This window comes from Streptomyces sp. NPDC047869, from assembly GCF_040704065.1.
Lineage (GTDB): Bacteria > Actinomycetota > Actinomycetes > Streptomycetales > Streptomycetaceae > Streptomyces.
On sequence record NZ_JBEYRK010000028.1, the window covers coordinates 1 to 56,797 of the forward strand.

Genomic DNA, 56,797 nt, shown 5'->3' on the forward strand with positions numbered 1-56,797 from the left:
CAGATCGAGCTGTTCACCGCCCTGCTGCTGTCCCTGCCCGGCTCGCCCATCCTGTACTACGGCGACGAGATCGGCATGGGCGACAACATCTGGCTGGGCGACCGCGACGCCGTCCGCACCCCCATGCAGTGGACCCCCGACCGCAACGCGGGCTTCTCGTCGTCGGATCCGGGGCGTCTGTTCCTGCCCACCATCATGGACCCGGTCTACGGCTACCAGGTCACCAACGTCGAGGCGTCCATGTCGTCGCCCTCGTCGCTGCTGCACTTCACCCGCCGCATGATCGAGATCCGCAAGCAGAACCCCGCCTTCGGGCTCGGGTCCTACACCGAGCTGCAGTCCTCGAACCCGGCGGTGATCGCCTTCCTGCGCGAATACGAGGACGACCTGGTGCTGTGCGTGCACAACTTCTCGCGGTTCGCGCAGCCCACGGAGCTGGACCTCAGGCCGTTCACCGGGCGCCACCCGGTCGAGCTGTTCGGCGGGGTGCGGTTCCCGGCCATCGGTGAACTGCCGTACTTGCTGACCCTCGCGGGCCACGGCTTCTACTGGTTCCGGCTGCGCCGGGACGCGGCGTAGTCCCCATCGGGTGGGGCGGCCGGCGGTTTCCGCCGCCCCACCCTGGGCACGCAACAACCACACCCCCGACGATCCGGGGAAAGGAACGTGACGCCCATGGCGGAAACGGTCACCCCCTTCGGCACCGACCGCACGACCGGCCACCTCCTCACATCGCTCGATCCACTGCTGCGCGAGTGGCTGCCCCGGCAGCGCTGGTTCGCGGGCAAGGGACGCCCGGTCACCGGGTTCACCCAGGTGGCCGTCACCGAACTGCTGCCCCCCGAAGGCCGGCTGGGTCTCTACCACCTGCTGCTGCGGGTGCACCAGCCGCCCGTACTGGGCGCGCCACCGCACCCCGGTGACTGCTACCAGCTGCTGATAGGCGTGCGCGAGGCGCTGCCGCCCCGGCTGGCGCCCGCGCTGATCGGGCATGTGGAGCAGGGTCCGCTCGCCGGACGCACGGTGTACGAGGCCCTGTACGACCCCCGGCCCGCCGAGGTGCTCCTGGAGGCCCTGCGCTCCCGGGCGCGCATCGGCGGGCTGCGGTTCGAACGGGACCCGGACCAGGAGATCAGGAGCGGCCTCGTACCCCGGCTGATGACCGCGGAGCAGTCCAACTCGTCCGTCGTGTACGGCGATACGTTCATCCTGAAGCTGCTGCGCCGGGTGGTCCCGGGGATCAACCCCGACCTGGAGATACCGCTCGCCCTGGCCCGCGAGGGCTGCGACCGGGTGCCGGCGCCTACGGCGTGGCTGCTCGCCGGGGCGGACCCGGAGCCGTACGTCCTGGCCGTGCTCCAGCCGTTCCTGAACGGCGCGGACGACGGCTGGGAGCTGGCGCTGCGCGAACTGGCCAAGGGCGAGGACTTCGTCGCCGAGGCCCGGGCACTCGGCCGGGCGACCGCCGAGGTGCACACCGCGCTGGCTCGCGCCCTGCCGACGGTCACCCTGGGCCAGGCCCAGCTCCGGCTGCTGGTGGACGGCATGACCGAGCGGCTGGAGGCGGCGGTACGGGCGGTGCCGGCGCTGCTGCCGTACGAGCGCGGGCTGCGTTCCGCCTTCGAGGCGCTGGCGGACCTGGCCGCCGAGGGGCACACCTGGACCGCCCAGCGCGTCCACGGCGATCTGCACCTCGGCCAGTGCCTGCGCTCGCCGTCCGGCACCTGGTCGCTGATCGACTTCGAGGGCGAGCCGGCCCGGCCGCTGGCCGAGCGGCGCATGCCGCAGCCGCCGGTACGGGACATCGCCGGGATGCTGCGCTCCTTCGACTACGCCGCCCACTCGGTGAACCCGCCCGCGCCGGACTGGGCGCGACACTGCCGGTCCGCCTACTGCTCCGGGTACGCGGAGGTCGCGGGCCGCGATCCGCGCACCGACCCGGTGCTGCTGCGCGCCTACGAGACCGACAAGGCCGTCTACGAAGTCGTCTACGAGGCCCGTCACCGCCCCGAGTGGCTGCCCGTGCCGCTCGCCGCGGTCCGCCGCCTCGCCACGTCCGACCCGACCCTCGCCCGGGAGAACCGTCCGTGACGTCCAAGAAGCCAGTCACCTCGAAGAACAAGTCAGGCAAGAGCAAGACGGACAAGAGCAAGGCGGACAGGCGCACGGTGGCCAGGCCCACCGGTGACCGGGCCGCGATCCCGGCCGCCCGCAGGCCCGAACCGCCGGACCGGCCGGGCCCGGCGGAGGTGGCGGTCTCCCCCGCGATCGACGCCGGTGACCGCGAGCGGCTGCTGCACGGCACGCACCACGCCCCGCACTCCGTGCTCGGCGCCCACCCGGTCCCCGGCGGTGTCGCCTTCCGGGCCTTCCGCCCCTACGCCCAGGCGGTCACCGTGGTCTCCGGGGACCTGCGGGCGGAGCTGCACGACGACGGCGACGGCTTCTTCTCCGGGCTGCTCCCGCTCACCGACGTCCCCGCCTACCGGCTGCTCGTCACGTACGACGGCACCGTCCACGAGACGGAGGACGCCTACCGGTTCCTGCCCACGCTGGGCGAGCTGGACCTGCACCTGATCGGCGAGGGCCGGCACGAGCAGCTCTGGCGGGCGCTCGGCGCGCACATCACGACGCACCAGGGGGTGACGGGCACCCGGTTCTCGGTGTGGGCGCCGAACGCGCGGGGTGTCCGGGTGGCCGGAACCTTCAACTTCTGGGACGCCGCGGCCTTCCCGATGCGCTCGCTCGGCTCCTCGGGCGTCTGGGAGCTGTTCGTGCCGGGTGTCGGCGAGGGCGAGCTGTACAAGTTCGAGATCACCCGCCCGGACGGCTCGCGCACCCTCAGGGCCGACCCGTTGGCCCGCCGCACCGAGGTCCCGCCCGCGACCTCCTCCATCGTGCACGCTTCGCACCACGAGTGGGGCGACGCCCAGTGGCTGGCCCGGCGGGCCGACACCCCGGTCCACGAGGCGCCGTTCTCCGTGTACGAGGTCCACCTGCCCTCCTGGCGTCCGGGCCTGACCTACCGGCAGCTCGCCGAGCAGCTCCCCGCCTACGTGACGGAGATGGGCTTCACCCATGTGGAGCTGATGCCGGTCGCCGAGCACCCGTTCGGCGGCTCCTGGGGCTACCAGGTCACCGGCTTCTACGCGCCCACGGCGCGCCTCGGCACCCCGGACGACTTCAAGTACCTGGTGGACCGGCTGCACCAGGCGGGCATCGGCGTCCTGATGGACTGGGTGCCGGCGCACTTCCCGCGCGACGCGTGGGCGCTGGCGGAGTTCGACGGACGCCCCCTGTACGAGCACCACGACCCGCTGCGCGCCGCCCACCCCGACTGGGGCACCCTGGAGTTCGACTTCGGCCGCCGCGAGGTGCGCAACTTCCTGGTGGCGAACGCGGTGTACTGGTGCGAGGAGTTCCACATCGACGGGCTGCGGGTGGACGCCGTGGCCTCGATGCTCTACCTGGACTACTCGCGCGAGGCCGGCCAGTGGACGCCGAACGAGCACGGCGGCCGGGAGAACCTGGACGCGGTCGCCTTCCTCCAGGAGATGAACGCCACGGTCTACCGGCGCTGCCCGGGAGTGGTGACCATCGCGGAGGAGTCGACGGCCTGGGACGGCGTCACCCGCCCCACCCACCAGCAGGGCCCGAGCGGCTTCGGCGGCCTCGGCTTCGGGCTGAAGTGGAACATGGGCTGGATGCACGACTCGCTGGAGTACATGAGCCATGAGCCGGTGCACCGCAGCTACCACCACCACGAGATGACCTTCTCGATGGTGTACGCGTACAGCGAGAACTACGTGCTGCCCATCTCCCACGACGAGGTCGTGCACGGCAAGCGGTCGCTGGTGTCGAAGATGCCGGGCGACTGGTGGCAGCAGCGCGCGAACCTGCGGGCCTACCTCGGCTTCATGTGGGCGCACCCGGGCAAGCAACTTCTCTTCATGGGGCAGGAGTTCGCCCAGGGCGCCGAGTGGTCCGAGGCGCACGGCCCCGACTGGTGGCTGCTAGACCCGGCCTACGGCGCCGAGGGCGACCACCGGGGCGTGCGGGACCTGGTGCGGGACCTGAACGCAAGCTACCGGACCACTCCGGCGCTGTGGCAGCGGGACACCGATCCGGCCGGCTTCCAGTGGGTCACCGGTGACGCGGTGGACGACAACGTCTTCGCGTTCCTGCGTCTCGACGCCGAGGGGAATCCGCTGCTCGCGGTGTCCCATCTGGCGCCGGTGGTGCGGCACGACTACCGGATCGGTGTACCGGAGGACGTCCCGGCGTGGGTGGAGGTGCTGAACAGTGACGCGGGGCGGTACGGCGGGAGTGACGTCGTCAATCCGGACGCGGTCAAGCCGGAGCCGCAGGGCGCGCACGGGCGTCCCGCGAGCATCCGGCTGACGCTGCCTCCGCTGGCCACGGTGTGGCTGCGGCCTGCGTAGGGTCTCCGCCCCCGCCGCTCGTCAGACGCCGGAGGGGCTGGTTCGGTTCAGCCCCGCCGGCAGGTCACCGGTGTGGAGCACGCCGAGGTGCTGGGTGGCGCGGGTGAGGGCCACGTAGAGGTCGCTGGTGCCGTAGCGGGCCGGTTCCACGACCAGGACCGAGTCGAACTCCAGGCCCTTCGACTGGCGGGGGTCGAGGAGGACGACGGTGTGGGTGAGGTCGGGTTCCGCGCCCGCCGTCACGCCGTCGAGCCGGGCGGCCAGCGCCCGGTGCAGCTCGCGCGGGGCGATGACCGCGAGCCGGCCCTCGGCCGGGGTGAGTTCGGCGACCGCCTTGGCGACCGCGCCGGGCAGGTCGCCGCCCGCGTCCCGCACCCAGGGCCGTACCCCCGTCGAGCGCACCGAGCTGGGCGGCTCGAAGTCCGGGTGCTCGGCACGGACCACGGCTGCGGCGAGGTCCATGATCTCGGCCGGCGTGCGGTAGTTGACGCCGAGCCGGGTGTGTTCCCAGCGGTCCTCGACATAGGGGGCGAGGATGTCCGCCCAGGAGCCGACACCGGCCGCCTCGGCGGTCTGGACGGGGTCGCCGACCAGGGTCATCGAGCGGGTCGGGCTGCGCCGCATCAGCAGCCGCCAGGCCATCGGCGACAGCTCCTGCGCCTCGTCCACGATGATGTGGCCGAACGCCCAGGTCCGGTCGGCGGCGGCCCGCTCGGCGGCGCTGCGGTGGTCGGCCTCCTCGTGCCGCTCGGCGAACCGCTCGGCGTCGATGATGTCGTGGGCCGACAGGACCTCGCTGGCGTCCGGGTCACTGTCTTCCTTGTCCTCGAACTCGTAGGTGCGGGAGGCGTAGGAGACGTCGAGCACGCCCTGCGCGTAGGCGACCTGCGTCTCCCGCTCGCGTTCGGCGCGGGCCCTGGCGATCCGGTCGTCCTCCCCGAGGAGTTCGGCCGCCTCGTCGAGGAGGGGCACGTCGGCGACGGTCCAGGACCGGGTAACCGGGCGGCGGATCGCGTCGGCGTCGGCGCGGGGCAGGTAGCCGTCCGGCTCGGCGAGGAAGTCGGCGACCAGACGCCGCGGGGTGATCCGGGGCCACAGCAGGTCGATGGCGGACCAGACCTCGGGGTTCTCGGCCAGTTCGTCGCGGATCTGGGTGACGTCGGCGGGGTCCAGCAGGCTGCCGCCGTCGTACGGGTCGGTGCCCACGCGCTCGGCGTACAGCTCGGTGAGCGTGTTGAGGATGTGCCCCTCGAAGTACTCGCGGGCCGCGTTGTGCGGCAGCCCGGCGGCGCGGGTGCGCTCACGGGCGACGCTCACGAGTCCGTCGTCCAGCATCAGCACCTCGCGGTCGTGCTCGACGGTGACGACCGGATCGGGCAGGGCCTGCCGGTCGCGTACGACGGCGGCGAGCACGTCGGCCATGTCGGCGCGGCCCTTCACGGCGGCCGCCTCGGGCGTGTCGGTGGCGGTGGCCCGTACCCCGGGGAACAGCTCGCCGACGGTGGCCAGCAGTACGCCGGTCTCGCCGAGGGAGGGCAGCACCTCGCCGATGTAGCCGAGGAAGGCGGGGTTGGGGCCGACGATGAGCACGGCGCGGCGGGCCAGCAGCTCCCGGTGCTCGTAGAGCAGGTAGGCCGCCCGGTGCAGCGCCACGGCGGTCTTGCCGGTGCCGGGGCCGCCCTCGACCACCAGCACCCCGCGGTGCGGGGCCCGGATGATCTCGTCCTGCTCGGCCTGGATGGTCTGCACGATGTCGCTCATCCGGCCGGTGCGCGCCGAGCCCAGCGCGGCCAGCAGGACCGCGTCGCCGCTGGGGTCCTCGTGGCCGGTGCGGGTGGCGTCGCCGAGGTCGAGGATCTCATCGTGCAGCGAGGTCACGGTCCGGCCGTCGGTGGTGAGGTGCCGGCGGCGGCGCAGTCCCATGGGGGTGTGGCCGGTGGCCACGTAGAAGGGACGGGCGACGTCGGCCCGCCAGTCGATGAGGACCGGGGTGCGCTCGGCGTCGTCCTCGCGCAGCCCGATCCGGCCGATGTGGTGGCTGACACCGGAGGTCAGGTCGATCCGGCCGAAGCAGAGCGAACCGTCCACCGCGTTCAGCGCGGCGAGCAGCCCGGAGCGCTCGGCGACCAGGATGTCCCGCTCCAGCCGGGCCTGCATGGGCTTGTCGCCCTGCGCGAGGGCGTCCGCGACCGAGGACTCGGCCTCGCCGCGCAGCTCGTCGACGCGCGCGTACAGTCCGTCGATGAATTCCTGCTCACGCCGCAATTCACCGTCCGGATATTCGGTGTTTGACAATTCCGCTCCCGCCCGGATATACTCTGCTCAGTGAACTTCACCGCGCCTTCGTCCAAATGAAGTCGCGAATCACTGAATATACGCAGAGAAATCCCCCGAGCACAATTGCTCAGGGGATTTTTTGGTGTGCGGGGGCCGCTTTCAGAGCACGTCGGCCAGCTCCTCCAGCAGCCGCCGCTTGGGCCGCGCCCCCACCATCGCCTTCACCGGCTCGCCGTCCCGGAACACCATGAACGTCGGCATCGACAGCACCTTGTACGCGTTCGTGGTCTCGGGGTTGGTGTCCACGTCGAGCTGCACCACCTTCAGCCGGCCGTCCTGCTCGGACGCCAGGTCGCTGAGCACCGGCCCCATCTGGCGGCACGGCGGGCACCAGTCGGCGGTGAACTCCACCAGCACCGGCAGATCCGCCCGGAGCACCTCCGTCCCGAAGTCGGCGTCCCGCACCTCGGCCACACCCGCAGCCTTGATCATTTCTCCCGCCCTCCCAGTTCGCACAGGGGTTCCGGACCGCCCGGAACCAGCGACTCGGCGGCCAGCGCCTCCCGGGCCCTCCCCCACTCTCGGCTTCGCTCGAGCGGGGGGACCCCCACGGTCCGCCCGAGCCGCCCGGCGACCGTCTCCCGCACCGCCGTGAGCTGCCCGATGAGCGCGTCCAGCTCGTCCAGCTTGCGCCGGTAGACCACCAGGGACGCCGGACAGGAGTCGCCCTCCGGGTGCCCGGCCCGCAGGCACTCCACGAACGGCCGCGTCTCCTCCAGGTCGAACCCGCAGTCCTGGAGGGTCCGGATCTGGCGCACCAGCCTGAGGTCGCCCTCGTCATAGGTGCGGTGTCCCTTGCCGTCGCGCCGGGCGGGCAGCAGCCCCCGCGTCTCGTAGTAGCGCAGGGCGCGGGTGGTGGTCCCGGCCCGTGCGGCCAGCTCGCCGATTCGCATGGGTACGACGGTAGGTGTTGACGTCGGCGTCAAGGCAAGGGCCGGTCGTGGGCGGCCATTCCGGCCGACTCCTCCACCTCCAGCAGCGAGGCGCTGTGCCGCTCCTCCTCGAACTTCCGGCGTCCGCCGCGCAGGCCGAACAGGCGCTTGGTCAGCGCGATGTAGAGGACCGCGAGGATGTTGAGGACGAGGGTGGCGATCTTCAGCCAGCTGATGTGCTCGGTCAGTTCGTAGATCTCCAGCGGCAGGAAGGCGGCCGTGGCGACCACCGTCAGGTACTCCGCCCAGCGCTTGGCGTACCAGAGGCCCACCGCCTCGACCAGTTCGATCAGCGCGTAGGCCAGCAGCAGTGCCGCCACCAGCAGCAGCGTGGACTGCCGGTAGCCGAAGACCTTCTGCAGGGAGCCGACCACCGGGGAGTGGTCGAGGTCGTAGTGGAAGTGCCGGAACACCGGGCGGAAGACGTTCAGGTACTCGTCGAAGAGCCGGCGCACCGCGTTCCGGCTGTTGCTGAACTTCCACACGGCGACCGCGACCAGCACGATGAACACCCCGCGCACGGCCCGCTCGACCGCCAGGAAGCGCAGGACGAACAGATCCCGCAGCACCTTCCCGCGCGGCACCAGCGGTGCGTCCTCGGCCGGCCCCGAGGCGTGCGGCTCGCCGAGCACGAAGTCGCCGCAGCGCAGGCAGCGCCAGACGTCCCCGAGTTCCGTCCGGGCGTGCAGCCGCACCCGCAGCCGGGGGTCGTCCGGCGCGTAGGTGACATGGCCGTTGCGCGCGCAGGTCCGCCGGTCCCAGTCGATCTTCATCCCCCGTGCCCTGCCTTTCGTACCGCGTTCGGGAACGAGCACCGACGTGCCGCTCCGGTCGACCGGAACGGCACGTTAGTGGATGGGAGCCGGGCGGCCGGGTCACGGGGGGAGACCCGGCCGCCCGGGGTCGGCCGGACGCCCGGCCCGGTTCAGGCGGGGCCGGGCGTCCGGAGTCTCGGATCAGGCCTTGGCCAGCTCCTTCTCGTCGCCCTCGCGGGGCTCGGGCAGCCCGGTGGCGGCGGACCGCTGCTCGTCCAGCAGCGTCGTCTCGTCGAAGGGGAGGTCACCGGCCAGCACCTGCCGCACCCGGCCGTTGTCGATCTCCTTGGTCCAGGTGCCGATCAGCACGGTGGCCACGGCGTTGCCGGCGAAGTTGGTCAGGGCGCGGGCCTCGCTCATGAACCGGTCGATGCCGACGATCAGGCCGACGCCGTCGACCAGCGCGGGCTTGTGCGACTGCAGGCCGCCGGCCAGCGTGGCCAGGCCGGCGCCGCTGACGCCCGCGGCGCCCTTGGAGGCCAGCAGCAGGAAGAGCAGCAGCGGGATCTGCTCGCCGACCGACATCGGGGTGCCCAGGGCGTCCGCGATGTACAGCGAGGCCATGGTCATGTAGATCATCGTGCCGTCGAGGTTGAACGAGTAGCCGGTCGGCACGGTGATGCCGACGACCGGCTTGCTGATGCCCAGGTGCTCCATCTTCGCGATGAGCCGCGGCAGCGCGGACTCCGAGGAGGAGGTGGACAGGATCAGCAGGAACTCCCGGGCGAGGTACTTGAACAGGGAGAAGACGTTCACACCGGCGACGATCCGCAGCAAGGCGCCGAGCACGATGAAGACGAACAGGAAGCAGGTCACGTAGAAGCCGAGCATCAGCACGGCGAGGCTCTTCAGCGCGTCCAGGCCGGCCGAGCCGACGACGGCCGCGATGGCGCCGAAGGCGCCGATGGGGGCGGCCCACATGACCATGGACAGGATGCGGAAGACCAGCCGCTGGATGTGCTCGACACCGCGCAGCACCGGCTGCCCCGCCGAGCCCATGGCCTGCAGCGCGAACCCGGTGAGCAGGGCGATCAGCAGGGTCTGCAGGACCTGGCCCTCGGTGAAGGCGGACACGAACGTGACCGGGATGATCGACAGCACGAAGTCGACCGGCGGCAGCGCGTCGGCGGAGACCTGGGCGTGACCGGTCTGCTTGAGCGCGTCGGTCAGGTGCAGCCCGTCCCCGGGGTGCAGCACGTTGCCGACGACGAGCCCGATGGCGAGCGCGACCAGCGACATCACCAGGAAGTAGCCGAGCGCGATACCGCCGACGGCGCCGACCTTCGCGGCCTTGCGCACCGATCCGATGCCCAGCACGATCGTGCAGAAGATGATCGGCGAGATCATCATCTTGATCAGGTTGACGAAGCCGGTGCCCAGCGGCTTCAGCTCGACCGCGGCGTCGGGCCAGATCAGTCCCACGGCGATGCCGAGCGCGACCGCCACGATGACGGCGATGTACAGGTAATGGGTCCGGTCCCGCTTGGCGCGGGGTGCGGCAGGTGCCGTATCGGGGGTGCTGGCGGCCACGGCTGCCCTCCTTGACGTCTTCGTCGGCATCACCGGCGTGCGGCTCACGTCCGGGGTGGGGGATGCCGTGACTATCTCCCGCCCCTGTGAGGGCGGTCACCCTTCCGTTCATTTAGTTCACGCCTGAATGGAGAGGCACACTGCTGGCATGCGCTTCCCGTCCCTCCCCCGGCCCCGCAGCCTGGCGACCCAGCTGTTCGCCGTGCAGGCGGTACTGATCGCGGTGGTGGTGGCCGGGTACGCGCTGTTCACCTACCTCAGCGACGGCCGGCAGGCGGAGGACGCGGCGGCCCGGCACGCGACCGCCGTGGCCCGCTCGATAGCGGACTCCCCGTCGGTCCGCGCGGCGATCCACACCCCCGATCCGACCGAGGAGCTGCAACCGTACGCGGTGCGGGTGATGCGGGACACGAACGTCGACTTCGTGACGATCATGAACCCGTCCGGCATCCGCTGGACCCACCCGGACGAGAAGCAGATCGGCCGGCACTTCCTGGGCCGTATCGCGCCGGCGCGGCAGGGCCGTACCTTCACCGAGACCTACACCGGCACCCTCGGCGCGTCCGTCCGCGCGGTGACCCCGGTGGAGGAGGACGGCCGGGTCATCGGGCTGGTGAGCGCCGGCATCAAGGTGGAGGCGATCAGCGCCCGGGTCCAGGAACAGGTCACCGCCCTGCTGGGGGTGGCCGGCGGGACCCTGCTGCTGGGCGCGGTCGGCACCTACGTGATCAACGCCCGGCTGCGCCGCCACACCCACGGCATGAACGCGACCGAGCTGAGCCGGATGCACGACTACCACCAGGCGGCGCTGCACGCGGTGCGCGAGGGGCTGCTGATGCTGGACGGGCAGTACCGGGTGGCGCTCATCAACGACGGCGGCCGGGAGCTGCTGGGCGTGGGCGAGGCAGGTGACGCGGACCTGATCGGGCGCTCGGTGGCGGACCTGGGCCTGCCGGCCCCGCTGACCGGGGCGTTGCTGTCGTCCGAGCCGCGGGTGGACGAGGTGCACCTGACGGCGTCCAGGGTGCTGGTGGTGAACACCTCGCCGGTGTCGGGCGGAGAGCGCCGGGGCACGGTGGTGACGCTGCGCGACGTGACCGAGCTGCAGTCCCTGATGGGTGAGCTGGACTCGGAGCGGGGCTTCACCCAGGCCCTGCGCTCGCAGGCGCACGAGGCGGCGAACCGCCTGCACACGGTCGTCTCGCTGATCGAGCTGGGCCGGGCCGAGGAGGCGGTGGAGTTCGCGACGGCGGAACTGGAGCTGGCGCAGGCCCTGACCGACCAGGTGGTAGCCGCGGTGAGCGAGCCGGTGCTGGCCGCGCTGCTGCTGGGCAAGACGGCGCAGGCGAACGAGCGGGGCGTGGAGCTGGTGGTGTCGGCGGACAGCCGGCTGGACGACGGGCTGCTCGAGGGCCTGCCCCCGCGCGACCTGGTGACGATCCTCGGCAACCTCATCGACAACGCGGTGGACGCGGCGCAGGGCACCGGCGGGGCACGGGTGACGGTGACGGCGTACGCGCGGGGCACCGAGCTGGTGCTGCGGGTCTCGGACACGGGGACCGGTGTCGACCCGGCCCACGCGGACCTGGTATTCCAGCGGGGGTACTCGACGAAACCTGCGGGGCCCGGCGGACGGGGCCTGGGCCTGGCCCTCGTACGGCAGGCGGTCACGCGTCACGAGGGCGCGCTGACGGTGACGGAGGCCGAGGAGGGCGGCGCGGTGTTCGAGGTGCGGTTGCCGTTGCGCACGGCGGTGGGTGGCGGCGGATGACCGGGGAGCGGCCGACGATCCGGGTCCTCGTGGTGGAGGACGATCCCGTCGCCGCCGACGCGCATGTGATGTACGTCGGGCGGGTGCCGGGGTTCGTCGCGGTCGGCAAGGCGCACACGGGCGCGGAGGCACGCCGGTTCCTGGACCGTACGGCGGTCGACCTGCTGCTGCTCGACCTGCATCTGCCGGACGTGCACGGGCTCCAGCTCGCCCGGTCGCTGCGGGCGGCGGGGCATCACACGGACGTCATAGCGGTGACGTCGGCGCGGGATCTGGCCGTGGTCCGGGAGGGCGTCTCGCTGGGCGTCGTGCAGTACGTCCTGAAGCCGTTCACCTTCGCCACGCTGCGCGACCGGCTGGTGCGGTACGCCGAGTTCCACGCGGCGGTGGGCGAGGCCAGCGGGCAGGACGAGGTGGACCGCGCGCTGGCCGTGCTGCGCGCGCCGTCTCCGGCCGCGCTCCCGAAGGGCCTCAGCGGCCCGACGCTGGAGCGGGTGACCGGCGCCCTCCGGGACGCCCGGGAGGGCCTTGCGGCGACCGGCGTCGCGGAGGCCGTGGGCATCTCCCGGATCACCGCCCGCCGCTACCTGGAGCACCTGGTCGACGCCGGAAGGGCCGAGCGGCGTCCGGTGTACGGCCAGGTGGGCCGGCCGGAACTGGTGTACCGCTGGGTTCCGGAGGCAGCGGCACCGGGCCGGTGACCGCCGCGGCCCGTACGGCCGCGTCACCTCCCGCACCGTCACCTCCCTGACCGCCGCCTTCCGCTCGGGCCGGGACACCGCCCGGCCCATCCGCCGAACGTCCAAAACCGCGCCCGTCCACCACCCGTGATCCTGTTCGAACCGACCGTAGTCACCCCGCCCGTCGCGGCCCTAGCTTGTGCCGGGTGCGCCCATCTCCGCCTCGCCCCGGTCCCGCCGGTCCGCCCGGTCCCCCGTTCGACGCCTCGGCCGCCCGCAGGCTCCGGGCCGCCCTCGGGATGGGGCCCGAGCACGTCGCCCACGGGATGCGGGTCTCGTACGGGCTGCCGTATGTGACGGCCGGCCTCGTCGTCGCCTGGGAGCGCGGCGCCGCCGCCCCGGGCGGCGCTGAACTCACCGCACTCGCCGGGGTGTTGTGGTGTTCTCCGGGAGAGATCGTCAGCCGTCCCCGGACCCTGCGGGAGCACCGCGTCGCCCGTGGGATCGCGCCCGAGGACGTCGCCCGGGCGGTCGGTGTGGAGCTGCGCGGGTATCTGCGGATGGAGGAGAGCGGGCAGTGGCGCGGCGATGAGCGCCGGTCGGCCGCCCTCGCGGAGGTGCTGGAGCTGGCCCCGGCCGACTTCGTGGCCGTCACGGGCCGCGAGGCGGGGCTCGCCGGCCTGCTGCGCGGCGCGGTGACGACGCGCTGGCAGGCCCAGGTGCGGCCGGTGACGCGGCTGGTGCCCCTGGACCGGCGTGTGGTGGAGGAGGTGCTGCGGGAGCTGCACCAGGACTATCAGGGGCGCATGGCCGCCACCCTCGGCTGGGGTGGCGGCGGAAGCGGTGCCGGCGAGTCCGGCCGGGAGTTCCTCGACCGGATCGTGGCCAACTTCTGGACGGCGGTGGAGTCCAGGAGTCCGTAGCGGAGTCCGGCGGTCCCTAGAAGACCGACTCCGCCTCGTCCATGCGGTCCTTCGGGACCGTCTTCAGCTCGGTGACGGCCTCCGCGAGCGGCACCATCACGATGTCGGTGCCGCGCAGCGCGGTCATCCGGCCGAACTCGCCGCGGTGCGCGGCCTCCACGGCGTGCCAGCCGAAGCGGGTGGCGAGGACTCGGTCGTAGGCGGTGGGTACGCCACCGCGCTGGACGTGGCCGAGGATGACCGGCTTGGCCTCCTTGCCGAGGCGCCGCTCCAGCTCGTAGGCCAGCGCGGTGCCGATGCCCTGGAAGCGCTCGTGGCCGTACTGGTCGATCTCGCCCTTGCCGTAGTCCATGCTGCCCTCGGCGGGGTGGGCGCCCTCGGCGACGCAGATGACAGCGAACTTCTTGCCGCGGGCGAAGCGCTCCTCGACCATCTTGACCAGGTCGGCCGGGTTGAAGGGGCGTTCCGGCAGGCAGATGCCGTGGGCGCCGGCGGCCATGCCGGACTCCAGGGCGATCCAGCCGGCGTGCCGGCCCATGACCTCGACGACCATCACGCGCTGGTGGGACTCGGCCGTGGTCTTCAGGCGGTCCATGGCCTCCGTGGCCACGCCGACGGCGGTGTCGAAGCCGAAGGTGCGGTCGGTGGAGGAGATGTCGTTGTCGATGGTCTTCGGGACGCCGACGACCGGCAGACCGGCGTCGGAGAGCATGCGGGCCGCCGTCAGGGTGCCCTCGCCGCCGATCGGGATCAGCGCGTCGATGCCGAACTCCTCGACCATGTCGGCGGCCCCCTCGCAGGCCTCGCGGAGCCGGTCGCGCTGCAGCCGGGAGGAGCCGAGGATGGTGCCGCCGCGGGCCAGGATGCCGCTGACCGCGTCGAGGTCGAGGACGCGGTAGTGGCGGTCGAGCAGACCCCGGTAGCCGTCCTCGAAGCCGATGACCTCGTCGCCGTACTGCGCCACCGCCCGGTGCACGACCGACCGGATCACGGCGTTCAGGCCGGGGCAGTCGCCGCCTGCGGTGAGAACTCCGATGCGCATCGTGCTGTGTCTCCTGCTCGCTGTCGGTACCTGTGAGCCACTGTCGATTGTTTCACGTCCGCCGACCGGGTGATGTCTTGACGGGCGCCTTAACCCTCACCGGGGGTATTGTCAAGAGGGTTCCGCTCACCTGGGCGGGCGATTTTTGTGCCACGGACTTTGTGCCACGGAAGAGACCGGCGAGACAGAGGAACGGAGTGCACACGTGACGCGCAGCGTGTACGTGACCGGCATCGACCGCGGCGACGGCCGCCAGGTGGTCGAGCTGGGGGTCATGGAGCTGCTGACCCGGCAGGTCGACCGGGTGGGAGTGTTCCGGCCACTCGTCCATGACGGGCCCGACCGGATGTTCGAGTTGCTGCGCACGCGGTACCGGCTCTCCCAGGACCCGGCCACCGTCTACGGCATGGACTACGTCGAGGCGTCCGCGCTCCAGGCCGAGCAGGGTACCGACGAACTGGTCTCCACCCTGGTCGACCGCTTCCACCTGGTGGCCCGGGACTACGACGTCGTCCTGGTCCTCGGCACCGACTTCGCCGGCACCCAGCTCCCCGACGAACTGTCCCTGAACGCCCGGCTGGCCAACGAGTTCGGCGCGTCGGTGATCCCGGTGGTGGGCGGCCGCGCACAGCCCGCCGACTCCGTGCGCGCGGAGATCCGCAACGCGTTCCGGGCGTACGACGGGCTCGGCTGCGACGTGCTCGCCATGGTCGCCAACCGGGTGGACCGCGAGGACCGCGACGAGATCGCCCGGCGGCTGGCGGACCGGCTGCCGGTACCCGTGTACGTGCTGCCCGACGAGCCCGCGCTGTCCGCGCCCACGGTCGCGCAGATCGCCCAGACCCTCGGCGCCCGGGTGCTGCTCGGCGACGACTCCGGACTCGCCCGGGACGCGCTGGACTTCGTGTTCGGCGGCGCGATGCTGCCCAACTTCCTGACCGCGCTGACCCCCGGCTGCCTGGTGGTGACCCCGGGCGACCGGGCCGACCTGGTCGTCGGATCGCTGGCCGCGCACAGCGCCGGGACCCCGCCGATAGCCGGCGTGCTGCTCACCCTGGACGAGGTGCCGAGCCAGGAGATCCTCACCCTGGCCGCCCGCCTCGCCCCGGGCACCCCGGTGATCTCCGTCGCCGGCAACAGCTTCCCCACCGCCGGGCGGCTCTTCTCCATGGAGGGGAAGATGACCGCGGCCACCCCGCGCAAGGCGGAGACCGCGCTCGGCCTGTTCGAGCGGTACGCCGACTCCGCGGACCTCGCGGACCGGGTATCGGCCCCGAGCAGCGACCGAGTGACCCCGATGATGTTCGAGCACAAGCTGCTGGAGCAGGCCCGCTCGGACCGGCGCCGGGTCGTCCTGCCGGAGGGTTCCGAGGAGCGGGTGCTGCACGCCGCCGAGGTGCTGCTGCGCCGGGGCGTGTGCGACCTGACCCTGCTCGGCCCGGCCGACCAGATCCGCAAGAAGGCGGCCGACCTGGGCATCGACCTCGGCGACAGCCAGGTGATCGACCCCGCCACCTCCGAGCTGCGCGACGCCTTCGCCGAGCGGTACGCCCAGTTGCGCGCCCACCGCGGCGTGACCGTGGAGCTGGCCTACGACGTCGTGTCGGACGTGAACTACTTCGGCACCCTGATGGTGCAGGAGGGCCTGGCCGACGGCATGGTGTCCGGCTCGGTGCACTCCACGGCAGCCACCATCCGGCCGGCGTTCGAGATCATAAGAGCGAAGGGAGCCGCGCGAAGCGCGTCGGACAGGGCGGTGGCGGGAGACGGGAGGGCCGGGCCGGACTCCTCGATCGTCTCCTCCGTCTTCTTCATGTGCCTGGCCGACAAGGTGCTGGTCTACGGCGACTGCGCGGTCAACCCGGACCCGAACGCCGAGCAACTGGCGGACATCGCCATCCAGTCGGCGGTCACGGCCGCGCGGTTCGGGGTGGAGCCGCGGATCGCGATGCTGTCGTACTCCACGGGTACGTCCGGCTCGGGCGCCGACGTGGACAAGGTGCGCCAGGCCACCGAGCTGGCGCGCTCGCGGCGGCCGGACCTGAAGATCGAGGGGCCGATCCAGTACGACGCGGCCGTGGAGCCGTCCGTGGCAGCCACCAAGCTGCCCGGCTCGGAGGTCGCGGGGCAGGCCACGGTGCTGATCTTCCCCGACCTCAACACCGGCAACAACACCTACAAGGCCGTGCAGCGCTCGGCCGGTGCCATCGCCGTCGGCCCGGTGCTGCAGGGCCTGCGCAAGCCGGTCAACGACCTGTCCCGGGGCGCGCTCGTCCAGGACATCGTCAACACCGTCGCCATCACGGCGATCCAGGCCCAGACCCCCAGCGAGAAGGCGGCCGAGCTGTGACCTCCCCCACCCGAGTCCTCGTCCTCAACTCCGGCTCCTCGTCGGTGAAGTACCAACTGCTGGACATGCGGGACAGCAGCCGGCTGGCGGTGGGGCTGGTCGAGCGGATCGGCGAGCAGACCTCGCGGCTCGAGCACACCTGTGTGAGGAGCGGAGAGACCCGGGAGCAGAGCGGGCCGATCGCCGACCACGACGCGGCGCTGAAGGCCGTCGCCGAGGAGCTGTCCCGGGACGGCGTGGGCCTGGACTCGCCGGAGCTGGCCGCGATCGGGCACCGGGTGGTGCACGGCGGCATGTTCTTCACCGAGCCGACCGTGATCGACGAGGCGGTGCTCACCGAGATCGAGCGGCTGATCCCGGTCGCGCCGCTGCACAACCCGGCCAACCTGACCGGTATCCGCACCGCGACGGCGCTGCGCCCGGACCTGCCCCAGGTGGCCGTCTTCGACACGGCCTTCCACACGACGATGCCGGAGTCCGCGGCGCGCTACGCGATCGACCCGAGGATCGCGGACCGGCACCGCATCCGCCGCTACGGGTTCCACGGCACCTCGCACGCCTACGTCTCCCGCCGGACCGCGCGGCTGCTGGGCAAGGACCCCTCGGAGGTGAACGTCATCGTGCTGCACCTGGGCAACGGCGCCTCGGCGTCCGCGGTCGAGAAGGGACGGTGCGTGGACACCTCGATGGGCCTGACGCCTTTGGAGGGGCTGGTGATGGGTACGCGATCCGGTGATCTGGACCCGGCCGTCATCTTCCATTTGGCTCGTGTCGGCGGAATGTCCATGGACGAGATCGACAGTCTTCTCAACAAGAGGAGCGGTCTGTTCGGTCTGTGCGGGGACAATGACATGCGGGAGATCCGCCGCCGGATCGACGAGGGCGACGAAGAGGCCGCCCTCGCCTTCGACATTTACATTCACCGGCTCAAGAAGTACATCGGCGCCTATTTCGCGGTGCTCGGCCGGGTGGACGCGGTCGCGTTCACGGCCGGGGTCGGCGAGAACGCGGCGCCGGTGCGCGAGGCGGCGATCGCCGGCCTGGAGCCGCTGGGCCTGGCGGTCGACGGCGGGCTGAACGCGGTGCGCGGCGGTGAGCCGCGGCTGATCTCGCCCGCGTCCGCCCGGGTGGCGGTCGCGGTGGTGCCGACCGACGAGGAACTGGAGATCGCGACACGGACCTACGAACTGGTCGGAAAGAAGAGCTGAGCAATACACCGGAGTAACACGCCTGAGCGCATGTCCGCCCATTTGTATCTTCCGCCAGACGGAATATTCCGCAGCGAAACAAACCGATAGGATCGCCCCATGCGCCGTTCGAAAATCGTCTGTACTCTCGGCCCCGCGGTCGACTCCCACGAGATGCTCGTCGCCATGATCGAGGCGGGTATGAATGTGGCCCGTTTCAACTTCAGCCACGGCTCCCACGCCGAGCACCAGACGCGGTACGACCGCGTCCGGGCCGCGTCCAAGGAGACCGGCCGGGCCATCGGTGTCCTCGCCGACCTCCAGGGCCCGAAGATCCGCCTGGAGACCTTCGCCGAGGGCCCGGTCGAACTCGAGCGGGGTGACGAGTTCATCATCACCATCGAGGACGTCCCGGGCGACAAGCACATCTGCGGGACCACCTACAAGGGCCTGCCGGGCGACGTCTCGCGCGGCGACCAGATCCTGATCAACGACGGCAACGTCGAGCTGAAGGTCCTGGACGTCGAGGGTCCCCGGGTGCGGACGATCGTCATCGAGGGCGGTGTGGTCTCCGACCACAAGGGCATCAACCTGCCCGGCACCGCCGTGAACGTGCCCGCGCTGTCCGAGAAGGACGTGGAGGACCTGCGCTTCGCCCTCCGCATGGGCTGCGACATGGTCGCGCTCTCCTTCGTCCGGGACGCCAAGGACGTCAACGACGTGCACCGGGTGATGGACGAGGAAGGCCGCCGGGTCCCGGTGATCGCCAAGGTGGAGAAGCCGCAGGCGGTCGAGAACATGACGGACGTCGTGATGGCGTTCGACGGTGTGATGGTGGCCCGCGGTGACCTGGCCGTCGAGTACCCGCTCGAGAAGGTCCCGATGGTGCAGAAGCGCCTGATCGAGCTGTGCCGGCGCAACGCCAAGCCGGTGATCGTGGCGACCCAGATGATGGAGTCGATGATCACCAACTCCCGCCCGACCCGCGCCGAGGCCTCCGACGTGGCCAACGCGATCCTGGACGGCGCGGACGCGGTCATGCTGTCGGCGGAGTCCTCGGTGGGCGCCTACCCGGTCGAGACCGTCAAGACGATGTCGAAGATCGTCAGGGCGGCCGAGGAGGAGCTGCTCGCCAAGGGCCTGCAGCCCCTCGTCCCCGGCAAGAAGCCGCGCACGCAGGGCGGTTCGGTGGCCCGTGCCGCCGCCGAGATCGCCGACTTCCTCGGCGGCAAGGGCCTGATCGCCTTCACCAAGTCCGGTGACACCGCCCGCCGCCTGTCCCGCTACCGCGCGGCCCAGCCGATCCTGGCCTTCACCACCGACGAGGGCACCCGCAACGAGCTCACGCTGAGCTGGGGCGTGGAGTCCCACATCGTGCCCTTCGTCAACAGCACCGACGAGATGGTCGACATGGTGGACCAGGAGCTGGCCAAGCTGGGCCGCTTCAGCCCCGGTGACACGGTGATCATCACCGCCGGCTCGCCTCCCGGCGTCCCCGGCACCACCAACATGGTCCGGGTGCACCACCTGGGCGGCCAGGGCAACTGACCCGCCCGCCGAGGGTCTCGGCACGCACTGAGGGCGCCCCCTGTGACAGGGGGCGCCCTCAGCTCTGTGCGCGGCTCCCGAACGGGCTTGTCCGGAGGCTCAGTCGGTGCTGTACACGTGCATGCCGGGCACGTGCAGGTTGCCGCCGAACTGGGCCGCCTGGACCACGTGGACCTTGGTGAAGTAGATCAGCGGGATGTTCAGCGGCGGCGGGCTGTCCGGGCTGAACGTGACCGGGATCAGCCCCAGCAGGTTGCCGGAGATGCTCTCGGTGTACATCACCGTGTCACCACCGGTGATCGTGGACGTCGAGCCCTTGGCCGCCTGCACGTGGTACGTCTTGCCGGCCTGCTTGTCCTTCACCGTCTGGTGCAGGTCATCGATCTCCGTGCCCTTGGAGATGACGTACTTCAGCACCTTCTTGGTGGTGCCGTTGGCAGTCCTGACCTCGACTATGCCCTTGTAGTCGGCGCCCTTCAGCGTCAGCGAGCTGGCGTCCAGGTACCAGGGGTCGTCCGCCACCGGCACCTTGTTGTCGACGCCGCCCTCGGCGTCCGTGGCGGCCGGGCAGTCGTCGGGGGACGTCGTGGAGCTCGCGGACGGGCTGGGGACGGCCGACTCGGCCGCGTCCTTGACCGCCTGCGTGGTGTCCTCGGCCGTCCCGGAGGCCTTGTCGGTGGTGTCCTTGACGGTGTCGGTCGTGTCCTTGACGGTGTCCGTGACGGTCTTGGTGGTCTTCTCGACCGTGTCCTTCACCGTGCCGGTGGTGCTGTCCTCGCCGGTGGAACCGGACGACGGGGACGCGGACGGCTCCGGGCTCGCGGACGTGCCGGAGTCCGTCTTGCCGCCGGTGAGGATGTCACCGAGCGTGTCACCGAGGGTGCCCAGCACACCACCGCTGCTCTGGCTCGCGGACGGCGACGGCGTCGCCGTGTCGCCACCGGATCCGGAGCCGGAGCCCGAATCCGAGCCGGAGGAGCCGGAGGTCGCCGTGGGCTCGGGCGTGGACTTCTCGTCGTCGGAACCTGAATCCGACGAGGAGGTCTTGCCCGAGTCCTGCTTGTCCGTGGCCCCGGCGGACGCCGTGGGGGTCGGCGTCGCCGTGTCCGTGGACTCGCTCGCGGACGGCGAGGGCGAGTCCGAGGCCTTACCGGAGTCCTTGAGCGCGTCTACGCAGTCCTTGTACTCCGCGGCCTTCTGGCTGTTCGACGTCGTCCCGCCGTTGTTGTCGGCGAGGGCGAGCGTCGATGTGAAGCCCATGCCCACGATGACGGCGGTGGGCATCGCCACGGAGGCGATCGCCTTGCCGGCGGGCATGTGGAACCTGGTGAACAGCGGCCGCCTGGGTGCCGCGTGGCGGGGACCGGTTCTCGCACGGGACCCGTCCACATCGGCCCCGTGGGTCACCTCGTCAGCCGGCACTGTGCCTCCCGTTCGCCCCGTTGGCGGGGCTCGTTCCCGACAGGTCGTTCGACTCGCTCACGGTTCCCGCGTCCGATCCCTTGCCCAGCCAGGGCCCGGAAGCGGCCGCCTGTCCCGTGCCGGTCTCCTCCGCGCCCTCCGGCGCGCCCGGTGCCCACGACACGGCCATCGCACCGCCGACGAGGGCGAGCAGGAAGCCGACGATGAAGCCGCCGAAGTTGGACACGGGCAGGGACACCAGCCCGAGCAGGATCGCGGCGACGCCCGCGAAGGTCCGTACGTGCTTCTGGAACCAGAGGCTGACGCCGAGCACGACGAGCAGCACACCGATGATCAGCGACCCGGCTCCCGCGGTCGTCGACATGGCCAGGGTCAGATGACCGACCTGGAGATGGGCGTACGGGAAGTACATGATCGGAAAGCCGCTGAGCAGGACGAGGAGGCCGGCCCAGAACGGCCGGGTGCCCCGCCAGGCGCGGAACTGCAGCCTCCGGTGGGTGAACTGACCGGGGTCTGCGGCAGGAGTCTCGGCGCTCATGGAAAACAGCTCCCTGGTGCGGCGTTGCTGTGGTGGTGATGTGTGCCGCGTGTGAACACGCGGCCGGAGTGTGGACGGGCGGGGGCGCCACCGGCTCCCCCGCCCGTCAGTGAGTGCCTAGTAGCACTCGATTCCTGCGCCCTTGCCCTTGTGCAGCGACATGTGCAGACCGCTGAGCTTGAAGGTTCCGGCGGTGGTCGCCCACGCCGTCTGCTTCACGTCGGTCAGGTCCGCCGAGTCCGCCTGCTGGGCGAAGCCGAACGGGTTGGCCTGCTCGCCGTTCCCCTTCATGCCCGGACCCTTGCTGGCGTCCTTGGCGGCAACACCGATGTCGATGTTGTGGAAGACGGCGTCGGCCTGCAGGTCCTCGACGTCGATGTACAGACGGTCGGCCTCGACCTGCTTGTTCTTGTCGGAGCTGTCACCCGCCTCCAGGCGGAGCGTCACGTCACCGATGACCGGGAGGTCCGGGGTGACGACCGACTGGCACATCTTCTGGATCGTGGCCGACTTGAAGGCCGAGACCGCGACGGGGTGAAGCGCCTTCTGACCGGTCAGGGTGTAGCCCTGGTCGAGCGCTCCGTACTGTGCGAAGCCCTCACCGTGGAGCGACTTCGCCGTCACCTTGAACGACTGCCCCGAAACGCTGAACGAAGCAGCGAGAGCACCCTGCGCCAGGGCGACACCTATCGCTGCCGTGGCGGCGACGCTGGGCACCATGACCACAGCGAACCGCTTCCATCTGGTCCCGCCACGCACCTGGGACTCCATATTTCCTCCTTCTCGGACGTACATCTCCTGGCCCGACTCGCCCCAATCGGCGGCTCAGCCAGGCAGGGATGGGAGAAGTGCTACGTCCTCGGAAAGGAGAGCGCCCGTACTCATCAGGCACGAACCGCGCCCGAACCACCGGCGATCACCCCCGAGCGACAACCACTGGTCGCGCCTGACACGCATCACGCACAACCTTCTGGACAGGCTTCGCCGTGCGGCGAAGACCCCCCTGTCCTAGAGCCGGCTCCACTGCCGCCGGCTCTGCTCGGTGGGGACCCAGAGTCTCCCTCGACCCGACCGGCTGCCGGGGGTGCGGGAATGGACCGAGCGTCGCCGATCGTGGTGCATTCTCGGCCTCGGCACAAGGGGGTTCGTTACTCGCTAGTAACGGCCGGATAACCGAACAACGACCCAGCGGTCTCGAAGGGCGACGCTGGGTGTCAGTCAGGGGCAGAGCAAAGCCGTTGATCCTTGGACGAAACCAGACAGATCAACGGCATCGGTTTACTCCGAGTAACAGCGGCCGCAATTGCCAAGTTTTGGCAAAGTGCGGCCGCCCTGACGCCTCGTAGGCAAATTTTTCACTCCGGCATCACATGCCGTGGTGTTTAGCGACTGGTCAGAACAGAGCCCGGGCGAGGGCCCGTCGGGCCGCGACCACCCTGGGGTCCTCCGGCCCCACGACCTCGAACAGCTCCAGCAGCCGGCGCCGTACCGCGTCCCGGTCGTCACCCGCCGTGCGCCGCACGGTGTCGATGAGCCGCCCGAATGCGTCGTCGACATGACCGCCCACCAGATCCAGGTCGGCGGCCGCGATCTGCGCGTCCACGTCGCCCGGCTTGCCGGCGGCCTCCTCGCGCACCCGCTGCGGGTCCATGCCCTGCACCCGCTGCAGCAACTCGGCCTGTCCGAGGCCGAGTCTGGCCTCCGTGTTGCCCGGGTCGTCGCTCAGCACGTTCTTGTACGCCTGGACGGCACCGGCGAGGTCCCCCGCGTCCAGCGCCTGTACGGCGGCCTCGAGGAGGGCGTCGTACGGCCCCGCCGGCATCTCCTGCGGCGCGGCGCCGCCCGGCTCGGCGTCCGGGTCGACGGTCAGGCCGGTCAGCCCGAAGCGCTGCTCGGCGACCTGCACGAGCTGGTCCAGGGTCTCCCGGATCTGCTGTTCGCCGGCCGCGCCCTGGAAGAGGGGCAGCGCCTGCCCCGCGACGACGGCGAAGACGGCCGGGATCCCCTGGACCCCGAACTGCTGCATCAGCATCTGGTTGGCGTCGACGTCGATCTTGGCGAGCACGACGCGCCCGTTGTACTCGACGGCCAGTCGCTCCAGGACCGGGCTCAGCTGCTTGCAGGGCTGACACCACTCGGCCCAGAAGTCGATGACGACCGGTACTTCGGCGGACCGTTGCAGGACATCCCGCTCGAATCCCGCTTCATCGACGTCGATGACGAGGTCGGCCGGGGATACGGCCCCCGCGCCGCCCTGCCGGGCGGCTTCGGCGCGCGTCTGCTCGGCCTTGGCCTTGGCCTCCTGGGCCGCCTTCACCGCGGCGAGGTCGACGACGCCGCTCATGGACATGTTCCGTGGCTGCATGCGTCTATCCTCCCCCGTCTCGGCGCATGAAGAAAAAAAGCGCTGTGTTCGGCGCCGGGTCCCCACCCACGCCTGTGGTCGTCGCCCGTGTACGTCCCGCACGAGCTTTCGCTACGACCCGTAGCGTAATGCCATGCGGAGGCACCGCGACACCACTCCCCGGTGATCTCCCTCACGACCGCACAGATTCCGCCGGTTATGGTCGACGCATGCACAGCCGCCACCCCGCCAGCCGTACCGGACGCCCGCGCAGCGCCGCCGCGGACGCCGCGATCCTGGCCGCCACACGCGAGGCTCTGGTGGAACTCGGCTGGTCAGGGCTGACCCTGAGCGACGTAGCCACGCGGGCGGGGGTCGCGAAGACGACGCTCTACCGCCGCTGGGCGGGCAAGCACGAACTGGTGGTGGACGCGGTCGCGGAGCTGTTCGACGAGCTCGAACTGCCCGACCGCGGCAGTCTGGCCGCCGACATCGAGGGCGTGGTGCTCCAGTTCGCGGCGATCCTGGCCCGCCCGGAGGCCAGAAGTGGCCTGATGGCGGTGGTCGCGGAGGCGACCCGCGACGACGCCCTGCGCGAGCGGATCCGTGCCTCGATCGTGGACCGGCAGATACGTCTGGTCCTGGAGGGCCGTGCCCGGGCCCAGCGCCGCGGCGAACTCCCGCCGGAACCGGACCCGGCGGAGTCGTCCCGCACGGTGGACCTGATCTTCGACATGGTGGCGGGTGCGGTGGTCCACCGCACCCTGGTGAGCGGCAAGCCGGCGGACGAGGCCTGGGTGCACAGCTTCACCCGGGTGCTGCTCCTCGGCCTGACCGCCCAGCCGGGCGGCGGGGCGGCCCAGGACGGGGCTCCAGGGGGCTGAGCCGCCCCCCGGAGGCGCCCGCGGCGGGCGACGGCGGCTAGAACCCCGCCGGTTCCGTGTACACCCCCCACTCGTCCCGCAGCACCCCGCAGATCTCGCCCAGGGTCGCCTCGGCCCGTACGGCGTCGAGCATCGGCTCGATCATGTTCGCCCCGGACCGGGCGGCGTTCAGCATGTCGGCGAGGGCGGCGCGCACCGCGGCCTCGTCCCGCGCCGTCTTCCGCTCGCCCAGGACGCGGACCTGCTCCCGCTCCACCTCGTGGCTGACCCGAAGGATCTCGAGGTCCCCGGTGACCGATCCGGTGGCGACGTTGACGCCCACGACCCGCTTCTCGCCCTTCTCCAGGGCCCGCTGGTAGCGGAAGGCGGACTCGGCGATCTCGCCGGTGAACCAGCCGTCCTCGATCCCGCGCAGGATCCCGGAGGTGATCGGCCCGATGGGGTGCTGCCCGTCCGGGTGCGCCCTGAGCCCCCGCTCCTTGATCTGTTCGAAGATCTTCTCCGCGTCCGCCTCGATCCGGTCCGTGAGCTGCTCGATGTACCAGGAACCGCCCAGCGGGTCCGCCACGTTGGCGACGCCGGTCTCCTCCATCAGCACCTGCTGGGTGCGCAGCGCGATCTCGGCGGCCTGCTCGCTGGGCAGCGCCAGCGTCTCGTCCAGCGCGTTGGTGTGCAGCGAGTTGGTGCCGCCGAGCACGGCGGCCAGCGCCTCCACGGCCGTGCGCACCACGTTGTTGTACGGCTGCTGGGCGGTCAGCGAGACACCCGCCGTCTGCGTGTGGAAGCGCAGCCACTGCGCCTTCTCGCTCTTCGCGCCGTACACGTCGCGCATCCACCGGGCCCAGATCCGCCGGGCCGCCCGGAACTTGGCGATCTCCTCGAAGAAATCGACGTGCGCGTCGAAGAAAAAGGACAGGCCCGGCGCGAAGACGTCCACGTCGAGCCCGCGGCTCAGGCCCAGTTCGACGTAGCCGAAGCCGTCGGCGAGCGTGTACGCCAGCTCCTGCGCGGCCGTGGCCCCCGCCTCGCGGATGTGGTAGCCGGAGACGGACAGCGGCTTGTACGCGGGGATGCCGGCCGCGCAGTACTCCATCAGGTCGCCGATCAGCCGCAGATGGGGCTCCGGCTGGAAGAGCCACTCCTTCTGGGCGATGTACTCCTTGAAGATGTCGGTCTGCAGCGTGCCGTTGAGGACCGACGGGGCCACGCCCTGCCGCTCGGCGGCGACCAGGTACATGCAGAAGACGGGCACCGCGGGCCCGCTGATCGTCATGGAGGTGGTCACGTCGCCGAGCGGGATGTCCTTGAACAGGACCTCCATGTCGGCGGCCGAGTCGACGGCCACGCCGCAGTGCCCGACCTCACCGAGCGAGCGCGGGTCGTCGGAGTCGCGCCCCATGAGCGTCGGCATGTCGAAGGCCACGGACAGACCGCCGCCGCCCGCGGCGAGGATCATCTTGTACCGCTCGTTGGTCTGCTCGGCGTTGCCGAACCCGGCGAACTGCCGGATCGTCCAGGTGCGGCCGCGGTAGCCGGTCGGATGGAGCCCGCGCGTGAAGGGGTACTCCCCGGGCCACCCGATCCGCTCGAATCCCTCGTACGCGTCCCCCTGCCGGGGTCCGTACACCGGCTCCACGGGGTCGCCGGAGAGCGTGGTGAAGTCTGCGTCGCGCTTGCGCGCGGCGTCGTAGCGGGCCTGCCAGCGCCGGCGGCCTTCCTCGATGGCGTGAGCGTCCATACCATCGAATTTACTTGGACGTCCTAGTAAATGTCGATGCCAACTGGGTCACGACCACGAGAACACCGCCGTACGGGTGGCGTACGGCGGCGCTACGAGGCTTGCGCTCAGGCCTTGGCGACGGCCGGGGCCCGGTCCGTGACCTTGCCCTCCAGCTCGCGGCTGATCCTGCGCTCCACGAAGAAGGCGGCCGTCGGGATCGTGCCCGCGAGCAGCACCCAGAGCTGCTTGCCGACCGGCCACTTCGCCTTGGAACCCAGGTCGAAGGCGAAGATCAGATAGACGACGTACAGCCACCCGTGCGCGATGGCGACGACCCGGGTGACGTCGGCGGCGCCGTCCATGCCCAGTCCGTACTTCGCGATCATGCTCAGGCACAGCAGGACCAGCAGCACACCGGTGACGTAGGCCAGGACCCGGTAGCGGGTCAGCACGCTCTTCTTCATGCCGTCGAGCGTAACCGCCCGTTCCGGGAGATCTTGCCCCGGGTCACCCCTCGGTGAAGTCGTGCGCCGCGATCCGCAGCGGGCGCAGCATGGCGAAGATCTCCGCGCACTCCTCGGCGTCGTAGGCCCCGAGGCCGAAGTCCATCGCCATCAGGTCACGGGTGGCCGCGTCGACCACCTCACGACCCCTGTCGGTGATGACGGCGAGCGTGCCGCGGCCGTCGTTGGGGTTGGGGCGCTTGGCCACCAGACCGGACCTGACCAGCCGGTCCACGGTGTTCGTCACCGACGTGGGATGCACCATGAGCCGCTCACCGATCTTGGACATCGGCAGCTCGCCGGCCTTGGAGAAGGTGAGCAGCACCAGCGCCTCGTAGCGCGCGAAGGTCAGTCCGTACGGCTTGACCACCGCATCGACCTCGGCCAGCAGGATCTGCTGCGCCCGCATGATCGAGGTGATCGCGGCCATCGCGGGCACGTTTCCCCAGCGCTGCTTCCAGAGCTCGTCGGCGCGTGCGATGGGGTCGAAGGGGAGGCTGAGAGGCTTGGGCACGTCAGCAGACCTTACCGGCCGGTCATATGCCGGTCAGCCCCGTCTCGGCTTTCGGTCACCCGGTGGCCACGGACGCGGGACGGGTCAGTCCGCGAGGTGCCGTTCCACGGTCTCGACCTTGGAGGTCAGGCCGTCGGTCACGCCGGGCCGGATGTCCGCCTTGAGGACGAGCGAGACGCGCGGCGCCCGCGCCTCCACCGCGGCGACGGCCCTCCGGACGACGTCCATGACCTCGTCCCACTCCCCCTCGACGGAGGTGAACATGGCGTCGGTGCGGTTGGGCAGCCCCGACTCGCGGACCACGCGGACGGCGTCGGCGACGTACTCCCCGACGTCCTCGCCGACGCCGAGGGGCGTCACGGAGAAGGCGACGATCATGCCTTCACGACCCCTTCCTTGCGGGCCCGGGCGGCGATGACGGCGCTCTCGGCCTCGCGGCGCAGCCTGCGCTCCGCGAAGAAGCCGCCGGTGGGCAGGACGGAGAGGACGAAGTAGAGGGCGGCGGTGCCGAAGCTCCACTTGGCACGGTTCCAGGCGTCCGCCCAGAAGAGGACGTACAGCACGAACAGCACGCCGTGGACCGCCCCCATCACGGGCACCGCGTTGAAGTCCGTGGTCCGCTTCAGCACCGAGCAGAGGAGCAGGACCAGGAAGGACACGGCCTCCGGGGCGGAGACCAGGCGGAGGCGGCGGAGGGCGGAGGCGGTCTTGATGTCCACGGATCACCTTCGGTGGAAGTTGCGACGACGGGCCGGCTGCTTTGTGAACACACGCACAAGCTGACCCCATTCTGGCAAACCACACCCCTGGGGGTGCGCTCAGGGTCGTTCTCCACCCACGGGCCCTGTTCCCTCCACCCGGCTCGCCGCTACTTTCCCTCCGTGGCGATGTTCCGACTTCAAGGAAGCAAGGTGCTCGCCGTCGACATGACCGGGGACGCCGTCAAGGCGAAGAACGGCTCGATGGTCGCGTACGACGGGCAGATGACCTTCAAGAAGCTGAGCGGCGGCGGCGAGGGGCTGCGCGGGATGGTGACCCGGCGGCTCACCGGCGAGCAGATGACGGTGATGGAGGTGAGGGGGCAGGGGACCTGCTGGTTCGCGGACCGGGCCTCGGAGATCAACCTGGTCGGCCTGCAGGGGGACAAGCTCTACGTCGAATCGAGCAACCTGCTCGCGACCGACGCGGGGCTGCGCACGGGCACGACATTCACCGGGCTGCGCGGCGCCTCGCAGGGCAACGGGCTGTTCACGACGACCGTCGAGGGCCACGGGCAGGCGGCCATCATGTCGGACGGCCCGGCGGTGGTGCTCCGGGTCAGCCCGCAGTACCCGCTGATCGTCGACCCGGGCGCGTACATCGCCCACCAGGGCGATGTACGGCAGACCTTCCAGTCCGGTGTGACGTTCCGCACCCTCTTCGGGGAGGGCGGCGGCGAGGCCTTCCAGATCCGCTTCGAGGGCGACGGGCTGGTGTACGTCCAGCCGAGCGAACGCAACACGATCGCGGGGGACCTGTGAGATGACCTTCCGGGAGATCAACACCAAGATGATCGAGGCGACCGTGCTGCCCGGGCAGCGGCTGTTCAGCCAGCGCGGGGCGATGCTCGCCTACCGGGGGGAGGTGTCCTTCACCCCCAACGTCCAGGGCGGCCAGGGCGGGCTGATGTCCATGATCGGGCGCCGGGTGGCCGGCGAGGCGACCCCGCTGATGTCCGTCGAGGGCAGCGGCACGGTCTTCTTCGGGCACGGCGGCCACCACGTCCACGTCATCGGTCTCACCGGGGACACCCTCTACGTCGAGGCCGACCGGCTGCTCGCCTTCGAGGGCACGCTCCGGCAGGGCACGATGTTCATGGGTTCCCAGGGCGGGGTGATGGGCCTGGTGCGCGGCCAGGTCACCGGGCAGGGCCTGTTCACCACCACCCTCCAGGGCCAGGGCTCGGTGGCCGTGATGGCGCACGGCGGCGTCTTCGAGATCCCGATCACCCCGCAGCGCCCGGTGCACGTGGATCCGCAGGCCTACGTCGCCCACCACGGCGATGTGCGCAACAAGCTGTCCACCGCGCTCGGCTGGCGGGACATGGTGGGCCGCGGCTCCGGGGAGGCGTTCCAGCTGGAGCTGAGCGGCAGCGGCACGGTGTACGTCCAGGCCTCGGAGGAGAAGCTGTGAGCGCGTACGGAACCCCCGGCGGCCCCGTGGTGCACGACCCGCTGACCCTGCCCGCCGACGACAACGTGAACAAGTACACGTTCTGCGTCGAGCTCAAGGGCGGGGAGTGGTTCCTGCAGAAGGGGAAGATGATCGCCTACTACGGGGCGATCGAGTTCAACGGCATCGGGCACGGCCGACTCGACCGACTTGTCCGTACGTCGTTCCATTCGCCACTGCACGCGAGCGACTGGGTCGTGGCGGCCGGCTCCGGGAAGATGCTGCTGGCCGACCGGGCTTTCGACGTCAACTCCTATGACCTGGACGACGGGAACTTGACCATTCGCGCGGGCAATCTGCTCGCTTTTCAGCCAAGTCTCGCGCTCAAGCAGTCGATCGTGCCAGGTTTTCTGACACTCATCGGAACCGGAAAGTTCGTGGCCGCATCTAACGGTCCGGTGGTGTTCCTGGAACCCCCGATCCGGGTGGACCCCCAGGCGCTGGTCGGGTGGGCCGACTGCCCGTCACCGTGTCATCACTACGACCACGGGTATCTGACGGGTGTCATGGGCGGTCTACGTGCGATGACGGGCCTGGGCGGGGCTTCCGGCGAGGAGCACCAGTTCGAGTTCGTGGGCGCCGGGACGGTCCTGCTGCAGTCGACTGAGACGCTTATGGCGGAGCAGGCGACAGGGGTGGTTCCGCCCGAACCGGGGGTTCCCGGCGGTGGCGGAGCGGCACCGGGTGGACACGGTCCGCAATCGTCGGGCGCACCGCGCCTTCCCGGACAGCTCGGGGACCTCCAACGTCGCTTCGGGCTGTGAGCGGTAGTCTGCGGAGTGTGACGGCTCGAACGCGTGCGCACCGTCACACCATCCGAAGTAGTTCGCCATTCAACTTCTTAGGTAGACTTCATTCATGGAGACCGAGACGGCCACGCGCTGGCTGACCGATGCGGAGCAGTGCGCCTGGCGCACCCACCTGGAGGTCAACAGGCTGTTGACGTACCAGCTCGAAAAAGATCTGCAGCCGTTCGGCCTGACGATGAACGACTACGAGATTCTTGTGAATCTGTCCGAGTCGGACGACGTGCGGATGCGCATGAGCGACCTGGCGTCCGCCACGCTGCAGTCGAAGAGCCGGCTCTCGCACCAGATCACGCGGATGGAGAACGCGAACCTGGTCCGGCGCGAGAACTGCGAGTCCGACCGGCGGGGGCTGTACGCCGTACTGACGGAGCACGGCATGGAGACGATGCGGAAGGTCGCGCCGCATCACGTGTCGTCGGTGCGCAGGCACTTCATAGACCTGCTGTCGCCCGAAGCGCTGACCGAGCTGGACAAGGCGCTCAAGCCGATCGCCGAGCACCTGAGGGACCAGCGGGGGCGCCCCTGACCGCGGTGGTCCCCGGGGCGCGGCCCGTGGCCGCGCCCCGGGGACCACAGCCCGGACGCCCGGCGGTCAGCCCTCCGTCAGGCCCGCCACCAGTTCGTCAGCCGCACGGTAGGGGTCCAGGCCGCCCGCCACGATGCGCTCGGCGAGGGCGCTGAGCCGGCGGTCGCCGTGGAGGTCCCCGATCCGCTCGCGCAGGGCCGTGACCGCGATGGTCTCCACCTCGCGGGCCGCGCGGGCCCTGCGGCGCTCGGCCAGGACGCCGTGCTCCTCCATCCAGGCCCGGTGCTTCTCCAGGGCCTCCACCACCTCGTCCACGCCCTCGGCGCGGGCCGCGACCGTCTTGACGATGGGCGGGCGCCAGTCACCGGGACCGCGGGCCTCGCCGAGGCCCAGCATGTGGTTCAGTTCGCGGGCCGTGGCGTCGGCGCCGTCACGGTCGGCCTTGTTGACGACGTAGACGTCGCCGATCTCGAGGATTCCGGCCTTCGCCGCCTGGATGCCGTCACCCATGCCCGGGGCCAGCAGCACCACCGACGTGTCCGCCTGGGAGGCGATCTCCACCTCGGACTGGCCGACGCCGACCGTCTCCACCAGGATCACGTCGCAGCCCGCCGCGTCCAGCACGCGGATCGCCTGAGGCGCCGCCCAGGCCAGACCGCCCAGGTGCCCCCGGGTGGCCATCGAGCGGATGTAGACACCGGGGTCGGAGGCGTGGTCCGACATGCGGACACGGTCACCCAGAAGGGCGCCCCCGGAGAACGGGGACGACGGGTCGACGGCCAGGACGCCGACCCGCCTGCCCTGCTTGCGGTACGCCGTGACGAGGGCGGAGGTGGAGGTCGACTTGCCGACGCCGGGCGAGCCGGTCAGGCCCACCACGTAGGCGTTGCCGGTCAGCGGCGCGAGTGCCGCCATGACCTCCCTGAGTTGCGGGGACGCCCCCTCCACCAAGGAGATCAGCCGGGCCACGGCCCGCGGCCGGCCTTCCCTGGCCTGGGCCACCAGAGAGGAGACGTCCTGCATCAAACAGCTCCGTTCACTTCACCGACTCGACTTCGAACTCAGGCCTTCGGTACCCGCACGATCAGGGCGTCACCCTGACCGCCGCCACCGCACAGCGCGGCCGCGCCGACCCCGCCGCCCCGGCGCTTGAGCTCCAGCGCCAAGTGCAGCACGAGCCGGGCGCCGGACATGCCGATCGGGTGACCGAGCGCGATGGCGCCGCCGTTGACGTTCACCTTTTCCGTGGAAACGCCCAGGTCCTTCATTGACTGGACCGCGACCGCCGCGAAGGCCTCGTTGATCTCGACGAGGTCGAGGTCGGAGACCTCCAGGCCCTCCTTCTTGAGGGCGTGCTGGATGGCGTTGGACGGCTGGGACTGCAGGGAGTTGTCCGGGCCGGCCACATTGCCGTGCGCGCCGATCTCGGCGAGCCACTCCAGGCCCAGCTCCTGCGCCTTGGCCTTGCTCATCACGACCACGGCCGCGGCGCCGTCCGAGATCTGCGAGGAGGTCCCGGCGGTGATCGTGCCGTCCTTGGCGAAGGCGGGCCGAAGCTTGCCCAGCGACTCCGCGGTGGTGTCGCCGCGGATGCCCTCGTCCTTGCTGAAGAGGACCGGCTCGCCCTTGCGCTGCGGGATCTCGACCGGGGTGATCTCGGCCTCGAAGATGCCGTTCTTCTGCGCGGCGGCGGCCCGCTGGTGCGACAGGGCGGCGATCTCGTCCTGCTCGGGGCGCTTGATGCCGAGGCGCGTGTTGTGCTTCTCCGTCGACTCGCCCATGGCGATGTTCTCGAAGGAGTCGGTCAGGCCGTCGTGGGCCATGGCGTCGAGCACCTCGACGGCACCGTACTTGTAGCCCTCACGGGACTTCGGCAGCAGGTGCGGGGCGTTGGTCATGGACTCCTGGCCGCCGGCCACCACGATGTCGAACTCACCCGCACGGATCAGCTGGTCGGCCAGCGCGATCGCGTCCAGGCCCGAGAGGCACACCTTGTTGATGGTGAGCGCCGGGACGTTCATGGGAATGCCGGCCTTGACCGCGGCCTGGCGGGCCGGGATCTGCCCCGCGCCGGCCTGCAGCACCTGACCCATGATCACGTACTGCACCTGGTCGCCGCCGATCCCCGCACGGTCGAGGGCGGCCTTGATCGCGAAGCCGCCGAGGTCGGCTCCCGAGAAGGACTTCAGCGAGCCCAGCAGCCGCCCCATGGGCGTGCGCGCGCCCGCGACGATCACCGAGCTGGTCGTACCGGGTGTTCCAGAAGACATGAGCTGCGATCCCCTTACCGGCCTGCACAGCCGAGGAGTGAACGAGGGTTTACTTCGAATGTACTGAGCGGCACTCCGTGCCGTCATCGGCCCGTCGGTGTGATCGCGCGCACGTTGCGTAACCACGCCGGTGGCGCTGCACTGAATCCATGCTGACGCGAATCGACCACATCGGGATCGCCTGCCACGACCTCGACGCCACTGTCGAGTTCTACCGGGCCACGTACGGCTTCGAGGTGTTCCACACCGAGGTCAACGAGGAACAGGGCGTGCGCGAGGCCATGCTCAAGATCAACGAGACGTCCGACGGCGGCGCCTCCTACCTCCAGCTGCTCGAACCCACCCGCGAGGACTCCGCGGTCGGCAAGTGGCTGGCGAAGAACGGCCAGGGCGTCCACCACATCGCCTTCGGCACGGCGGACGTCGACGCGGACGCCGACTCCATCAGGGGCAAGGGCGTACGCGTTCTGTACGACGAGCCACGACGCGGCTCCATGGGGTCGCGGATCACCTTCCTGCACCCGAAGGATTGCCACGGTGTCCTGACAGAACTGGTCACTTCGGCCCCGGTTGAGTCACCTGAGCACTGACCCTCGTACATATGGGCCGGTAGGGTTGGGGGCGGTCGTCCTCACAACCGGGGCGACCGCATGCCGGGGTCCGGGTTTCGGGGGACGAGCGTCGGGGCAGCAGCCCGTGCTCCGCCGTTGATCTGACACCATTCCCCGGGGGCCCCGTCCGGCGGATGGACGGTGCTCGTTGGAGAAGCTCACCAGGGGACGGATGGGACCGCGCAGTGCGGGGCTACGAGAGCCAGGAGCGAGAGCCGGCGGCTGACGTCGACCACCTCTCTCGGTTCGAGGCCGAGATGAAGCGGCTGAGGACCGAGCGGGAAAAGGCGATCCAGCACGCCGAGGACCTCGGCTACCAGGTCGAGGTGCTGCGCGCCAAGCTGCACGAGGCGCGCCGCACCCTGATGACCCGGCCCGCCTATGACGGCGGTGACATCGGCTATCAGGCCGAGCAGTTGCTCCGCAATGCCCAGATGCAGGCCGACCAGCTGCGCCAGGACGCCGAGCGGGAGCTGAGCCAGGCCCGCGCGCAGACCCAGCGCATCCTGCAGGAGCACGCCGAGCAGGCCGCCCGGCTCCAGACCGAGCTGCACCAGGAGGCGGTCACCCGCCGGCAGCAGCTCGACCAGGAGCTGGCCGAACGGCGGCAGACCGTCGAGTCGCACGTCAACGAGAACGTGGCGTGGGCGGAGCAGCTGCGCGCCCGCACCGAGTCGCAGGCCCGCCGGCTGCTGGACGAGTCCCGCGCCGAGGCCGAGCAGGCCATGGCCGCCGCCCGCGCGGAGGCCGAGCGGCTGACCCGGGAGGCCCGCGAGCGGCTGCAGAGCGACGCGGAGGCCGCGCGCGCCGAGGCCGACCAGATCCTGCGCCGTGCCCGCACCGACGCCGAACGGCTGCTGAACGCCGCCTCCACGCAGGCGCAGGAGGCCACCGACCACGCCGAGCAGCTGCGCACCTCCACCGCCAGCGAGTCGGACGCCGCCCGTCGGCAGTCCACCGAGCTGAGCCGGGCCGCCGAGCAGCGCATGGCGGAGGCCGAGGAGGCGCTGCGCAAGGCGCAGTCCGAGGCGGAGAAGCTGGTCACCGAGGCCAAGGAGGCGGCCGCCAAGGCGCTGGCCGGCGCCGAGGCCGCCAACGAGACCCGTACCCGTACCGCCAAGGAGCAGGTCGCCCGGCTGGTCGAGGAGGCCACCAAGGAGGCCGAGAACACCAAGTCCGAGGCCGAGCAGCTGGTCGCGGACGCACGTGCCGAGGCCGAGAAGATCGTCGCCGAGGCCGGCGAGAAGGCACGCAGCGTCACCGCCGAGGAGACGGCGACCCAGCTGTCGAAGGCGGCCCGGACCGCCGAGGACGTCCTCGACAAGGCCTCGGAGGACGCCAGGAAGACCATCAAGGCCGCGGCCGAGGAGGCCGAGCGGGTCCGCCGGGAGGCCGAGGCCGAGGCGGACAGGCTGCGCTCCGAGGCGCACGACATCGCCGAGCAGCTCAAGGGCGCGGCGAAGGACGACACCAAGGAGTACCGCGCCAAGACGGTCGAGCTGCAGGAGGAGGCGCGCCGGCTGCGCGGCGAGGCCGAGCAGCTGCGCGCCGACGCGGTCGCGGAGGGCGAGTCCATCCGCGCCGAGGCCCGCCGGGAGGCCGTGGCGCAGATCGAGGAGGCGGCCAAATCCGCCGAGGAGCTGCTCGCCAAGGCCAAGGCGGACGCCGACGAGCTGCGCCAGAAGGCCACCTCGGACAGCGAGAAGGTGCGCACCGAGGCCATCGAGCGGGCCACCACGCTGCGCCGGCAGGCCGAGGAGACCCTGGAGCGCACCCGCAAGGAGGCCGAGCGGCACCGCGCGGAGGTCGTCGAGCAGTCCGACGCGCTGAAGGCGGACGCCGAACGCGCCGCGCGCGACCTGCGCGAGGAGACCGAGCGGGCGGTCGAGGCGCGGCGCGCCGAGGCCGCCGAGGAGCTGACCCGGCTGCAGACCGAGGCCCAGGAGCGGCTGGCGTCGGCCGAACAGGCCCTGGACGAGGCCCGGCAGGAGGCCGCCCGGATCCGCCGGGAGGCCGCCGAGGAGGGCGAGCGGCTGCGCGCCGAGGCCGCCGAGCGGATCCGTACGCTCCAGCAGCAGGCCGAGGACGAGGCCGAACGGCTGCGCAACGAGGCCGCGTCGGACGCGTCCGCCTCGCGCGCCGAGGGCGAGGCCGTCGCCGTACGGCTGCGCACGGAGGCCGCGACCGAGGCCGAGCGGCTGAAGGTGGAGGCCCAGGACACCGCCGACCGGGTCCGCGCGGAGGCTCAGGCCGCCGCCGAGCGGCTCGGCACCGAGGCGTCCGAGACGCTGGCCGCCGCGCAGGAGGAGGCGGCCCGGCGCCGCCGGGAGGCCGAGGAACTGCTCGGTGCCGCGCGGTCCGAGGCCGACCAGGAGCGCGAACGGGCCCGCGAGCAGAGCGAGGAACTGCTGGCCTCGGCCCGCAGGCGGGTGGAGGACGCGCAGACCGAGGCGACCCGGCTGGTCGAGGAGGCCGACCGGCGCGCCACCGAGATGGTGTCCGCCGCCGAGCAGCACGCCCAGCAGGTGCGGGACTCCGTCGCCGGGCTGCACGAGCAGGCGCAGGCGGAGATCACCGGGCTGCGCTCGGCCGCCGAGCACGCGGCCGACCGTACGAAGCGGGAGGCCGAGGAGGAGGCGGACCGGGTCCGCTCCGACGCCTACGCCGAGCGGGAGCGGGCCGGCGAGGACGCCTCGCGGCTGCGGCGGGAGGCGAACGAGGAGGCGGAGGCCGCGAAGGCGCTCGCCGAGCGCACGGTCGCGGAGGCGATCGCGGAGTCCGACCGGCTGCGCGCGGACTCGTCCGCGCACGCCCAGCGGGTGCGCACCGAGGCGTCGGACGCGCTCGCCGAGGCCGACCAGGCCGCCGCCCGCACCCGGGCGGACGCCCGGGAGGACGCCAACCGCATCCGTTCGGACGCGGCGGCCCAGGTGGACACGCTCATCACCGAGGCCACCGCCGAGGCGGAGCGGCTGCAGACCGAGACGGCCGCCGAGGCCGAGCGGGTGCGCGCCGAGGCGGTCACGGAGGCGGACCGGGTCCGGGCCGAGGCCGTCGCGAAGGCCGAGCAGCTCGTCGGGGACGCCACCGGCGAGGCCGAACGGCTGCGCGCCGAGGCCGCCGAGACGGTCGGTTCGGCGCAGGCGCACGCGGAGCGGCTGCGTGCCGAGGCCGAGCGGCTGCGGGCGGACGCGCAGGCCGAGGCCGAGCGGCTGGCCGGGGCCGCGCGCGAGGAGGCGGAGCGCACCCTGGACGAGGCGCGCAAGGAGGCCAACAAGCGGCGTTCGGAGGCGGCCGAGCAGGTCGACACGCTCATCACGGAGACCACGGCCGAGGCCGACAAGCTGCTCACCGAGGCGCAGCAGCAGGCGCAGAAGACCACGGCGGACGCGGAGTCGCAGGCCGACACGATGGTGGGCGCGGCCCGCAGCGAGGCCGACCGGATCGTGTCCGAGGCGACCGTCGAGGGCAACTCCCGGGTGGAGAAGGCCCGCACGGACGCGGACGAGCTGCTGGTCGGTGCCCGCCGGGACGCGACCGCGATCCGCGAGCGCGCGGAGGAGCTGCGCGAACGGATCACCACGGAGATCGAGGAGCTGCACGAGCGGGCCCGCCGGGAGGCCGCCGAGACGATGAAGTCGACCGGCGACCGCTGCGACGCGCTGATCAAGGCGGCCGAGGAACAGCTCGCCGAGGCGCAGGCGAAGGCCAAGGAGCTGGTGTCGGAGGCCAGCTCCGAGGCCGGCAAGGTTCGCATCGCCGCCGTCAAGAAGGCGGAGGGGCTGCTCAAGGAGGCCGAGCAGAAGAAGGCCTCGCTGGTCAAGGAGGCCGAGCAGCTCAAGGCCGAGGCGGTCGAGGAGGCCCGGCGCACGGTCGAGGAGGGCAAGCGGGAGCTGGAGCTGCTGGTGCGCCGCCGCGAGGACATCAACACCGAGATCTCCCGGGTCCAGGACGTCCTTGAGGCGCTGGAGTCCTTCGAGGCCCCGGGGGCCGGCAAGGACAACGGGGTCAAGGCGGGTGCGACGGTCGGTTCCCCCCGATCGGGTGGCAAGTCGTCGGAGGGCTAGCAAACGGGAAGGCTTGAGGTGTCTTCTGGGCGCTTTGCCCAGGTCTTTGGCAAGCCGTCCCGTGATCAGCCACCCGAAAGAGGTGTCATTCTCCAGATCAAACACGTATCCGCTCGATGACACACCGCTTCGGCGCCTAGGATTCCACCTATCACCTCACCGGTCTCATTCGACAGGAACCCCATGAGCGACACTTCCCCCTACGGCTTCGAGCTTGTGCGGCGTGGGTACGACCGCGCTCAGGTGGACGAACGCATCTCCAAGCTCGTCTCCGACCGTGACAGCGCCCTCTCCCGCATCACCGCGCTGGAGAAACGCATCGAGGAGCTGCACCTCGAGACGCAGAACGCGCAGGCCCAGGTCACCGATGCCGAGCCGTCGTACGCGGGTCTCGGGGCGCGGGTCGAGAAGATCCTGCGTCTGGCCGAGGAAGAGGCCAAGGACCTGCGCGATGAGGCCCGGCGCGCGGCCGAGCAGCACCGCGAGCTGGCCGAGTCGGCGGCCCAACAGGTCCGCAACGACGCCGAGTCCTTCGCCGCCGAGCGCAAGGCCAAGGCCGAGGACGAGGGCGTCCGGATCGTCGAGAAGGCCAAGGGCGAGGCCGCGCAGCTCCGTACCGACGCGCAGAAGGACGCGCAGTCCAAGCGCGAGGAGGCGGACGCCCTCTTCGAGGAGACCCGTGCCAAGGCCGCGCAGGCCGCCGCCGACTTCGAGACGAACCTCGCCAAGCGCCGCGAGCAGTCCGAGCGCGACCTGGCCTCGCGTCAGCAGAAGGCGGAAAAGCGTCTCGCGGAGATCGAGCACCGCGCCGAGCAGCTCCGTCTGGAGGCGGAGAAGCTGCGCACCGACGCCGAGCGCCGCGCCCGCCAGACGGTGGAGACGGCCCAGCGTCAGGCCGAGGACATCGTGGCCGACGCCAACGCCAAGGCCGACCGGATCCGTTCGGAGTCCGAGCGCGAGCTCGCGGCCCTCACCAACCGCCGCGACTCCATCAACGCCCAGCTCACGAACGTCCGCGAGATGCTCGCCACGCTGACCGGTGCCGCGGTGGCCGCCGCCGGTTCGCCGGCCGAGGACGAGTCGGTCTCCCGGGGTGTCCCGGCGCAGCAGACCCGCTAGTCGAGCGACCCGGTGAGGGGCGGTGGGACGTGTCCCGCCGCCCCTTTCCGTGTGCGCGTAGCCTGGCGGAAGAGTGCGGGGCCGGGGCGGACCGGAACCGGGTGCCGGCCGTCCGGCCCTGGCACAGGGAAGGGGTCCGCCGCATGCCCGACACCGACCGGTCCATGGAGGACGCCGTCCTCGAACTGCTGGACCGCAGAGCGCGGGGCGCCTCGGTCTGTCCGTCGGACGTGGCCCGCGCGGTCCACCGTTCGGACGACGACGGCTGGCGGGAGCTGATGGAACCCGTCCGCCGGGCCGCGGCCCGGCTCGCGGCCCGGGGAGAGGTGGAGATAACCCAGCGCGGGGCTCCTGTCGATCCCGCGCCGGCCCGCGGGCCCATCCGGATCCGCCGGCCCTCCCGCTGACCGGGCGCACGGCCGTGGACCGAGCCGGCCGCCCGAGTGGCAGGGCCCCGGACCCCGTCCTAGCGTGGCCGCATGATCGAGCTCGAGGGGCTGACCAAGCGGTACGGCGAGAAGGTGGCGGTGGATCACCTCACCTTCACCGTGCGCCCGGGCATCGTGACGGGTTTTCTGGGGCCCAACGGCGCCGGGAAGTCGACGACCATGCGGATGATCCTCGGACTCGACCGGCCCACCGCCGGTGACGTGCGCATCGACGGCCGGCACTACGAACAGCTCAAGGATCCCCTCACCTCGATCGGTGCGCTGCTCGACGCCAAGGCGGTGCACGGCGGCCGCAGCGCCTACAACCACCTGCTCTGTCTGGCGCAGAGCAACGGCATCCCCGCGCGCCGGGTGGCCGAGGTGCTCGACGCCGTCGGGCTCACCGCCGTGGCGCGGAAGAAGGCCAAGGGGTTCTCGTACGGCATGGGCCAGCGGCTGGGCATCGCGGGCGCGCTGCTCGGCGACCCGCGGATCCTGATGTTCGACGAGCCGGTCAACGGGCTCGACCCCGAAGGCATCCACTGGATCCGGACCCTGATGAAGTCGCTGGCCGCTCAGGGACGGACGGTGTTCTGCTCCAGCCATCTGATGAGCGAGATGGCGCTGACCGCCGAGCATCTGGTGGTCATCGGGCAGGGGCGGCTGCTCGCCGACACCTCCATGGCCGACTTCATCCGGCAGCACTCCCGGGCCTACGTGCGCATCCGCACGCCACAGCGCGAGCGGCTCCTCGACGTGCTGCACGAGGGTGGTGTCACCGTCGTCGAGGCGGGCGGCGGCACGCTGGAGGTGGAGGGCGGCAAGGCCGAGCGGATCGGGGAGCTGGCCGCCCGGAACGGGATCGTGCTGCACGAGCTGAGCCCGCAGCAGGCCTCGCTGGAGGAGGCGTTCATGCGGCTGACGGCCGAGTCGGTGGAGTACCACGCGCACGCCGAGCCCACCGCCCGGGTCCCGCAGGACTGGGGCGCCGGCTGGAAGGGAGCCTGAGCATGGCCGCCGCACAGGTGATCCGGTCCGAGTGGACCAAGATCCGGTCCGTCTCGTCCACGGTGTGGACACTCTCGCTGGCCGTACTGGTCACGCTGGCCCTCGGGATGCTCATCTCCGCGCTGACGCGCAGCCAGTTCGACAACATGCCGGTGCGCGAGCGGCTCTCCTTCGACGCCACCGTGGTCAGCTTCGCGGGCATGACCCTCGGCCAGCTCGCCATGATCGTGTTCGGGGTGCTCGTCGTCTCCAACGAGTACAGCACCGGCATGATCCGGGTATCGCTGGCCGCCGTGCCGCAGCGGGGCACCTTCCTGTTCGGCAAGATCGCCGTGGCCACCGCGCTCGCGCTGGTGGTCGGCATGGCCACCAGCTTCGCCGCGTTCTTCCTCGGGCAGGCGATGCTGGGCTCCCTGCGCACCCACCTCGCCGACCCCGGTGTGCTGCGCGCGGTGATCGGCGGCAGCCTCTACATGACGCTGATCGCGATGTTCTCCATGGGCGTCGCCACGATGCTGCGCTCGCCGCTGCTCTCGCTCGGCATCCTCATGCCGTTCTTCTTCCTGGTCTCCAACATCCTCGGCAACGTGGACGCCACCAAGAAGGTCGGCCGCTTCCTGCCCGACCAGGCCGGCAGCCGGATCATGCAGGTGGTGCCGCGGATCGGTGACGACACGCCCTACGGACCCTGGGGCGGGCTCGGGATCATGGCGCTGTGGGTGGCCGCGGCGCTCGCGGGCGGGTACGCCCTGCTGAAGCGGCGGGACGCCCAGTGAGTCGCTTTGATCACGATGAGTGATGCCCTGGCTTTACTTTTCCTTGGCCGGAACCGTCAGCGCCCGGATATCCTCCTAACCCTTACGGGGGCGTGTGCCCCGCTGTCCTGAACCTTTCGATGGGTGCGGAGCATGATCGAGGCTGTCGGCCTGACCAAGCGCTACGGCGACAAGACCGCCGTGTACAACCTTTCCTTCCAGGTGCGACCGGGAGCGGTGACCGGCTTCCTCGGGCCCAACGGCTCGGGCAAGTCCACCACCATGCGGATGATCCTCGGGCTGGACAATCCGACGTCCGGCACGGTGACCATCGGCGGCTACCCCTACCGCAGGCTGCCCAACGCCCCCCGCCAGGTCGGCGCCCTGCTCGACGCCAAGGCGGTGCACGGCGGCCGGTCCGCCCGCAGCCATCTGCTCAGCCTCGCCCAGCTCTCCGGCATCCCGGCCCGCCGGGTGGACGAGGTGCTCGGGGTCGTCGGCCTCCAGGAAGTGGCGAAGAAGCGGTCCAAGGGCTTCTCGCTGGGCATGGGCCAGCGGCTCGGCATCGCCGCCGCCCTGCTCGGCGACCCCCAGGTGCTGCTCTTCGACGAGCCGGTCAACGGCCTCGACCCCGAGGGCATCCTCTGGGTGCGCAACCTGATGAAGGCGCTGGCCGCCGAGGGCCGTACCGTCTTCGTCTCCTCGCACCTGATGAGCGAGATGGCGCTGACCGCCGACCACCTCATCGTCATCGGGCGCGGCCAGCTCCTCGCGGACATGAGCGTGACGGAGTTCATCTCCGCCAACTCCGCCGACTTCGCCCGCGTCCGCACCCCCGACACCGAGCCGCAGCTCCGCGAGAAGCTGTCCTCCGCGCTCACCGAGGCGGGCGGCCATGTGCTGCCGGAGCAGGACGGCGCGCTGCGCGTCACCGGGCTGCCGCTGCCCCGCATCAGCGACCTCGCGCACGAGGCGGACGTACGGCTGTGGGAACTGTCGCCGCACCAGGCCTCGCTGGAGGAGGCGTACATGCGGATGACGCAGGGCGCCGTCGACTACCGCTCCACCATCGACCAGAAGGCGGGGCTGCAGCAGCCGCTGCCGCCCGGCGCCCAGCCGCCCGTGCCGGTTCCCGGTCAGGGGCAGCCCGGCTGGTACGCCCCGCCGCCGCCGCAGGCGGGTGGCCACCCGTTCGCGATGCAGGCGCCCCCGGGGCCGTACGGTGGTGCGCCCGCGGGCGCCTACGGGGCACCCGGCGCGGGCGCACCCAACCCGTACGCCGCCCCCGCCGCGCAGGCGCCCCAGGCCCCGCCGGTCCCGCAGCCGCAGCCGCAGCCGCAGCCGCAGCCGCCGGTGGCCGCTCCCCCGGCCCCGGCCGCCGAACCGTCCCAGTCCGCACCCGCGGCCCCGGCCGCCGACCCGACCCAGCCCGAGGACGCCCGATGAGCACCCACCAGCCCCCGATGCCGCAGGCCCCCGCCGCGCCCGAATGGCAGGCGGCACCCGGCGGGAACCACCCCGGCTACAGCTCGCCGATCCCCGTCGTGCGCACCCATCTCGGGCACGCGCTGGCCTCCGAATGGACCAAGATCAAGTCGGTGCGCTCGACGATGTGGACGCTCGGCGTCTTCGTCGTGCTCGTGGTCGGCATCGGCCTGCTGGCCGGTGTGGCGGTCCGGGGCTCCGGCGACCTGGGCGGCCAGAGCCCGCTGACCCTCGGCTTCTTCGGCCTGCTGATCGGCATGATGTGCATCATCACGCTCGGCGTGCTGACCACGGCGTCCGAGTACGGCACGGGCATGATCCGTACGACGATGACCGCGTGCCCGAGCCGGGGCCGGGTGCTGGCGGCCAAGGCGATCGTGTTCTTCGTGCTCGCCTTCGTGGTGACGCTGGCGGTGGTGTCCTTCGTGGCGATGCTCCAGGCGTCCATGCTGGACGGCCAGGGCGCGAAGAGCCCGTCCACCGGGGAATGGCTGAAGGCGACGTTCGGCATCAGCCTCTACATCGCGCTGCTCGGACTGCTGTCGCTGCTCGTCGGCTCGATGATCCGGCACTCGGCGGGCGCCATCACCATCATGATCGGCGCGGTGCTCGTCCCGCTGGTGATGGCGCTGTTCATGAACGCGTCGTCGCTCGAGAAGGTGCAGACGGCGCTGCTGGAGTACTCGATCCCGAGCCAGATGGGCGTGTTCTACGACAACACCCTGAGCCACTCCGGCCCGTCGGGCTGGGACCCGCTGTGGATCATGCTGGGCGTGACCGCCGCCGCCTACGCGGGCGCCTACGCGCTGCTGCAGAGCCGGGACGTCTGAGTTCCCGGGGTTCAGAACCTCGGCGCGTTACGGGACCGCTGCACCCTCGTGGTGCGGCGGTCCTTCGCGTTCCAGCACGCCTTGTGCCAGTGGCGGCGGTCGTCCACGCCCGAATGCTCGGGCCAGGCCACCACGTGCGGGACGGCGGAGGGGATGAGCTGGTCGCAGCCCGGGCAGCGGTAGGTCTTGCCCTCGGCGCTCGCCCCCGCGACATGGCGCACGCTCCACTCCTCGCCCCGCCAGCTCTCCGAGGACTGCCATCCGCCGTACCGGCCGGCCTGATCGTCCTCGGCGCTCAGGCCGGACGATCCGGCTGCCTTCGGTCGGTTGCGACGCGGGGACACGGGACACCTCTCGGAGCTATACAGGAAGCACGGGCCGCGTCCAGCGTACGCGGCGCCGGTACGGGTACGCGTAGCGCTCCGAACCGCACAAGTGCCCCCGCCAAGGGGCGCATTCTGCAGACAATCCGCCAATCTCCCCGCCAGGCCGTGTCCTCGGCACGTGTCAGACGGTTATGCCGGGTGGGGGAGCTCCGGTCGGAGCCAAGGAAGCAGGAAGAGCGATGCGCGTAGGAAGCTTTGTGCTGGCGGCCCAGTTCCCGGGCCAGGGTCCCGGGGAGGCACTGCACCGTGCGGTCCGCTCGGCGGAGGTCGCCGAGCAGGCCGGACTCGACACAGTGTGGCTGGCCGAGCACCACTTCGTGCCGTACGGCACATGTCCCTCCGCGGTCACCCTGGCCGCCCTGCTGCTCGGGCGCACCGAGCGCGTCCGGGTCGGCACCGCGGTCAGCGTGCTGCCCACCGCGCACCCGGTCGCGCTCGGCGAACAGGCCGCGCTGCTGCACCTGACGAGCGGCGGGCGGTTCACGCTGGGCGTGGGACGCGGCGGCCCCTGGGTGGACCTGGAGGTGTTCGGCGCGAGTCTGGAGGCGTACGAGCGAGGGTTCCCGGAATCACTCGATCTGCTGGTGCGCTGGCTGCGAGAACCGTCCGTCGCGGCTTCGGGCGAACGCTTCTCCTTCCGGGAGGTGCCCGTCGTGCCCCGCCCCTCGGAGGGGCTGACGGAGACCCCCGGCCCGGAGGTCGTCGTCGCCTGCACCTCACCGGCCACGGTGCGGCTGGCGGCCGAACGCGGACTGCCGATGCTGCTCGGGATGCACATCGGCGACGAGGAAAAGGCCGAGATGGTCGCCCTGTGGCGGCGGTCCGCGCGGGCCGCCGGCCGGCCCCCGGAAGAGATCGCGGGCGCGGCCCATGTCTCGGCGGGCGTCTGCCAGCTCGCGGACCGGCGCACCGACGCGGTGGAGACCCTGCTGAAGGCGATGCCGGGCTGGCTGAAACAGGGCCTTGAGGCCCATGTGACGGTGGACGGCCGGGCACGCTCGATGCGCGACCCGCTCGCCTACACCGAACTGCTCTGCGGGCTGCACCCGGTGGGCACCCCGCGGCTGGCCGCCGACCGGCTCGCGGCGACCTCGGAGCGCACCGGGATCTCCCGTTTCGCCCTCCTCGTCGAGGGTTCGGGCGATCTCGCGGCGACGGAGGAGAACGTGCGGCGGCTGGGCGCCGAGGTGCTGCCCCAGCTTCGCTGACGGGCCGCCGGGTCCCTGGAGCCCCGGGGTGCTTGCCGCCCCAGTACGTATGCACCTCCCCCGGGTGGAGCGGCAAGCGAGCGGCTCACTGTGTCAGCAGCCGGGTGTCGTCGCGTCAGCAGTCCCGGAGCTCCGGCGACTGGTTCAGCAACTGGTTGCGCACCGAGGTGAAGCGGGCCAGCGTCTCGTTCACCGAGTCGTCCAGCGGGAACACCGCCACCCGGTGGCAGTTCTGGAAGGCCAGCCGTACACCGAAGTGCCGCTGCAGCGCACCGCGTATGGCGTCACTCGCGAGCGCACGCAGCAGCTGACCCCGCGCCTGCTCGTCCGGCGGGGGCGTCTGGTTGTCGGCGAAGGGTCCGCCGTCCACCTTCAGCTGAGCCACCAGGGAGCTGATCATCTCCCACGCATAGGGCAGGGAGGTCCGGACGCAGTCGACGAATGCTGCTTCGTCGACCTCGCCTCGCTCGGCCTGTTCGAGTAGGGCCGGTGAGACGTCGAGCGACATGGGTTCTCCTCTCGCACCCCCGCCGAGCAGGGGTTGCCGGACAGACGAGGGAGTTCGCGATATCGAACACGCTGGGTACACGGACCGCGACCTCCCGTTCTCTACGGTAGGCAACGGTCGGTGACCACACCAGCAGATTGCGTATATGGAGCGGTCCCTTTGGGCACACAATCGGCCAGAGTTGAACAGGAGTTTCCAGGGATAAAAGGGGTGGTTCCCCGGACCCGCGGTGCCGGTGGGGTCGGCGGAAGGAGGGCGAATCGCGTGCACCACCGGGTGTCGAGTAGCGTTGCCGACCATGCGTCTCGTCATTGCCCGATGCTCGGTCGACTACGCCGGCCGGCTCACCGCCCACCTGCCCTCGGCGCCCCGCCTGATCCTGGTCAAGGCGGACGGCAGCGTCTCCATCCACGCGGACGACCGGGCGTACAAGCCCCTCAACTGGATGTCGCCGCCCTGCACGCTCAAGGAGGGCGCGGGTGACGACGACGGCGTGTGGACGGTGATCAACAAAGCGGGCGAGAAACTGATCATCACGATGGAGGAGATCCTCCACGACTCCTCGCACGAACTCGGTGTGGACCCCGGTCTGATCAAGGACGGCGTGGAGGCGCACCTGCAGGAGCTGCTCGCCGACCGCATCGAGACGCTCGGCGAGGGCTACACGCTCATCCGCCGCGAGTACATGACCGCGATCGGCCCGGTGGACATCCTGTGCCGGGACGCGGACGGCGGGACGGTCGCCGTCGAGATCAAGCGGCGCGGCGAGATCGACGGCGTCGAGCAGCTCACCCGCTACCTCGAACTGCTGAACCGCGACCCGCATCTGGCCCCGGTCCGCGGTGTCTTCGCCGCCCAGGAGATCAAGCCGCAGGCGCGGGTCCTCGCCACGGACCGCGGCATCAACTGCCAGATCCTGGACTACGACGCCATGCGCGGCATCGAGGACGACAAGCTGCGGCTGTTCTGAGCCGCGGCGACACCGACACGGCCGAGGGCCGGTTCCCCCGGGGAACCGGCCCTCGCGCGTGGGGCGGGAAGGGTCACATCACGGCGCCCTGGCCACCGGCCCGCGGTGCGCTCGCCGCGCCGCCCGACACCGCCGGGGCACCGGACGCCGGGCCGCTCGCCGAGGTGGACGTCCCCGGCGACGAGGACGGGCTGGCGGACGGGGACGGGGACCCCGGCGCGGTGGAGCTGGGCGGCGGGCTGCTCGACGGGGTGGTCCTGGTCGGCGTGGGCGTCGGCGAGCCCGGCCTGGGCGTGCTCCTGCTCGGCTTCGGCGTCGTGCCCCCGCCGTCCGAACCCTTGGTGGCGCTCGGACGGGACGACGGGCCGGAGCTCTCCTCCGGCGGGGCCGGGTCGTCCGAGGTGCCGTAGGTGCCGTCGGGGCCGGGGTTGGTCGGGCTGCTGGAGACCGTTCCGGGGCCGGCGTCGCCGTCGTGGTCCTTCTCCGGGGCGGCGCCCAGGCCGCCGTCGTCGATGTCCTGGCTCACCGACGGGTTGACGTCGACCGTGCCGGCCGGGTTCCGGTCGGCGTTCTGCTCGGAGGTCATGCCGAGCGTGACGACCGTGCCGAGCACGGCGACGAGCAGCGCCCCGGAACCGGCCGCGACCAGATTGCGGCGGGCCAGTCGGCGGATGCCGCCGCCGGTCACCGCGGCCGGGGACCGGCGGGTGATCAGGGGTTCGCCGGCCGGGCCGGACGGCGCCGAACGGACGGCGTGCACTCCGCCGGTCGGTGACGCGGACTCCTCGTGGCGCGCGTCGGGCACCTCCTCGCCGGCCATGGCCGCCGCCCCGGGCGCCTCGCCGGCGAGGTCGGCGACCAGCGCCAGCGTGCGGCGCCCGGCGACGGCGCCCCGCTTGTCGGCCAGCGCCCCGCGCAGGCCGCCCGAGGTCTCCAGCTCGGCACGGGCCCGGTCGAGCTGCCCGCCGCAGAGCGCGAGGACGCCCAACTCGTGGTGGAAGTAGACCTGTTCGGCGACATCGCCGGCGAGCCGGGAGGCCTCGGCGCCGGAGCGCAGCGAGCGTTCCCAGGCGCTCCAGTGCAGTCCGGCGGCGAAGGCCGGCGCGGCGGTGCGGGCGAGCCGTACCGCGACGCTCTCCTCGCCCTCGGCGGCGGGCTCCGTGGCCGGCACCACCATGGCGAGCGCGGCGAGGACCGCGTCGGCCTCGGCGCACACCCGCTCGGGGGTGACCGAGGGGTGACCGGCCCACCAGGCGTAGTGCTCGGCGGCCGCGCGGGCCTCTGCGGGGACCTCGGCGTCGTACCCGGCGGCCTCGAGCTGGGCCTGCACACCGGCCGCGAGCCGGTAGCGGGAACCGACCGCGGAGACCAGTCCGCAGCCCGCGAGTTCCCCGAGCGCGGCGTCGGCGTGGGTGTCGCCGACCAGGGCCGGCAGATGCGCCTGGTGCGGCACCTCACCGCCGAGCGCCACCGCGAGGCGGAGGGTGGCGCGGGCGGAGGCGCTCAGCCGGGCGGCGAGCAGCGGGGCGGGCGCGGCGGCCTCGCCGAGGGACGGCAGGGCCACCTGTTCGCCCTCACCGGCGTCGAACTCCTCCTCGACCGGGGGCCGCAGATCCTCGAAGACGCCGTACTCGTCCACCGCACCGGTGCTGGCGCGGAGCTGGTCGCGCTGCCGGAGCAGCGCGCCGGCCTGTACGAAGCGCAGTGGCAGTCCCTCGGACTCGAACCAGAGGTCACCGGCCCAGTTGGCCTCCTCCTCGGTGAGGACACGGCCGACGGCCCGCTCCAGGATCTCCACGCCGGCCGCGCGGTCCAGACCGCCGAGGAAGACCTCCTCGACCTCGGAGCCGGCGCCGGGCCCGGGCACGTCCGGGGTGGCGGCGAGCAGGAAGGCGCACTCGGGGGTGGCGTCGAGCAGTTCGTCCAGGGCGGTGCCGCCGAACTCCAGGTCGTCCACGACGACGACCGCGCCGATCTCCCGGACCAGAGTGACCAGTTCGTTCTGTTCTGGGCGGTGTGCCGGGGCCTCGTGAACGGCGTGGAACAGGTCGTGGAGGAGGTCGGCGGCGGTGCGGTGGAAGCCGGTGAGCCGGACCACGCCGTCGGGCGCGAGGTCCGCGCAGTCCTCGGCGACGAGGTCGAGCAGGGCGGTGCGGCCGGAGCCGCCGGGGCCGGTGAGCCGCACCGAGCGGCCACGGGCGAGCAGCCGGACCAGGCGTTCGCGTTCGTCCTGACGCTCCAGCAGGGAGAGCGCGGGCAGCGCGGGGCCGGGCGGCACGGGCGGCCGGGCGGCGCGTTCGGTCTCGGCGCGTTCGGCGGGCGTGCGCTTGCGGGGCCGTTCGGGCCTCTGATGCGGCGGGCAGGGTTCTATCTCGCTGCCGTCCACCGGGTTGACGGTGAGCAGGAATTCGCCGGAGACGACCTGCGCCGTGCGGACGATCGCGGGCGTGCTCTGGCCGAAGTCGGAGGTGAGGGATTCCCGGGGCGGACGGCGGCTGAGAGCCTGGCCGTGCTCCTCGGGTCCCGGAGTGATCGGGTCCATGGGTTCAAGCCCCCCAAAAGCGTCGTGTGCTCTCAAGTACCGGCCCCTCCCGGCCTGCTGCACACCGCGCTGTCGCTTCTGGTCCGGGCCCGCTCGAGGGTTGCTTCAGGCAGCGGGCGACCGAACCCTAAGCCTTCGCACAGTATCCACGACAGGGCGGGGTGCCGCGCGGCCCGAGACGTCACGGTCCGGTGAGGATTGCCCTCGAGGTGCGGTACGGGAGCTGCGCCCGGGTCTCCCCCGTCGCCCCGTTCACCCCTGATCGCGTGTTACACCCGGGGCAGGGACTCGACCCCGATGCCGCCCTCGATGGCGAGGATGCGGTGCAGCCGGGTGGCGACCAGCAGCCGCTGCATCTGCGGCGGGACACGGCGCAGCACCAGGCGGCGCCCGCAGCGGCCGGCCCGCCGGTGGGCTCCCATGATCACGCCGAGTCCGGTGGCGTCCCAGGAGTCCAGTTCGGACAGGTCGAGCACCAGGTCGCCGACTCCGCCGTCGACGGCCGAGTGCAGGGCCGTACGGGCGTCCGCCGCGCTGCGGACGTCGAGGCGGCCCCCGACGACCAGCTCGGCGTGGTCGCCCCTGATGTACATATGCGCTCCCCGTTGAGTGCGGTGTGGCGTACTCCGTGACGGTGTTGATGCTCTGACGGTTCGAATGCTGTGCAACGTCTGACTGCCTGAGTGGCAGAGCGGTTGCTGTTTGTAAGCGAACCGATACCGAATTCACCCCCGGGAGTGATGTTCCCGGGGCGTGAGTCCGGATTCGTACGGATCCGGACGGTCAGTACTTGTAGAAGCCCTGCCCGCTCTTGCGGCCGATGTCACCGGCGTCCACCATCCGGCGCATCAGCTCCGGCGGGGCGAACTTCTCGTCCTGCGACTCGGTGTAGATGTTGCCGGTGGCGTGCAGCAGGATGTCGACGCCGGTGAGGTCCGCGGTGGCCAGCGGGCCCATGGCGTGGCCGAAGCCCAGCTTGCAGGCGAGGTCGATGTCCTCGGCCGTGGCGACGCCCGACTCGTACAGCTTCGTCGCCTCGACGACGAGGGCCGAGATGAGGCGGGTGGTGACGAAGCCCGCCACGTCCCGGTTGACGACGATGCAGGTCTTGCCGACCGACTCGGCGAACTCCCGCGCGGTGGCGAGGGTTTCGTCGCTGGTCTTGTAACCGCGGACCAGCTCGACGAGCTGCATCATCGGCACCGGCGAGAAGAAGTGCACACCGACGACCCGCTCGGGGTGCTCGGTGGCCGCCGCGATCTTGGTGATCGGGATGGCGGAGGTGTTGGACGCGAGCACGGTGTCCGGCCGCACGATCTTGTCGAGCGCTCGGAAGATCTCGTGCTTCACCTCGAGCTTCTCGAAGACGGCCTCGACGACGATGTCGGCGTCGACGGCGGCGTCCAGGTCGGTGGTCGCGGTGATGCGGCCGAGGGCGGTGTCGGCGTCGTGCGCCTCCAGCTTGCCCTTGCTCACGAACTTGTCGTACGAGGCCTTGATGCCGTCGGTGCCACGCTTGAGGGCCTCGTCGGTGACGTCCCGCAGGACGACGTCCCAGCCCGCCTGCGCGGCGACCTGAGCGATTCCGGACCCCATGAGGCCGGCCCCGATGACGGCGAGCTTCCGTGCCACTGTGCGACTCCCCTGATACGCGCTGTCGTCAGGCCCTGGCGTCGTCTTCCCCTGGTCCGCTCGCGGTTCTGATCCCGGCGTCCTGGGGCAGTTGCTTCACCGGACGCCGCCGGGCAGGCGAAAAGGTCACGCCGGGGCCTATCTCTCGGCCGGACACTAGCGCCCGTGAGGGGCGCAGCGGCGGAGTTAGTAACGCGTTTCACGTCTCACGGGGTGAGATGCCGGTCACGTCCGCGGCCCGCCGCGCGGCCCGCCCTTCGATATCGATGTCAGTACCGCCTCCTACGCTGACCCAGCACTGACCGGGGAGCCGAGGGGAGAGGCATCGAGATGGGCGGCAACTGCTGGACGCCCACGGGCCCTTACAGCGGGATCTGGCGGCGGCGTTCCGCCGGGCCCAGGAGGCGGAACTGGCGAGGGACGACCACGGATTCCCGGGCCGGACCGTGGAAGAGCTGTGGGAGGACCCGCCCTGGCACGAGTACGTTTTCACCGGCGGCACGGGCACGGTCCTCGACCAGCCCGAGCTGATCGACGCCACGGATCCCGAAGACGACGGCCCCTTCATGCGCCCGCTGACGGAGGAGGAGATCCGCGCCTGGGCCCCCGCCGGCCGCCCCACCCACGCCGACTGGGAGGCGGCCCTGGACTCGGACCGGCTGGACTTCCCGGACCGGGCACAGGGCAGATGCACGGTGCTGTACGAGAACGGGGAGCCGGAACGGATCGGGTACTGGGGAGTGACGGCGGACTAGCGTCGCCCTCGCTCGCCGGGCCGGGCGCCGGAACGGATCGGGTACTGGGGAGTGACGGCGGACTAGCGTCGCCCTCGCTCGCCGGGCCGGGCGCCGGGCCGGGCGCCGCGTTGGGACAGGCCGGTGGCCGCCGTCACGTCGCGTCGGCGGGCAGGGCCACGCGCCCGGTGAACACGCCCCGGTTGTCGGCCCGTACCTCCTGGCTCACCGTGATGTCGCCGCCCTGGAACGGGACGAGGAAGGTGAACGCGTAACGGTGTGACGCGAGCCGGTACCCGTGCGTCGCGTCCAGGTCCCACGTCTCGGTGAAGCTCTTGAGGGTGATCCGGCCGTCGGTGGCCGTCACCCCGGCCTTCCGCAGCTGAGCCAGGGTTGGTTCCACCTCCCGCACCGCACGCTTCAGCGCGGGACGGCCGCGGGCGGCGGACAGTTGCCAGCCGGACGCGTCGACCTGGAGCCGCACGAGACCGCCGCCCGCCCCCGTGCGGCGGCTCACCTTCGCGCTCTTGGCGTACGCCTCGAACGCGTCCAGCTCCGCCAGGGGGTCCTCGACGTCATTGGCGATGCCGGGGTCGGACAGCGGCCCCTTCTTCCAGGCGCCGGCGCCGTCCTTGACGTAACCCGTACCGCCGACGACGTACACCACCTCGGACTTGCGCTCCCCCTTGCCGGTGGTGACAGTGCCGGTCTGCTGGAGCGCCTCGGGGCCGGTGGTGCGGTGCACCGTCGCGGTGTACGTGGCGCTGGACGGCGCCTGTCCCCGCATGACGGCGGACTCACTGCCGCGCAGGACGAACGTCCACCCCTGCTCGTCCTCCATGGCCCGCCGGGCACGGGCGACGAACTGCACGGCGGTCCTCGGGTCCGGCGCGGCACTCGCCGCGGAACGGGGCGTGCCGGTCGGCCCGGATCCGGCCCGCGCGGTCTTCGAGGCGTGCAGCTTCCGCGCCGGCTTCGGCTCGCCACCGAGCGGGGAACATCCGGTCACGGCCACGGCGGCCACGACCAGGGCGACGCCGAGGACACGGTGTCCACCGCGGCTGGAACGTATTCCGGACAGCACGAACGAACCCTTCGGAAGGTGCGGGAGGTTCTTGGGCGGCCCGTTTATACAGCAGCCGCCGACGCGATCGCCAACGCCCGGGCGAACCGGGGCGAACCGTCGCCCCCGGGGTCCCGGGGGCGACGGTTTCCCGCATGTGGCCGGGGCTGGGGCGACCGTCAGTCGCTCAGGCCCAGCACCTCCGGGTGGTCGCGGGGGAAATTCCGGGGCATGCCCGGCACATCGATGGTGCGCCCGTACACGCCGGCCAGGAACTCGACGGCGACGACCGGGAACTCCATCCAGTCGGCGTTGTCCGTGCGGACGACCACCGGCCATGCGTCCGGGTCCGCGGGGCTCGTCCGCCAGTAGAAGTCGTCCCCCGAGTTGGACGACGCCCAGCCGATGAGGCCTCCCGGCCGGGGGAAGGGGACGTAGTCCTCGGTGTCCCCCATCTCGTAGAGGTCCTGAAGGATCTCGTCGTTCCTGGACGCGGACGCCCACGCCACCTCACCTCCGGGCCGGGGAAGGGACACCATCAGGAAGTCGTCGACGACCAGCACGGGATACGCCTCCGCCAGCGAGCGGAAGTCCGAGGGCAACGCCGTCCCGAGGGCCGCCTCCAGGGCGGCCCAGTCCACGGCGCGGCCTCCTGGCACACGGCACCGTGTCATCGCCGGCAGCGCGGCCTCCAGCGCTTCGATCCTCAGCATGCCGTCCATGGCCCTCCTCGCCGGTTCACGGCATCGCCGAGCCGGCACATCACCACCGCCGTCACCAGGAAGGCGGACGCCACCGACAGCAGCCTGACCTCGTAGTAGGACGGCGGGCTCAGCCTCGCCGCCAGGTACGCGGCGCCCGCGCCCGCGAGTACGGCACACGCCAGTTCCCCAAGCAGCACGAGCGCGAGCACCCGGCGCCCGGCCGAACGGCCCGGCCCGCCCGTCGCGTGCCGCGCCCCGGCCAAGACGACACGTCCCGCCCATGCGCAGGCGGTCGCCGCCAGGGCCAGCGCCGCAGCGGCCGCCAGCTGCGGCGTCCCGAACAGGACGCCGTACCGCACCACGAGCGCCGGCACGAAGAACAGCGCCAGCCAGTACCGCAGGGCATGCCGCACAAACGGCACCGCGAGGTCGGGCCCTGCTCGGTCTGCTCGGCTCCGGTGTGCCGCCCAGCGCAGGCCGGCCAGCACACCCGCGGCGGCCAGCGCGACCGGCAGTCGGTCGTCCAGCCGCCCCAGGTTGTAGAGCAGGGCGGTGTCGTACACCACCAGCACGAGCACGCCCAGGGCGCCCAGTGACCCGATGAACACCAGCAGCGCGGGCCCTGAAGCGAGAGTTCGCGTCACCGCGGTGTCACGGCCCGCCAGGCGGGCGATGAACAGGGGCGTAAGTACGGCGCTGACGCCTCGCACCACGATGTCGTCGACGGTGTAGGGGTTGCGCAGATCCCACTCCACCAGGCAGAACACGGCCGTGTACGACACCGAGGCCAGCGGCAACAGCGCGGACCGGGCGATCCCCCGGTACAGGTCGGCGTCCAGCCAGCGCAGCACGGTCGAGAATGCCAGCAGAACGAAGGGGAGCTCGAGGAATGCCTGCACCCTGAGCACGGACGGAGCGAGGAGCGCTGGCGCCGGGAACGCCTCCGCCAGGCGCCTGAGCACCGGGTTACCGGAGGCGAGCTCGAACCACCCGGCCGGCAGGTACCGCGCGACGAACGACGGATCGCCCTCGTGCAGCCGCAGCACGTACACAGTGAACAGCACCTGGTTGACGTAGATCATCACGGTAACCAGCGCCAGTGCGCGAAGCGGCGAGACGGTGCGACCCGCGGCAGCGGTGGAACTGGGACGGCGGGCCATAACGCCCGGGGCGAACGCGCAGGCCGACACCGCCGACGCGACCACCACGGCGTCCACGCAGACCTGGACGGCCCTCATCGAAGGTCCACCTCTTTCCTGTCAGGACCGGGTCATGTCGAGACTGACACGGACCGAACCGTTGGGTGATTTCTTAGCGAATACGACGAAGTTCCCCTTGCCGGTCTCGAACTCGATGAATGAACAACGTCCGTTCAGCCCGTCCGGGAAGCATTCGTCGACCCCCCACTGGTCGAGTCGCAGGGCGCTCGACGTCTCCCCCCATCGCAGGCTTTTCAGACTGTGCCCGAACTGCCCGAGCAGGCGGTCGGCTGCCTGCTTCGAGCCGTCGAATACGAGCGAGAGGGACTCGCTGTCCCAGGTCTCGACGATCCGGCACCGCACGGTCCTGACGTGCGGCGGCACATCCACCCCGAACTTCTTCGGCAGCCGGTTCTCGCCAGCGTCCTTCGTGCACGACGAGCTGGAAATATCGCTGTTCGAGTCGGATTGCGAGCATCCAGTCACACATGCGACCGACATCGTGAGGACGACGGCCGTCTTGATCAAACCCCACACACATAACCCCTTCGAGTATCCCGGCCCGGGGATCGGGGGGTGGGCCTGGCACGTTGTCCAGGCCCACGGCGATCCCCGGGCCAAGATGTCAGATCAAGGCTGCAGTCGACCGCAGCAGGGGTAGTTGGGACCGTAGGACGCGAAGCCCGCGCTTCCCACTACGTTGTAGTCCTGGGCCAGGCCGACCGCGTTGAGGTGTGCGAGACCCTCTTGCTTGACCCGTACCAGCCCTCCTGCCGCGGTGAAGTCCTTCTTTCCTTCCTCGGCGTTGCCGAAGTTGTACCGCTTGAACATCTGCACGGTGTAGGTGGAATTCCCCCGGCCGTCGGACGACCCCACGACGCGCCACTGCACGCTGTTGAGCGCGTAGTACCAGTCCTGGAAGTCGTCCTGGACGTCCTTCGGCAGGTCCTTTCCGCTCTTGTGCAGGTCGTCGATCCACTTCCCCGCGTTGAAGTTGGACCACCCGGAGTCGAAACTACCGCTCTTCCCCTTCTGTCCGGACACGTAACCGTCCACGAGACTCTCAAGGCCCGGGTACGCGTGCATGATCTCGCGGGGATCGACTTCATAGTCCGTCCCGGAGGCGTTGAGCCAGTGGTAGAGGAGTTGGGAGGCGTTCTCGTAGCCCCTGGCCTCCGAGGCCAACCCGACGGCGATCATCTTGAGCCGGCGATTGTTGTCGGCCAGGCCGGGAGAAGCCGAATTGAACACGCGGTCCGTACCGAAGTCGGACGGCGAGAAGGCGGGTGACGGCTCAGGGAGCCGTTCCGGGTGGTACTCCGAGTCCTTGCCGGGGACACCGTTCACGCACCCGGTGTAGATGCCCTGCGCGCACTCCTCCAGCTGGTGCCCGTCGAGTTCGATGAAGGTGCTGGGGTTACCCGCGGCGAACGCGTACCGGTTGCTGGTGTACGGGTCGGTGCCGAGCCCCATGTCCGCAAGGGCCCCGGTGTACATGTCCCGGGTGGTGAAGCGGTTCAGTCCGGGGTTGTAGTCGCGGAAGCCCATGTCGTAGGTGCCGGACTGGGCGTCCCAGCGCTTGGCGTTGAAACGGTAGGGGTTGTACTCCTCCTTGGTGGGGTCGGCCGGGTCCGGCTTGTCGATACCGGTGAACTCCGAGTCGTCGTTGTTGCCGTAGGCGGTGTAACCGTAAGTGGCCTTGGTGTCACCGTTGCCGTCTGTGAGGGTCTCGACGTCGCTGTGGCTGTTGTAGCCGTAGTAACCGTCCTCGGTCGTGCCGTCGCTGTTGTGCTTGACCTGCGACAGGCGCTCGCCCCACGGGCTGTACTGGTACGACTTGGTGAGTGTGCCGACGACCTTCTCGTCCAGGATCTCCGAGGACAGGCCCAGGTACTCGTAGTCCGTGGTCTTGCCGTCCGCCGTCTTCGAGACGGTGCGGTCCAGCGCGTCGAAGGTGTACTTGGTGGACTTCATCGCGCCCGTGTCGTCGATCTTCTGGGACTCCACGACGTGGTCGAAGCCGTCGTACACGCTCCGGCTGATCGTCTTCCCGCCGGAGGTCACGGATTCCTGGCGGCCGAACGGATCGTAGTTGTAGCTGGCCGTCGTGCCGCCGGTGGCGGCGGTCAGCAGTCGGTTGCGGTCATAGTTGTAGGTGGTTGTGGTGCCCTTGACCGTCTGGCTGACGACGTTGGCGTTGTTGTCGTGGACGTAGGTTTCGGTGCTCGCGCCGTTGCCCGTCTTCACCGA

At 71.2% G+C, this 56,797-nt stretch carries 52 protein-coding genes (1 of these 52 cut by a window edge); 25 read left to right on the plus strand and 27 right to left on the minus strand.

What is annotated here, in order from left to right:
* The 3 genes from AB0924_RS28940 to glgB all read left to right on the plus strand — a co-directional run.
* Positions 1-579 (plus strand): alpha-glucosidase C-terminal domain-containing protein (locus AB0924_RS28940; RefSeq protein WP_366912937.1); only part of this gene is annotated, 579 nt, incomplete at its 5' end.
* Between the two features lie 96 nt (positions 580-675).
* Positions 676-2,091 (plus strand): phosphotransferase, encoded by a 1,416-nt coding sequence (locus AB0924_RS28945; RefSeq protein ID WP_358936060.1) that lies wholly within the window; start codon positions 676-678, stop codon positions 2,089-2,091.
* Positions 2,088-4,442 carry a 1,4-alpha-glucan branching enzyme gene (gene glgB, locus AB0924_RS28950; protein WP_358936058.1) on the plus strand — a complete coding sequence of 785 codons (2,355 nt, stop codon included), beginning with the start codon at positions 2,088-2,090 and terminating at the stop codon, positions 4,440-4,442. The genes AB0924_RS28945 and glgB overlap by 4 nt, the downstream gene beginning before the upstream one ends.
* Before the next feature lie 21 nt (positions 4,443-4,463).
* Here glgB and AB0924_RS28955 read toward each other — a convergent pair whose 3' ends face one another.
* The 5 genes from AB0924_RS28955 to AB0924_RS28975 form a co-directional block, all read right to left on the minus strand.
* On the minus strand, positions 4,464-6,707 hold the full coding sequence (locus AB0924_RS28955) for a UvrD-helicase domain-containing protein (protein ID WP_366912977.1): 2,244 nt from the start codon (positions 6,705-6,707) through the stop codon (positions 4,464-4,466).
* A 171-nt stretch (positions 6,708-6,878) separates the two neighbouring features.
* Positions 6,879-7,211, minus strand: a complete 333-nt coding sequence (trxA, locus tag AB0924_RS28960) for a thioredoxin (protein ID WP_358936055.1) — start codon at positions 7,209-7,211, stop codon at positions 6,879-6,881.
* Complete coding sequence (locus AB0924_RS28965; protein WP_366912938.1) at positions 7,208-7,672, minus strand: MerR family transcriptional regulator; 465 nt, start codon at positions 7,670-7,672, stop codon at positions 7,208-7,210. The genes trxA and AB0924_RS28965 overlap by 4 nt, the downstream gene beginning before the upstream one ends.
* Positions 7,673-7,701: 29 nt before the next feature.
* Complete coding sequence (locus tag AB0924_RS28970; protein ID WP_366912939.1) at positions 7,702-8,484, minus strand: DUF2127 domain-containing protein; 783 nt, start codon at positions 8,482-8,484, stop codon at positions 7,702-7,704.
* 183 nt (positions 8,485-8,667) lie between these two features.
* Positions 8,668-10,086 carry a cation:dicarboxylase symporter family transporter gene (locus tag AB0924_RS28975; protein WP_358936077.1) on the minus strand — a complete coding sequence of 473 codons (1,419 nt, stop codon included), beginning with the start codon at positions 10,084-10,086 and terminating at the stop codon, positions 8,668-8,670.
* A gap of 118 nt (positions 10,087-10,204) precedes the next feature.
* Here AB0924_RS28975 and AB0924_RS28980 point away from each other — a divergent pair, with 118 nt between their 5' ends.
* From AB0924_RS28980 to AB0924_RS28990, 3 genes are all read left to right on the plus strand, one after another.
* On the plus strand, positions 10,205-11,827 hold the full coding sequence (locus tag AB0924_RS28980) for a sensor histidine kinase (RefSeq protein ID WP_366912940.1): 1,623 nt from the start codon (positions 10,205-10,207) through the stop codon (positions 11,825-11,827).
* Positions 11,824-12,528, plus strand: a complete 705-nt coding sequence (locus AB0924_RS28985; RefSeq protein ID WP_358936047.1) for a response regulator — start codon at positions 11,824-11,826, stop codon at positions 12,526-12,528. The genes AB0924_RS28980 and AB0924_RS28985 overlap by 4 nt, the downstream gene beginning before the upstream one ends.
* Positions 12,529-12,704: 176 nt before the next feature.
* Positions 12,705-13,430: a helix-turn-helix transcriptional regulator gene (locus AB0924_RS28990; protein ID WP_366912941.1), complete on the plus strand. Its 726-nt coding sequence runs from the start codon at positions 12,705-12,707 to the stop codon at positions 13,428-13,430.
* A gap of 16 nt (positions 13,431-13,446) precedes the next feature.
* Here the strand turns inward: AB0924_RS28990 and AB0924_RS28995 are convergent, their stop codons facing one another.
* Complete coding sequence (locus AB0924_RS28995; protein ID WP_366912942.1) at positions 13,447-14,472, minus strand: ATP-dependent 6-phosphofructokinase; 1,026 nt, start codon at positions 14,470-14,472, stop codon at positions 13,447-13,449.
* Positions 14,473-14,677: 205 nt separating this feature from the next.
* Here AB0924_RS28995 and pta point away from each other — a divergent pair, with 205 nt between their 5' ends.
* From pta to pyk, 3 genes are all read left to right on the plus strand, one after another.
* Positions 14,678-16,822: a phosphate acetyltransferase gene (gene pta / locus AB0924_RS29000; protein ID WP_358936041.1), complete on the plus strand. Its 2,145-nt coding sequence runs from the start codon at positions 14,678-14,680 to the stop codon at positions 16,820-16,822.
* Positions 16,819-18,030 carry an acetate kinase gene (locus AB0924_RS29005; protein ID WP_358936039.1) on the plus strand — a complete coding sequence of 404 codons (1,212 nt, stop codon included), beginning with the start codon at positions 16,819-16,821 and terminating at the stop codon, positions 18,028-18,030. The genes pta and AB0924_RS29005 overlap by 4 nt, the downstream gene beginning before the upstream one ends.
* 99 nt (positions 18,031-18,129) lie before the next feature.
* Positions 18,130-19,557 carry a pyruvate kinase gene (gene pyk, locus AB0924_RS29010; RefSeq protein ID WP_358936037.1) on the plus strand — a complete coding sequence of 476 codons (1,428 nt, stop codon included), beginning with the start codon at positions 18,130-18,132 and terminating at the stop codon, positions 19,555-19,557.
* A 99-nt stretch (positions 19,558-19,656) separates the two neighbouring features.
* Here the strand turns inward: pyk and AB0924_RS29015 are convergent, their stop codons facing one another.
* The 4 genes from AB0924_RS29015 to AB0924_RS29030 all read right to left on the minus strand — a co-directional run bounded on the left by AB0924_RS29015 (position 19,657) and on the right by AB0924_RS29030 (position 23,882).
* Complete coding sequence (locus tag AB0924_RS29015) at positions 19,657-20,979, minus strand: hypothetical protein (RefSeq protein ID WP_366912943.1); 1,323 nt, start codon at positions 20,977-20,979, stop codon at positions 19,657-19,659.
* Complete coding sequence (locus AB0924_RS29020; protein WP_358936033.1) at positions 20,969-21,517, minus strand: DUF6114 domain-containing protein; 549 nt, start codon at positions 21,515-21,517, stop codon at positions 20,969-20,971. The genes AB0924_RS29015 and AB0924_RS29020 overlap by 11 nt, the downstream gene beginning before the upstream one ends.
* 117 nt (positions 21,518-21,634) lie before the next feature.
* Positions 21,635-22,288 (minus strand): DUF6230 family protein, encoded by a 654-nt coding sequence (locus AB0924_RS29025; protein WP_358936031.1) that lies wholly within the window; start codon positions 22,286-22,288, stop codon positions 21,635-21,637.
* Positions 22,289-22,910: 622 nt separating this feature from the next.
* The gene (locus AB0924_RS29030) at positions 22,911-23,882 is read right to left on the minus strand and encodes a tetratricopeptide repeat protein (protein ID WP_366912944.1); all 972 of its coding nucleotides are present in this window, start codon (positions 23,880-23,882) and stop codon (positions 22,911-22,913) included.
* A gap of 209 nt (positions 23,883-24,091) precedes the next feature.
* Between AB0924_RS29030 and AB0924_RS29035 the strand changes: the two genes are divergently transcribed.
* The gene (locus AB0924_RS29035) at positions 24,092-24,745 is read left to right on the plus strand and encodes a TetR/AcrR family transcriptional regulator (protein WP_358936027.1); all 654 of its coding nucleotides are present in this window, start codon (positions 24,092-24,094) and stop codon (positions 24,743-24,745) included.
* A gap of 37 nt (positions 24,746-24,782) precedes the next feature.
* Here the strand turns inward: AB0924_RS29035 and AB0924_RS29040 are convergent, their stop codons facing one another.
* From AB0924_RS29040 to AB0924_RS29060, 5 genes are all read right to left on the minus strand, one after another.
* Positions 24,783-26,483: a methylmalonyl-CoA mutase family protein gene (locus AB0924_RS29040; protein WP_358936025.1), complete on the minus strand. Its 1,701-nt coding sequence runs from the start codon at positions 26,481-26,483 to the stop codon at positions 24,783-24,785.
* A 107-nt stretch (positions 26,484-26,590) separates the two neighbouring features.
* Positions 26,591-26,929 (minus strand): DUF3817 domain-containing protein, encoded by a 339-nt coding sequence (locus tag AB0924_RS29045; RefSeq protein ID WP_358936023.1) that lies wholly within the window; start codon positions 26,927-26,929, stop codon positions 26,591-26,593.
* Between the two features lie 43 nt (positions 26,930-26,972).
* Entirely contained in the window at positions 26,973-27,482 is a 510-nt protein-coding gene (locus AB0924_RS29050; RefSeq protein ID WP_358936021.1) for a MarR family transcriptional regulator, read from the minus strand.
* Between the two features lie 84 nt (positions 27,483-27,566).
* On the minus strand, positions 27,567-27,860 hold the full coding sequence (locus tag AB0924_RS29055; RefSeq protein ID WP_137308723.1) for an MTH1187 family thiamine-binding protein: 294 nt from the start codon (positions 27,858-27,860) through the stop codon (positions 27,567-27,569).
* Positions 27,857-28,201 carry a DUF3817 domain-containing protein gene (locus AB0924_RS29060; protein WP_366912945.1) on the minus strand — a complete coding sequence of 115 codons (345 nt, stop codon included), beginning with the start codon at positions 28,199-28,201 and terminating at the stop codon, positions 27,857-27,859. The genes AB0924_RS29055 and AB0924_RS29060 overlap by 4 nt, the downstream gene beginning before the upstream one ends.
* Before the next feature lie 168 nt (positions 28,202-28,369).
* Here AB0924_RS29060 and AB0924_RS29065 point away from each other — a divergent pair, with 168 nt between their 5' ends.
* The 4 genes from AB0924_RS29065 to AB0924_RS29080 all read left to right on the plus strand — a co-directional run bounded on the left by AB0924_RS29065 (position 28,370) and on the right by AB0924_RS29080 (position 31,028).
* The gene (locus tag AB0924_RS29065) at positions 28,370-29,002 is read left to right on the plus strand and encodes an AIM24 family protein (protein ID WP_366912978.1); all 633 of its coding nucleotides are present in this window, start codon (positions 28,370-28,372) and stop codon (positions 29,000-29,002) included.
* A gap of 1 nt (position 29,003) precedes the next feature.
* On the plus strand, positions 29,004-29,654 hold the full coding sequence (locus tag AB0924_RS29070) for an AIM24 family protein (protein WP_358936015.1): 651 nt from the start codon (positions 29,004-29,006) through the stop codon (positions 29,652-29,654).
* Positions 29,651-30,457, plus strand: coding sequence for an AIM24 family protein (locus tag AB0924_RS29075; protein ID WP_358936013.1), 807 nt, complete (start codon positions 29,651-29,653; stop codon positions 30,455-30,457). The genes AB0924_RS29070 and AB0924_RS29075 overlap by 4 nt, the downstream gene beginning before the upstream one ends.
* 94 nt (positions 30,458-30,551) lie before the next feature.
* Positions 30,552-31,028 carry a MarR family transcriptional regulator gene (locus AB0924_RS29080; protein WP_358936011.1) on the plus strand — a complete coding sequence of 159 codons (477 nt, stop codon included), beginning with the start codon at positions 30,552-30,554 and terminating at the stop codon, positions 31,026-31,028.
* Positions 31,029-31,094: 66 nt separating this feature from the next.
* On the opposite strand, the gene meaB is transcribed toward AB0924_RS29080, so the two are convergent.
* Together meaB and AB0924_RS29090 are read right to left on the minus strand one after the other, a co-directional pair.
* A complete protein-coding gene (meaB, locus tag AB0924_RS29085; protein WP_358936009.1) occupies positions 31,095-32,051 on the minus strand; it encodes a methylmalonyl Co-A mutase-associated GTPase MeaB in 957 nt (318 codons plus the stop codon).
* A gap of 38 nt (positions 32,052-32,089) precedes the next feature.
* The gene (locus tag AB0924_RS29090) at positions 32,090-33,298 is read right to left on the minus strand and encodes an acetyl-CoA C-acetyltransferase (protein ID WP_358936007.1); all 1,209 of its coding nucleotides are present in this window, start codon (positions 33,296-33,298) and stop codon (positions 32,090-32,092) included.
* A gap of 149 nt (positions 33,299-33,447) precedes the next feature.
* Between AB0924_RS29090 and mce the strand changes: the two genes are divergently transcribed.
* The 8 genes from mce (at position 33,448) to AB0924_RS29130 (ending at position 43,601) form a co-directional block, all read left to right on the plus strand.
* On the plus strand, positions 33,448-33,888 hold the full coding sequence (gene mce / locus AB0924_RS29095) for a methylmalonyl-CoA epimerase (RefSeq protein ID WP_366912946.1): 441 nt from the start codon (positions 33,448-33,450) through the stop codon (positions 33,886-33,888).
* 206 nt (positions 33,889-34,094) lie between these two features.
* Positions 34,095-37,976: a polarized growth protein Scy gene (scy, locus tag AB0924_RS29100; RefSeq protein WP_358936003.1), complete on the plus strand. Its 3,882-nt coding sequence runs from the start codon at positions 34,095-34,097 to the stop codon at positions 37,974-37,976.
* Between the two features lie 183 nt (positions 37,977-38,159).
* Positions 38,160-39,095 carry a cellulose-binding protein gene (locus tag AB0924_RS29105; protein WP_358936001.1) on the plus strand — a complete coding sequence of 312 codons (936 nt, stop codon included), beginning with the start codon at positions 38,160-38,162 and terminating at the stop codon, positions 39,093-39,095.
* Positions 39,096-39,238: 143 nt separating this feature from the next.
* Positions 39,239-39,502, plus strand: coding sequence for a DUF3253 domain-containing protein (locus AB0924_RS29110; RefSeq protein ID WP_358935999.1), 264 nt, complete (start codon positions 39,239-39,241; stop codon positions 39,500-39,502).
* A 72-nt stretch (positions 39,503-39,574) separates the two neighbouring features.
* Positions 39,575-40,531, plus strand: coding sequence for an ATP-binding cassette domain-containing protein (locus AB0924_RS29115; protein WP_358935997.1), 957 nt, complete (start codon positions 39,575-39,577; stop codon positions 40,529-40,531).
* Between the two features lie 2 nt (positions 40,532-40,533).
* Positions 40,534-41,307: an ABC transporter permease subunit gene (locus tag AB0924_RS29120; protein WP_358935995.1), complete on the plus strand. Its 774-nt coding sequence runs from the start codon at positions 40,534-40,536 to the stop codon at positions 41,305-41,307.
* 132 nt (positions 41,308-41,439) lie between these two features.
* Positions 41,440-42,732 (plus strand): ABC transporter ATP-binding protein, encoded by a 1,293-nt coding sequence (locus AB0924_RS29125; protein ID WP_366912947.1) that lies wholly within the window; start codon positions 41,440-41,442, stop codon positions 42,730-42,732.
* Positions 42,729-43,601: an ABC transporter permease subunit gene (locus tag AB0924_RS29130; RefSeq protein ID WP_358935991.1), complete on the plus strand. Its 873-nt coding sequence runs from the start codon at positions 42,729-42,731 to the stop codon at positions 43,599-43,601. The genes AB0924_RS29125 and AB0924_RS29130 overlap by 4 nt, the downstream gene beginning before the upstream one ends.
* Positions 43,602-43,612: 11 nt before the next feature.
* On the opposite strand, the gene AB0924_RS29135 is transcribed toward AB0924_RS29130, so the two are convergent.
* Positions 43,613-43,945, minus strand: coding sequence for an ATP/GTP-binding protein (locus AB0924_RS29135; RefSeq protein WP_358935989.1), 333 nt, complete (start codon positions 43,943-43,945; stop codon positions 43,613-43,615).
* 221 nt (positions 43,946-44,166) lie between these two features.
* Between AB0924_RS29135 and AB0924_RS29140 the strand changes: the two genes are divergently transcribed.
* Positions 44,167-45,195 carry an LLM class flavin-dependent oxidoreductase gene (locus tag AB0924_RS29140; protein ID WP_358935987.1) on the plus strand — a complete coding sequence of 343 codons (1,029 nt, stop codon included), beginning with the start codon at positions 44,167-44,169 and terminating at the stop codon, positions 45,193-45,195.
* A gap of 115 nt (positions 45,196-45,310) precedes the next feature.
* Here the strand turns inward: AB0924_RS29140 and AB0924_RS29145 are convergent, their stop codons facing one another.
* A complete protein-coding gene (locus AB0924_RS29145) occupies positions 45,311-45,703 on the minus strand; it encodes an SCO5389 family protein (protein ID WP_351672356.1) in 393 nt (130 codons plus the stop codon).
* A 298-nt stretch (positions 45,704-46,001) separates the two neighbouring features.
* Here AB0924_RS29145 and nucS point away from each other — a divergent pair, with 298 nt between their 5' ends.
* The gene (gene nucS, locus AB0924_RS29150; protein WP_358935984.1) at positions 46,002-46,673 is read left to right on the plus strand and encodes an endonuclease NucS; all 672 of its coding nucleotides are present in this window, start codon (positions 46,002-46,004) and stop codon (positions 46,671-46,673) included.
* Positions 46,674-46,746: 73 nt separating this feature from the next.
* Here nucS and AB0924_RS29155 read toward each other — a convergent pair whose 3' ends face one another.
* The 3 genes from AB0924_RS29155 to AB0924_RS29165 all read right to left on the minus strand — a co-directional run bounded on the left by AB0924_RS29155 (position 46,747) and on the right by AB0924_RS29165 (position 50,847).
* Entirely contained in the window at positions 46,747-49,215 is a 2,469-nt protein-coding gene (locus AB0924_RS29155; RefSeq protein WP_366912948.1) for an ATP-binding protein, read from the minus strand.
* 269 nt (positions 49,216-49,484) lie between these two features.
* Positions 49,485-49,808: an STAS domain-containing protein gene (locus AB0924_RS29160; protein ID WP_190013268.1), complete on the minus strand. Its 324-nt coding sequence runs from the start codon at positions 49,806-49,808 to the stop codon at positions 49,485-49,487.
* Between the two features lie 190 nt (positions 49,809-49,998).
* Complete coding sequence (locus AB0924_RS29165) at positions 49,999-50,847, minus strand: 3-hydroxyacyl-CoA dehydrogenase family protein (RefSeq protein WP_366912949.1); 849 nt, start codon at positions 50,845-50,847, stop codon at positions 49,999-50,001.
* A gap of 446 nt (positions 50,848-51,293) precedes the next feature.
* On the opposite strand from AB0924_RS29165, the gene AB0924_RS29170 reads away from it, so the two are divergent.
* Positions 51,294-51,602 carry a hypothetical protein gene (locus AB0924_RS29170; protein ID WP_358935978.1) on the plus strand — a complete coding sequence of 103 codons (309 nt, stop codon included), beginning with the start codon at positions 51,294-51,296 and terminating at the stop codon, positions 51,600-51,602.
* 133 nt (positions 51,603-51,735) lie between these two features.
* Here AB0924_RS29170 and AB0924_RS29175 read toward each other — a convergent pair whose 3' ends face one another.
* The 5 genes from AB0924_RS29175 to AB0924_RS29195 all read right to left on the minus strand — a co-directional run.
* Positions 51,736-52,665 carry a hypothetical protein gene (locus AB0924_RS29175; RefSeq protein ID WP_366912950.1) on the minus strand — a complete coding sequence of 310 codons (930 nt, stop codon included), beginning with the start codon at positions 52,663-52,665 and terminating at the stop codon, positions 51,736-51,738.
* Between the two features lie 158 nt (positions 52,666-52,823).
* A complete protein-coding gene (locus AB0924_RS29180; protein ID WP_366912951.1) occupies positions 52,824-53,357 on the minus strand; it encodes an SMI1/KNR4 family protein in 534 nt (177 codons plus the stop codon).
* Positions 53,351-54,586 (minus strand): hypothetical protein, encoded by a 1,236-nt coding sequence (locus AB0924_RS29185; protein ID WP_358935972.1) that lies wholly within the window; start codon positions 54,584-54,586, stop codon positions 53,351-53,353. Before AB0924_RS29185 ends, AB0924_RS29180 begins: the two co-directional genes overlap by 7 nt.
* Before the next feature lie 21 nt (positions 54,587-54,607).
* On the minus strand, positions 54,608-55,084 hold the full coding sequence (locus AB0924_RS29190) for a hypothetical protein (RefSeq protein ID WP_358935970.1): 477 nt from the start codon (positions 55,082-55,084) through the stop codon (positions 54,608-54,610).
* Between the two features lie 93 nt (positions 55,085-55,177).
* Positions 55,178-56,797 carry the final stretch of a DNRLRE domain-containing protein gene (locus AB0924_RS29195; RefSeq protein WP_366912979.1) on the minus strand. 6,054 nt of this gene lie beyond the right edge of the window, so the window shows 1,620 of its 7,674 coding nt (coding positions 6,055-7,674); the start codon falls outside the window, past its right edge; the stop codon is at positions 55,178-55,180.

Excerpts from the sequence above, each read along its gene's own strand:
- AB0924_RS28945 (WP_358936060.1), top strand. The coding sequence starts at position 676 with ATGGCGGAAACGGTCACCCCCTTCGGCACCGACCGCACGACCGGCCAC.
- trxA (WP_358936055.1), bottom strand. The coding sequence starts at position 7,211 with ATGATCAAGGCTGCGGGTGTGGCCGAGGTGCGGGACGCCGACTTCGGG.
- AB0924_RS28965 (WP_366912938.1), bottom strand. The coding sequence starts at position 7,672 with ATGCGAATCGGCGAGCTGGCCGCACGGGCCGGGACCACCACCCGCGCC.
- AB0924_RS28970 (WP_366912939.1), bottom strand. The coding sequence starts at position 8,484 with ATGAAGATCGACTGGGACCGGCGGACCTGCGCGCGCAACGGCCATGTC.
- AB0924_RS28975 (WP_358936077.1), bottom strand. The coding sequence starts at position 10,086 with ATGCCGACGAAGACGTCAAGGAGGGCAGCCGTGGCCGCCAGCACCCCC.
- AB0924_RS28980 (WP_366912940.1), top strand. The coding sequence starts at position 10,205 with ATGCGCTTCCCGTCCCTCCCCCGGCCCCGCAGCCTGGCGACCCAGCTG.
- AB0924_RS28985 (WP_358936047.1), top strand. The coding sequence starts at position 11,824 with ATGACCGGGGAGCGGCCGACGATCCGGGTCCTCGTGGTGGAGGACGAT.
- AB0924_RS28995 (WP_366912942.1), bottom strand. The coding sequence starts at position 14,472 with ATGCGCATCGGAGTTCTCACCGCAGGCGGCGACTGCCCCGGCCTGAAC.
- pyk (WP_358936037.1), top strand. The coding sequence starts at position 18,130 with ATGCGCCGTTCGAAAATCGTCTGTACTCTCGGCCCCGCGGTCGACTCC.
- AB0924_RS29020 (WP_358936033.1), bottom strand. The coding sequence starts at position 21,517 with ATGAGCGCCGAGACTCCTGCCGCAGACCCCGGTCAGTTCACCCACCGG.
- AB0924_RS29025 (WP_358936031.1), bottom strand. The coding sequence starts at position 22,288 with ATGGAGTCCCAGGTGCGTGGCGGGACCAGATGGAAGCGGTTCGCTGTG.
- AB0924_RS29030 (WP_366912944.1), bottom strand. The coding sequence starts at position 23,882 with ATGCAGCCACGGAACATGTCCATGAGCGGCGTCGTCGACCTCGCCGCG.
- AB0924_RS29035 (WP_358936027.1), top strand. The coding sequence starts at position 24,092 with ATGCACAGCCGCCACCCCGCCAGCCGTACCGGACGCCCGCGCAGCGCC.
- AB0924_RS29040 (WP_358936025.1), bottom strand. The coding sequence starts at position 26,483 with ATGGACGCTCACGCCATCGAGGAAGGCCGCCGGCGCTGGCAGGCCCGC.
- AB0924_RS29045 (WP_358936023.1), bottom strand. The coding sequence starts at position 26,929 with ATGAAGAAGAGCGTGCTGACCCGCTACCGGGTCCTGGCCTACGTCACC.
- AB0924_RS29055 (WP_137308723.1), bottom strand. The coding sequence starts at position 27,860 with ATGATCGTCGCCTTCTCCGTGACGCCCCTCGGCGTCGGCGAGGACGTC.
- AB0924_RS29065 (WP_366912978.1), top strand. The coding sequence starts at position 28,370 with ATGTTCCGACTTCAAGGAAGCAAGGTGCTCGCCGTCGACATGACCGGG.
- AB0924_RS29070 (WP_358936015.1), top strand. The coding sequence starts at position 29,004 with ATGACCTTCCGGGAGATCAACACCAAGATGATCGAGGCGACCGTGCTG.
- AB0924_RS29080 (WP_358936011.1), top strand. The coding sequence starts at position 30,552 with ATGGAGACCGAGACGGCCACGCGCTGGCTGACCGATGCGGAGCAGTGC.
- meaB (WP_358936009.1), bottom strand. The coding sequence starts at position 32,051 with ATGCAGGACGTCTCCTCTCTGGTGGCCCAGGCCAGGGAAGGCCGGCCG.
- AB0924_RS29090 (WP_358936007.1), bottom strand. The coding sequence starts at position 33,298 with ATGTCTTCTGGAACACCCGGTACGACCAGCTCGGTGATCGTCGCGGGC.
- mce (WP_366912946.1), top strand. The coding sequence starts at position 33,448 with ATGCTGACGCGAATCGACCACATCGGGATCGCCTGCCACGACCTCGAC.
- AB0924_RS29105 (WP_358936001.1), top strand. The coding sequence starts at position 38,160 with ATGAGCGACACTTCCCCCTACGGCTTCGAGCTTGTGCGGCGTGGGTAC.
- AB0924_RS29110 (WP_358935999.1), top strand. The coding sequence starts at position 39,239 with ATGCCCGACACCGACCGGTCCATGGAGGACGCCGTCCTCGAACTGCTG.
- AB0924_RS29115 (WP_358935997.1), top strand. The coding sequence starts at position 39,575 with ATGATCGAGCTCGAGGGGCTGACCAAGCGGTACGGCGAGAAGGTGGCG.
- AB0924_RS29120 (WP_358935995.1), top strand. The coding sequence starts at position 40,534 with ATGGCCGCCGCACAGGTGATCCGGTCCGAGTGGACCAAGATCCGGTCC.
- AB0924_RS29125 (WP_366912947.1), top strand. The coding sequence starts at position 41,440 with ATGATCGAGGCTGTCGGCCTGACCAAGCGCTACGGCGACAAGACCGCC.
- AB0924_RS29130 (WP_358935991.1), top strand. The coding sequence starts at position 42,729 with ATGAGCACCCACCAGCCCCCGATGCCGCAGGCCCCCGCCGCGCCCGAA.
- AB0924_RS29140 (WP_358935987.1), top strand. The coding sequence starts at position 44,167 with ATGCGCGTAGGAAGCTTTGTGCTGGCGGCCCAGTTCCCGGGCCAGGGT.
- AB0924_RS29145 (WP_351672356.1), bottom strand. The coding sequence starts at position 45,703 with ATGTCGCTCGACGTCTCACCGGCCCTACTCGAACAGGCCGAGCGAGGC.
- nucS (WP_358935984.1), top strand. The coding sequence starts at position 46,002 with ATGCGTCTCGTCATTGCCCGATGCTCGGTCGACTACGCCGGCCGGCTC.
- AB0924_RS29155 (WP_366912948.1), bottom strand. The coding sequence starts at position 49,215 with ATGGACCCGATCACTCCGGGACCCGAGGAGCACGGCCAGGCTCTCAGC.
- AB0924_RS29160 (WP_190013268.1), bottom strand. The coding sequence starts at position 49,808 with ATGTACATCAGGGGCGACCACGCCGAGCTGGTCGTCGGGGGCCGCCTC.
- AB0924_RS29180 (WP_366912951.1), bottom strand. The coding sequence starts at position 53,357 with ATGCTGAGGATCGAAGCGCTGGAGGCCGCGCTGCCGGCGATGACACGG.
- AB0924_RS29185 (WP_358935972.1), bottom strand. The coding sequence starts at position 54,586 with ATGAGGGCCGTCCAGGTCTGCGTGGACGCCGTGGTGGTCGCGTCGGCG.